The organism is Lutibacter sp. TH_r2 (genome assembly GCF_033101135.1).
GTDB lineage: Bacteria > Bacteroidota > Bacteroidia > Flavobacteriales > Flavobacteriaceae > Lutibacter.
Genome location: NZ_JAWMPV010000006.1, coordinates 57,672 through 100,696, shown reverse-complemented (window position 1 = coordinate 100,696; position 43,025 = coordinate 57,672). Strand labels below are relative to the sequence as shown.

Annotated in this window: 46 protein-coding genes (1 of these 46 only partly in view); 19 read left to right on the top strand and 27 right to left on the bottom strand. The window is 29.5% G+C overall.

The window, feature by feature from the left end; all coding sequences use genetic code 11:
- The 3 genes from R3X25_RS14685 to R3X25_RS14675 form a co-directional block, all read left to right on the top strand.
- Positions 1-1,157, top strand: a 1,157-nt coding sequence (locus R3X25_RS14685; RefSeq protein ID WP_317675723.1) for a hypothetical protein, incomplete at its 5' end; no start/stop codon positions are given.
- Positions 1,158-1,221: 64 nt separating this feature from the next.
- Positions 1,222-1,875 (top strand): hypothetical protein, encoded by a 654-nt coding sequence (locus R3X25_RS14680; protein ID WP_317675722.1) that lies wholly within the window; start codon positions 1,222-1,224, stop codon positions 1,873-1,875.
- Between the two features lie 6 nt (positions 1,876-1,881).
- Positions 1,882-3,045, top strand: a complete 1,164-nt coding sequence (locus R3X25_RS14675; RefSeq protein ID WP_317675721.1) for a gliding motility-associated C-terminal domain-containing protein — start codon at positions 1,882-1,884, stop codon at positions 3,043-3,045.
- Here the strand turns inward: R3X25_RS14675 and R3X25_RS14670 are convergent.
- The 3 genes from R3X25_RS14670 to murQ are packed head-to-tail and all read right to left on the bottom strand — an operon-like array spanning position 3,042 to position 5,113.
- Complete coding sequence (locus tag R3X25_RS14670; protein ID WP_317675719.1) at positions 3,042-4,073, bottom strand: D-alanine--D-alanine ligase; 1,032 nt, start codon at positions 4,071-4,073, stop codon at positions 3,042-3,044. The genes R3X25_RS14675 and R3X25_RS14670 overlap by 4 nt on opposite strands.
- A 6-nt stretch (positions 4,074-4,079) precedes the next feature.
- Complete coding sequence (locus tag R3X25_RS14665; protein WP_317675718.1) at positions 4,080-4,304, bottom strand: DUF6095 family protein; 225 nt, start codon at positions 4,302-4,304, stop codon at positions 4,080-4,082.
- Positions 4,301-5,113: an N-acetylmuramic acid 6-phosphate etherase gene (gene murQ / locus R3X25_RS14660; protein WP_317675717.1), complete on the bottom strand. Its 813-nt coding sequence runs from the start codon at positions 5,111-5,113 to the stop codon at positions 4,301-4,303. Before murQ ends, R3X25_RS14665 begins: the two co-directional genes overlap by 4 nt.
- 103 nt (positions 5,114-5,216) lie before the next feature.
- On the opposite strand from murQ, the gene R3X25_RS14655 reads away from it, so the two are divergent.
- Entirely contained in the window at positions 5,217-6,041 is an 825-nt protein-coding gene (locus R3X25_RS14655) for a mechanosensitive ion channel family protein (RefSeq protein ID WP_317675716.1), read from the top strand.
- Positions 6,042-6,129: 88 nt separating this feature from the next.
- Here the strand turns inward: R3X25_RS14655 and R3X25_RS14650 are convergent, their stop codons facing one another.
- The 6 genes from R3X25_RS14650 to R3X25_RS14625 all read right to left on the bottom strand — a co-directional run bounded on the left by R3X25_RS14650 (position 6,130) and on the right by R3X25_RS14625 (position 13,006).
- Positions 6,130-8,376 (bottom strand): NADP-dependent isocitrate dehydrogenase, encoded by a 2,247-nt coding sequence (locus R3X25_RS14650; RefSeq protein WP_317675715.1) that lies wholly within the window; start codon positions 8,374-8,376, stop codon positions 6,130-6,132.
- Between the two features lie 771 nt (positions 8,377-9,147).
- Complete coding sequence (rplS, locus tag R3X25_RS14645) at positions 9,148-9,501, bottom strand: 50S ribosomal protein L19 (RefSeq protein WP_317675714.1); 354 nt, start codon at positions 9,499-9,501, stop codon at positions 9,148-9,150.
- Between the two features lie 88 nt (positions 9,502-9,589).
- A complete protein-coding gene (trmD, locus tag R3X25_RS14640) occupies positions 9,590-10,267 on the bottom strand; it encodes a tRNA (guanosine(37)-N1)-methyltransferase TrmD (RefSeq protein ID WP_317675713.1) in 678 nt (225 codons plus the stop codon).
- Between the two features lie 46 nt (positions 10,268-10,313).
- On the bottom strand, positions 10,314-11,627 hold the full coding sequence (locus R3X25_RS14635; protein ID WP_317675712.1) for a DEAD/DEAH box helicase: 1,314 nt from the start codon (positions 11,625-11,627) through the stop codon (positions 10,314-10,316).
- A gap of 42 nt (positions 11,628-11,669) precedes the next feature.
- Entirely contained in the window at positions 11,670-12,515 is an 846-nt protein-coding gene (prmC, locus tag R3X25_RS14630) for a peptide chain release factor N(5)-glutamine methyltransferase (RefSeq protein ID WP_317675711.1), read from the bottom strand.
- Positions 12,515-13,006 (bottom strand): GNAT family N-acetyltransferase, encoded by a 492-nt coding sequence (locus R3X25_RS14625; RefSeq protein WP_317675710.1) that lies wholly within the window; start codon positions 13,004-13,006, stop codon positions 12,515-12,517. The genes prmC and R3X25_RS14625 overlap by 1 nt, the downstream gene beginning before the upstream one ends.
- A 22-nt stretch (positions 13,007-13,028) precedes the next feature.
- Between R3X25_RS14625 and ribD the strand changes: the two genes are divergently transcribed.
- Positions 13,029-14,078 (top strand): bifunctional diaminohydroxyphosphoribosylaminopyrimidine deaminase/5-amino-6-(5-phosphoribosylamino)uracil reductase RibD, encoded by a 1,050-nt coding sequence (gene ribD / locus R3X25_RS14620; RefSeq protein ID WP_317675709.1) that lies wholly within the window; start codon positions 13,029-13,031, stop codon positions 14,076-14,078.
- Here the strand turns inward: ribD and R3X25_RS14615 are convergent, their stop codons facing one another.
- On the bottom strand, positions 14,079-15,122 hold the full coding sequence (locus R3X25_RS14615; protein ID WP_317675708.1) for an isoaspartyl peptidase/L-asparaginase: 1,044 nt from the start codon (positions 15,120-15,122) through the stop codon (positions 14,079-14,081).
- 56 nt (positions 15,123-15,178) lie between these two features.
- Here R3X25_RS14615 and R3X25_RS14610 point away from each other — a divergent pair, with 56 nt between their 5' ends.
- Positions 15,179-15,814 (top strand): YigZ family protein, encoded by a 636-nt coding sequence (locus R3X25_RS14610; protein WP_317675724.1) that lies wholly within the window; start codon positions 15,179-15,181, stop codon positions 15,812-15,814.
- Between the two features lie 2 nt (positions 15,815-15,816).
- Here the strand turns inward: R3X25_RS14610 and R3X25_RS14605 are convergent, their stop codons facing one another.
- The gene (locus R3X25_RS14605) at positions 15,817-16,209 is read right to left on the bottom strand and encodes a thioesterase family protein (RefSeq protein ID WP_317675707.1); all 393 of its coding nucleotides are present in this window, start codon (positions 16,207-16,209) and stop codon (positions 15,817-15,819) included.
- A 163-nt stretch (positions 16,210-16,372) separates the two neighbouring features.
- On the opposite strand from R3X25_RS14605, the gene dnaA reads away from it, so the two are divergent.
- From dnaA to R3X25_RS14590, 3 genes are read left to right on the top strand one after another with little or no spacing between them, the layout of a single operon-like run.
- Positions 16,373-17,800, top strand: a complete 1,428-nt coding sequence (gene dnaA / locus R3X25_RS14600) for a chromosomal replication initiator protein DnaA (protein ID WP_317675705.1) — start codon at positions 16,373-16,375, stop codon at positions 17,798-17,800.
- Between the two features lie 5 nt (positions 17,801-17,805).
- A complete protein-coding gene (locus R3X25_RS14595) occupies positions 17,806-18,258 on the top strand; it encodes a low molecular weight protein-tyrosine-phosphatase (RefSeq protein ID WP_317675703.1) in 453 nt (150 codons plus the stop codon).
- 2 nt (positions 18,259-18,260) lie between these two features.
- Positions 18,261-18,974, top strand: a complete 714-nt coding sequence (locus tag R3X25_RS14590) for an SAM-dependent methyltransferase (protein ID WP_317675702.1) — start codon at positions 18,261-18,263, stop codon at positions 18,972-18,974.
- Positions 18,975-19,028: 54 nt separating this feature from the next.
- Here the strand turns inward: R3X25_RS14590 and R3X25_RS14585 are convergent, their stop codons facing one another.
- The 4 genes from R3X25_RS14585 to dapF all read right to left on the bottom strand — a co-directional run bounded on the left by R3X25_RS14585 (position 19,029) and on the right by dapF (position 22,192).
- Complete coding sequence (locus tag R3X25_RS14585) at positions 19,029-19,652, bottom strand: peptidoglycan-binding protein LysM (protein ID WP_317675701.1); 624 nt, start codon at positions 19,650-19,652, stop codon at positions 19,029-19,031.
- 204 nt (positions 19,653-19,856) lie between these two features.
- Positions 19,857-20,891, bottom strand: coding sequence for an endolytic transglycosylase MltG (gene mltG, locus R3X25_RS14580; RefSeq protein WP_317675700.1), 1,035 nt, complete (start codon positions 20,889-20,891; stop codon positions 19,857-19,859).
- Positions 20,892-21,413, bottom strand: a complete 522-nt coding sequence (locus R3X25_RS14575; protein ID WP_317675699.1) for a GNAT family protein — start codon at positions 21,411-21,413, stop codon at positions 20,892-20,894.
- Positions 21,413-22,192, bottom strand: coding sequence for a diaminopimelate epimerase (gene dapF, locus R3X25_RS14570; protein ID WP_317675697.1), 780 nt, complete (start codon positions 22,190-22,192; stop codon positions 21,413-21,415). The genes R3X25_RS14575 and dapF overlap by 1 nt, the downstream gene beginning before the upstream one ends.
- A 168-nt stretch (positions 22,193-22,360) precedes the next feature.
- Here dapF and R3X25_RS14565 point away from each other — a divergent pair, with 168 nt between their 5' ends.
- Positions 22,361-23,785, top strand: coding sequence for a S1C family serine protease (locus R3X25_RS14565; RefSeq protein WP_317675696.1), 1,425 nt, complete (start codon positions 22,361-22,363; stop codon positions 23,783-23,785).
- 219 nt (positions 23,786-24,004) lie between these two features.
- A complete protein-coding gene (gene ligA, locus R3X25_RS14560) occupies positions 24,005-26,005 on the top strand; it encodes an NAD-dependent DNA ligase LigA (protein WP_317675695.1) in 2,001 nt (666 codons plus the stop codon).
- Here the strand turns inward: ligA and R3X25_RS14555 are convergent.
- The 8 genes from R3X25_RS14555 to R3X25_RS14520 form a co-directional block, all read right to left on the bottom strand.
- The gene (locus tag R3X25_RS14555; protein ID WP_317675694.1) at positions 26,002-26,655 is read right to left on the bottom strand and encodes a Crp/Fnr family transcriptional regulator; all 654 of its coding nucleotides are present in this window, start codon (positions 26,653-26,655) and stop codon (positions 26,002-26,004) included. The two genes, ligA and R3X25_RS14555, sit on opposite strands and share 4 nt — an antisense overlap.
- A gap of 331 nt (positions 26,656-26,986) precedes the next feature.
- Complete coding sequence (locus tag R3X25_RS14550) at positions 26,987-27,613, bottom strand: rhodanese-like domain-containing protein (protein WP_317675693.1); 627 nt, start codon at positions 27,611-27,613, stop codon at positions 26,987-26,989.
- Positions 27,614-27,631: 18 nt separating this feature from the next.
- Positions 27,632-28,285 carry a rhodanese-like domain-containing protein gene (locus R3X25_RS14545; RefSeq protein ID WP_317675692.1) on the bottom strand — a complete coding sequence of 218 codons (654 nt, stop codon included), beginning with the start codon at positions 28,283-28,285 and terminating at the stop codon, positions 27,632-27,634.
- A 17-nt stretch (positions 28,286-28,302) separates the two neighbouring features.
- On the bottom strand, positions 28,303-28,893 hold the full coding sequence (locus R3X25_RS14540) for a DUF6691 family protein (protein ID WP_317675691.1): 591 nt from the start codon (positions 28,891-28,893) through the stop codon (positions 28,303-28,305).
- Positions 28,894-28,913: 20 nt separating this feature from the next.
- On the bottom strand, positions 28,914-29,441 hold the full coding sequence (locus R3X25_RS14535; protein ID WP_317675690.1) for a YeeE/YedE thiosulfate transporter family protein: 528 nt from the start codon (positions 29,439-29,441) through the stop codon (positions 28,914-28,916).
- A gap of 11 nt (positions 29,442-29,452) precedes the next feature.
- Positions 29,453-30,394: an NrfD/PsrC family molybdoenzyme membrane anchor subunit gene (gene nrfD, locus R3X25_RS14530; RefSeq protein WP_317675689.1), complete on the bottom strand. Its 942-nt coding sequence runs from the start codon at positions 30,392-30,394 to the stop codon at positions 29,453-29,455.
- Positions 30,395-30,404: 10 nt separating this feature from the next.
- Entirely contained in the window at positions 30,405-30,938 is a 534-nt protein-coding gene (locus R3X25_RS14525) for a 4Fe-4S dicluster domain-containing protein (RefSeq protein ID WP_317675688.1), read from the bottom strand.
- A complete protein-coding gene (locus tag R3X25_RS14520) occupies positions 30,935-33,178 on the bottom strand; it encodes a molybdopterin-dependent oxidoreductase (RefSeq protein WP_317675687.1) in 2,244 nt (747 codons plus the stop codon). Before R3X25_RS14520 ends, R3X25_RS14525 begins: the two co-directional genes overlap by 4 nt.
- 206 nt (positions 33,179-33,384) lie before the next feature.
- Between R3X25_RS14520 and R3X25_RS14515 the strand changes: the two genes are divergently transcribed.
- A complete protein-coding gene (locus tag R3X25_RS14515) occupies positions 33,385-35,277 on the top strand; it encodes a hypothetical protein (protein WP_317675685.1) in 1,893 nt (630 codons plus the stop codon).
- On the opposite strand, the gene R3X25_RS14510 is transcribed toward R3X25_RS14515, so the two are convergent.
- The 4 genes from R3X25_RS14510 to R3X25_RS14495 form a co-directional block, all read right to left on the bottom strand.
- Positions 35,274-35,657, bottom strand: a complete 384-nt coding sequence (locus tag R3X25_RS14510; protein ID WP_317675684.1) for a DoxX family protein — start codon at positions 35,655-35,657, stop codon at positions 35,274-35,276. The two genes, R3X25_RS14515 and R3X25_RS14510, sit on opposite strands and share 4 nt — an antisense overlap.
- Before the next feature lie 107 nt (positions 35,658-35,764).
- Entirely contained in the window at positions 35,765-36,805 is a 1,041-nt protein-coding gene (locus R3X25_RS14505) for a GMP reductase (RefSeq protein WP_317675682.1), read from the bottom strand.
- Between the two features lie 24 nt (positions 36,806-36,829).
- Entirely contained in the window at positions 36,830-37,744 is a 915-nt protein-coding gene (locus R3X25_RS14500) for a metallophosphatase (protein ID WP_317675681.1), read from the bottom strand.
- A 6-nt stretch (positions 37,745-37,750) separates the two neighbouring features.
- Positions 37,751-38,500: a 5'-nucleotidase C-terminal domain-containing protein gene (locus R3X25_RS14495; RefSeq protein WP_317675680.1), complete on the bottom strand. Its 750-nt coding sequence runs from the start codon at positions 38,498-38,500 to the stop codon at positions 37,751-37,753.
- Positions 38,501-38,554: 54 nt separating this feature from the next.
- On the opposite strand from R3X25_RS14495, the gene R3X25_RS14490 reads away from it, so the two are divergent.
- From R3X25_RS14490 to R3X25_RS14460, 7 genes are all read left to right on the top strand, one after another.
- On the top strand, positions 38,555-39,076 hold the full coding sequence (locus R3X25_RS14490) for a DUF6913 domain-containing protein (RefSeq protein ID WP_317675679.1): 522 nt from the start codon (positions 38,555-38,557) through the stop codon (positions 39,074-39,076).
- Complete coding sequence (gene dapA, locus R3X25_RS14485; RefSeq protein ID WP_317675678.1) at positions 39,077-39,952, top strand: 4-hydroxy-tetrahydrodipicolinate synthase; 876 nt, start codon at positions 39,077-39,079, stop codon at positions 39,950-39,952.
- 46 nt (positions 39,953-39,998) lie between these two features.
- Positions 39,999-40,514, top strand: coding sequence for a ferritin (locus tag R3X25_RS14480; protein WP_317675677.1), 516 nt, complete (start codon positions 39,999-40,001; stop codon positions 40,512-40,514).
- Positions 40,515-40,628: 114 nt separating this feature from the next.
- On the top strand, positions 40,629-41,456 hold the full coding sequence (locus R3X25_RS14475) for an outer membrane protein assembly factor BamD (protein ID WP_317675676.1): 828 nt from the start codon (positions 40,629-40,631) through the stop codon (positions 41,454-41,456).
- Positions 41,446-41,772 carry a DNA-directed RNA polymerase subunit omega gene (locus tag R3X25_RS14470; RefSeq protein ID WP_317675675.1) on the top strand — a complete coding sequence of 109 codons (327 nt, stop codon included), beginning with the start codon at positions 41,446-41,448 and terminating at the stop codon, positions 41,770-41,772. The genes R3X25_RS14475 and R3X25_RS14470 overlap by 11 nt, the downstream gene beginning before the upstream one ends.
- Before the next feature lie 3 nt (positions 41,773-41,775).
- A complete protein-coding gene (gene coaBC, locus R3X25_RS14465; protein ID WP_317675674.1) occupies positions 41,776-42,990 on the top strand; it encodes a bifunctional phosphopantothenoylcysteine decarboxylase/phosphopantothenate--cysteine ligase CoaBC in 1,215 nt (404 codons plus the stop codon).
- Positions 42,983-43,025: the 5' end (the start) of a DUF4835 family protein gene (locus R3X25_RS14460; RefSeq protein ID WP_317675673.1), read on the top strand. It continues 842 nt past the right edge of the window; the window shows 43 of its 885 coding nt (coding positions 1-43); its start codon is at positions 42,983-42,985; its stop codon lies off the right edge, out of view. Before coaBC ends, R3X25_RS14460 begins: the two co-directional genes overlap by 8 nt.

The window sequence follows — 43,025 nt, the reverse complement described above, 5'->3', positions numbered from 1 at the left end:
TTAACACATTAACAATTACTGATTCAGCAGGTTCATTAACAGCACCAATCGTAAACACGAACGAATTAAGCATTGTATCAGGAGAAATCACAAGTACAGTAAATGGAATTGCCTCTACCGCAATAGCATTACCAGTAGCTGATGGAACAGAAACAATAGTAACAGGAGCGGGAATCAATACTGTAACAGGCGATGGGTCATCAACAACACCTTATGTAGTTACAGGAACAGAAGTAGATGGAGATATTACAAATGAAATACAAGATATTAGTACCGATGCTACTGCTGGAAATATTTCATTAACTAGTGGTTCAACTTTAACATTAAATGTTGATGATGCTGATGCTGATTCAACAAATGAAATTCAAACACTTTCTATATCAGGAGATCAATTAACTATTTCTGGAGGTAATACAGTAACATTACCTCAAACAGAATCTACTTTAGATGTAACAAAAGAAACAATAGGTTATGTATTTGCGGCCGCTCATACTTTAGGTGATGGTACAAATTCTTTTAACATAAATTGTAGCGTAAGTAGAACTGCAACAGGTAGATATACAGTTGCTTTTACTACTGCTCATCCAAATGGAGCTGAATATGATATTACTTTTGGAACTCAAATTAATTCAGGAAGAGATTCAAGAATTGTTTCAGTTTTGGAGCAAAGAGCAGATGGTTTTGATGTTGTAGTAGTTACCGGTGATAATGGTACAACCGCAGATACATATGTAGATGAAGTTTGGTATTTTAATACATCAGCAACAAAAGATGTAGTAACGGGAGTTGAACTTGTAACAACAACATCTGCAGGAACAACTACAGATCCTACGACACCAACTGGAACTCCCACTACAGATTTCACATATACCTTAAATGATACTGCGAGTGGAACATATTTTCAATTGGGTTTTAATAATGGAGTACAAGCTACCTCTTATGAAATCCTTTTAGATAATGTACCTTATCAATTAACAAATTTAACTCTTGGCGATCATACTGTTGTTGAACAAGATAATGGAGATGGGACTTATGATTATCTTTTTACAAGTACTAGTCCTATAGGTGCAAATAGTCAATATCGTCAAATACAAGGTGATAAATCAGCAACTGGTAGTGGTAATTCATGTAATTGTGTTTCATTCTATACTTTATAAACAAACAGTAGCTATTGATTTAAAAATACAAAAAGTAATTAATTTCATTTAAAAGAAAGAATTTATGAAAAAACATATATTAGTATTGGTTCTTCTGTTTAATGTTGTATTGTTGTATGGTCAGCTAAATGATACTACAGTAATGGGGATTCCTATAGGAAGTACTTCTGAAATTAATGGGGTAACACCTTTAGAGGAAGGTGCAATTGTGTACAATTCTGATACTAAAGAATTAATGATTTTTAATGGAACAACTTGGGTGAATGTTTCTAGTTCAACTGTATATGTAGGTGCGTTCCAAATAACAGGTACAGGTAATAAAGTTGTTACAGGATTACCTTTTCAACCATCTCAAATTACTTTTGTAGCACATGCCAATATAGAAGATTTCACAGGTATTGATTCGGATAATGGAATCAAGGATAATGATAGCTCAATTGCAAATTCATTTGGTACTATGAATGGTTTTGCAAGAGATGATGGTGGTGCTACACCAGCTCAACAAGTTATATACGTTGGAGGGAGTGGTAACTCAATTAATGATATTTCAAGATATGCTTCAAATACAAATTGTATTGGTTTAAGGTATAGTAATCAAAATGGAAATGCATTAGGTAGAACAATTGGAAGTTTAAGTTCATTTAACACTAATGGATTTACTATAAATATTACAAACTATGCAGAAAATGTAATAGTATTGTTTACAGCATATAAATAAAAAATTTTGAAGCAACTATTTTTAATTATCGTAATATTTTGGGCAAACCTATTAATAGGCCAGGAAGCCTTTCATAATTATGGGAATATCCAAATCCATGATGGAGGAGAAGTAGGTTTTCATACAGATTTAATAAATAATGGAAATTTCAATCAAAATTTAGGATTAGCAGGTTTTTATAGTTTAGATGATTATTTAATAATTGCAGGAACTAATAAACCTATATTTAATAATGTTGAAGTTGATGTACTCGATAATTTGTATTTAGAAACATCAATGGGAGTTACTAATACTTTATCTTTTATTAAAGGTAAAGTTGAAACACCAAGAGAAGATACAAACATTAGTTTAGATTTTATAAACCACGAAGTTTATGGAGGTGAAGGCGACTATACACATGTAGATGGTTATACAAGTGTAATTAGTAATGGAGAATTTATTTTTCCTATAGGAGACGAAGATTCATTTAGGCCTATGATTTTAACTAATCCATCTAACGGTGATTATTTTAAAGGAGCTTATTTTAAAGAAAACCCTAATTCTCCAACTATATTTTCAAATTCATTTGATACTTCTAAAAAGCAATTAATTTTAAATAAAATTAATGAAGAAGAGTTTTGGGATTTAGACGGAACTAAAGAAACTACTATAGTATTAACATGGGATTTAGAAAGTAATATAAATGTATTAAGTGAGAAATTAGAAAATTTAACGGTTGTAGGTTGGAGTAAGGAGTTAAATAAATGGGAAGATCTAGGAAGGCAAAATATTACTGGTGATTTTGATGAAGGTAGTATTGAGTCAAAAGAATTTATTCCAGATAATTACGAAATAATAACTATTGGAAGTGATATATTTAGTGTAGCTTCGGAATTAGCAGAGAATACTGAAAATCATAATTTTGGAATTTCACCTAATGGAGACGGTATTAACGATACTTTTGTTGTTGAAGGAATTGAATTACGTCCAAACAATACAATTTCTATTTATAATAGATGGGGAGCATTAGTATATTCCAAAAAAGGTTACGATAATTCTTGGGGAGGAATTTCTGATCATAATTTAACCATAAGCAGAAGTAAAGGATTGCCAAGCGGAACCTATTTTTATGTGTTAAATTTTCATGATGAGAATTTTAGCTGGCACGGATGGATTTATTTAAGGCGCTAAACTATGCTTTTAATAAAAGAAGTATATTTTTTTAAATGAATCAGACTTTTTATAAAACACGAAATGGTTTCATAGTTGAATCCATTTTTTTTATTCTGTTTAGTAATTTCACTTATAATTTTCCAATGTTCTCTAATAGCTTTTAAAGCTTTAAAATAAGTTCCTTTAGAGGCATCGTAGATATGAGTAGGTTCAGCAATTATACCGTTTATTTCTAAAACTTTGAACTCTTGTTTTTTAATCACATTATCAATAGAATTATATTTTATATCCAATCTTCCATAGTAAAAATCAGGAATTTCTTTCATAAAACTATCAATTGATTTTTCTAAATCTCTCGAAATTAAATGATTGCCATTTATAAATTGAGTACCTTTAGAGTGATTTCCAATTACATTTAAAACAACTTCTTCATTTTTTAATGGAATACTATAAAGTTTATTATTATGAAGTTCTGTGAGTAATTCTAAATAATGAAAAGCTCTTTCGTCATTTTTAATTAAATTTAATAAACTAGATTTTCCGTCTCCAATAACAGTTAAAAACTTTTTTAAGGTTATTGATGTGATATATCCTTTTTCAGAATTAGGCAATCTGTAATAAAAAATTCCACACTCATTTTTATAAGAAATAAACTCTTGTAAAATTAAATCTATACAATTGTTTTTAGATAAATATTGCGTTAAATCTTTTTCCGTTTTTAGTTGTTTTACTAATAAACCTCTAAATCCAATATCTGGTTTTATAATTAGTGGATAGTGTAAATTTTTTTCTTTAATTTTATTTAAAACAGTGTTTAAGCATTCATTTTTTTGAATAAAAATACTAATTGGTTTTTGTTTTGGAGGAATTAATTTTAGTGTTTCAAATTTAGATTCATAACCATTCCCAGAATGTTTTATTGCTGGGTTTGTAATAGAGAAAAAAACCAGACTCTTAGATTTTAAAGCTAAATAAATTGCGTAGGGAATATTTGGTAAATAATACATGTAGGCTGGCCAATACTCCCAATTTTTAAATATTTTCAATGTAAATTATTTAGAGTTGAAAAAAGCATTTAAAATAATTCGAATTCCTAAAAACCCTAAAAAAATAGCAGTAATAGCTATAAAAACTCCAGCAATTAGCCATAAATAATTATTAGATTGTTTTACAGCTTTAAATCCAATAGTAATTAAAATTGGACCTATAATTAGTAGTGGTAACGCTACTAATTCATATTTTAAACCTCTAACTAATTCTGTTCTATTTGTACTCATTTTTTAAAGTGGTTTATGGCATTACGGACACTTTTATAAGTTTCTAATAATTTTGCAGCTTCCTTTTTCTCTATATTTAATTCTTCCATAATCATTTTAGTTCCTCTGTCAACTAATTTATTATTAGAAAGTTGCATGTCAACCATTTTATTCCCTTTTACTTTCCCTAACTGTATCATTAAGCTAGTTGAAATCATGTTTAAAACTAATTTTTGCGCTGTTCCAGCTTTCATTCTAGAACTTCCAGTAACAAATTCTGGTCCAACAATAATTTCAATAGGAAATTGTGCCGTTTTACTTAATGGGCTTTCTGCATTACAAGTTATACATCCAGTTAAAATATTATTTTTATTGCATTTTTCTAGTCCACTAATAACATAAGGTGTAGTTCCAGAGGCTGCAATTCCAATTACAGAGTCATTAGAATTTATATTGTATTCTTTTAAATCTTTCCAACATTGAGTTGTTGAATCTTCAGCAAACTCAACAGCTGTTCTAATAGCGATGTCTCCACCAGCAATAATCCCAACTACCATTTCATGTGATACTCCAAATGTTGGAGGACATTCAGAAGCATCTACAACACCTAATCTTCCACTAGTTCCAGCTCCAATATAAAATAAACGTCCACCTTTCCTCATTCGTTTTAAAACTTCAAGTACTAATACTTCAATAGAAGGTATAACTTTTTCTATAGCTAATGGAACAGTTTTGTCTTCATTATTTATATTTTTTAATAATGAATCTACTTCCATTTTTTCTAAATTATTGTAATTAGAAGATTGTTCAGTTGTTTTTATAAAACCCATTTTTCAAAAATAGTAAATTGAAAATTATTATTGAATATAAGTGACTTTTTAAATGTAAGAGTGTCTTAATAATTATAACAACCAAATTTTAAAAAATAAATTTATGGAAAATATTACAAAATCATTATCGTCATTTTTAAGTTCAATTTCTTCAGGAGTAGGAGATTGGGGATTAAGTTTAATTGGAGCAATAGTTTCATTACTAATAGGTTTGTGGATTGTTAGATTAATAATGAAAGGAGTTTCAAAAGCCTTTGATAAATCTACAGTAGACGAAACTTTAAAACCATTTTTAATTACCTTAATAGGTTTTGCTTTAAAAGCGTTATTATTTATTACAATAGCACAAATTGTTGGTGTACCTATGACATCGTTTGCAGTACTATTAGGTGGTATTGGGATTGCAATTGGAGCAGCTTTCAATGGTTCATTAGGGCATTTAGCTTCAGGAGTTATGTTGTTGATATTTAGACCTTTTAAGGTTGATGATTTAATAGAAGTAAATGGTGAATTAGGCTTTGTAAAAGAAATATCTGTTTTTGTAACAGTATTAGAAACATTTCAAAATAAAACTTCAATAATACCAAATGGAACAATAACAGCTAATAAAATAGTAAACTATACTACTGTAGGTAATTTACGTGTAGATATGCCTTTTGCAATTAGATATGGAGCTGATATTAATGAAGCAAAAAAAATAGTGATGAATGTTTTAGAAAACGATGAAAATGTATTGAAAGATCCAAAACCAAGAGTTGCTGTAAATAATTTAGGGGAAAATGCAATTGAATTAATTGCATTGCCATATTCTAGTGTTGAAGGTTATTGGGATGTATATTGGGATACAAGACAAAAAATTGTTGAAGAATTAGGAAAATCTGGTTATGAAGCACCGTTCCCACAACGTGTAGTAACAATGAAAAAATAAAAATTGCGGAAAAAGGAGAATTGGGTTAGTAAAAAAAGCGAGCAGTAATGCTCGCTTTTTTTGGTGTAAAAAGGTTTTTTAATTGTTGTTACGATAAAACATTTTCAGCAGGAATCGAATTGATTATTTGATTAAATGTTTTACTAGGTCTCATAGCTTTATTTGCTAATTCATCATTAGGTTTATAATAACCTTTTAAGTCAACTTCACTTCCTTGAGCACTGTTTAAATCAACAAGTATTTTTGGTTTAGCTGTTAAAAGAGCATTGTAAATTTTCGAAAATAAAGCTTTTAAATCAGCATCTTTTGTTTGGTTTGCTAATGCTTCAGCCCAATATAAGGTTAAATAAAAATGACTACCTCTATTGTCTAATTCATAAACTTTACGAGAAGGTGATTTTCCGTTTTCTAAAAACTTATTAGTTGCTTCATCTAAAGTTTCAGATAAAACAAGAGCTTTAGAATTATTGTAGTTTTCACCTAAATGTTCTAAAGAAACGGCAAGTGCTAAAAACTCACCAAGTGAATCCCATCTTAAATGTCCTTCTTTAATAAATTGTTGAACATGTTTTGGAGCAGAACCTCCTGCACCAGTTTCAAATAATCCACCTCCATTCATTAATGGTACAATAGATAACATTTTTGCACTTGTTCCAACTTCTAAAATAGGGAATAGATCAGTTAAAAAATCACGTAAAACATTTCCTGTAACTGAAATTGTATCTAAACCATTTTTAATTCGTTGTAATGAAAACAGAGTAGCTTCGTAAGGAGCTAATATTTGAATATCTAATCCTGAAATATTTTCATTAGGTAAATATTTTTCTATTTTTTTTATTAATTCAGCATCGTGACTTCTAGTTCTATCTAACCAAAAAACAGTAGGTGTATTTGTTGCTTTAGCACGTTTTACAGCTAATTTAATCCAATCTTGTACTGGCGCATCTTTTGTTTGACACATTCTCCAAATGTCTCCTTCTTCAACGCTATGTTCAATTAATAAGTTTCCTTTTGAATCAAGTACTTGTACTTTTCCATCTCCAGCTATTTCAAATGTTTTATCATGTGATCCATATTCTTCAGCTTTTTGGGCCATTAATCCAACATTTGGAACTGTTCCCATTGTTGTTGGGTCAAAAGCACCATTCTTTTTACAAAAATCTATGGTAGCTTGGTAAATACTTGCATAACTACTATCAGGAATAACGGCTTTGGTGTCTTGTTGTTCTCCATTTATATTCCACATTTGCCCTGAAGTTCTAATCATTGCAGGCATCGAAGCGTCAATAATTACATCACTTGGAACATGTAAATTTGTAATTCCTTTATCAGAATTTACCATTGCTAATGATGGTCCATTTTCAAAACAAGAGTCTATTTCATCTTGGATAGCTGCTTTTTTATCAGCTGATAAATTTTCAATTTTTGAAACTAAATCTCCAAATCCATTGTTTTCTTCAACACCTAATTCTGCTAGTTCAGAACCAAATTTTTCATAAACAGATTTAAAAAATACTTTTACTGCGTGTCCAAAAATAATTGGGTCAGAAACTTTCATCATTGTTGCTTTCATATGTAATGAAAACAATACGTTTTTATCTTTAGCATCCTTAATTTCAGCTTCGAGAAAAGCTAATAAAGCTTTTTTACTCATTATAGTAGCATCAATTATTTCTCCTTCTAATAGAGGAAGACTTTCTTTTAGAATTGAGGTTTTACCTTTATTAGATACAAATTGAATTTTAATAGTATCTGCTTCAGCCATGGTTAACGATTTTTCGTTTGAACGAAAATCGTTTTTTTGCATAGTAGCTACGTGAGTTTTTGAATTTGGAGACCAAGCACCCATAGAATGAGGGTTGTTTTTGGCGAAATTTTTAACAGCTTTTGGAGCTCTTCTATCAGAGTTTCCTTCACGTAAAACTGGATTTACAGCAGAGCCTTTAACAGAATTGTATTTTTTTTGAATTGTTTTTTCTTCTTCAGTTTTTGGGTCTTCAGGATAATTGGGAATGTTGTAACCTAAATTTTGTAGTTCTTTAATTGCTGCTTTTAATTGAGGAACTGAAGCAGAAATATTTGGTAATTTAATAATATTAGCTTCTGGTTTTTTTGCTAACTCACCTAATTCTGAAAGTGCATCATTTACCTTTTGTGTATCTGATAAATAATCAGGAAATACTGCTAAAATTCTATTAGCTAATGAAATATTTTTTGTTTCAATATTAATTTTAGCCGAAGATGAAAATGCCTTTACAATAGGCAAAAAGGAATACGTTGCTAAAGCAGGAGCTTCATCTGTTTTTGTATAAATAATTTTTGGCGAAACGCTCATATTTTTAAAAAGTTTAATTTAATTCACCTACTTAAAATAGGGAGGCAAATGGTTTAACAATTAATTTTAAAATTTGATTGACGCAAATGTAATCAAATATACCGTAGAAACCACTTCGAAAACGTTATAAATAAGGGTGTGTAATTTTTAAAAACGTAAAAAAAAGGCAATTTTTTTATCATTAGTGTAACATTAAAAAAACAAAAGCCATCATATTGATTACTCAATACCATGGCTTTTTGCTGAAACAATTTTTTAATAAGTTTTAAGTATCTTTTTAATTGCCTTAAATTAACTTTTACAAGTTCATTTACAATTAATTTTTACTCTTGCTGAAGTTTCTTACGAATCACAACTTCTTATTAATCATGTTTCTTTTTAAAACAGAAATCCTAAAACTTTGTTGTTATGTCTCCATAACTTGTTTTAAAGTTCTATTTTAAAAGGTGCTTTTAAAATCAATGTACCATCTATTTATGCTAAATACTTGGCTCATTACTTTTACAAGTGCTGATTTTAAAAACTATGTTCAAGAACATTTGAATTTCACTTTGAATTTGTTTTAGTTGCTATATTAAACTTGCGTTTTCTATTTTCACTTCACTATCTCTGTGAATTCTTTTGTAAATTAACTACACAAAAACATAAAAAGCAAATTTATAAGTGATTTGATATCAACAACTTATAAACCGTAGTTATTAACAATTGTTAATAGCAAAAAACCCGTTTTGAATATCAAAACGGGTTTTAAATAAGTTTTTTGTAAGAATGTTAAGAACGTCTTCTTTCTGTAATTCTTGCTTTTTTACCAGTTAAACCTCTAAAGTAGTAGATACGGGCTCTACGAACTTTACCGTGTTTGTTAACTTCAATTTTTTGAATTGCTGGTAAGTTAATTGGGAAAATACGCTCTACACCAATTGTTCCAGACATTTTTCTAATTGTAAATGTTTCTGAAGAACCAGTTCCTTTTTTTTGGATTACTGTTCCTCTAAAAAATTGCGTACGTGTTTTTTGCCCTTCTTTAATTTCGTAATAAACTGTAATTGTATCTCCTGCTTGAAATTGAGGAAACTCATTTTTAGTTACAAATTCGTTTTGTACAAACGATACTAAATTTTCCATTTTTTTAGTTTTAATGGGTTTTTCAATAATCAACATTCACGATTCTCGTCAGAGGTTAATTTTGAGTGTGCAAATTTAATCAAAAATATTAGTCTTCCAACAGATCGGGTCTTATTTTTTTTGTTCTTTCTAAAGCTTTTTCATTTCGCCATTCTTCTATTTTTGGAAAATTACCTGATAGTAGTACTTCTGGCACCTTATTACCACTGTAATCTGCTGGTCTGGTGTATACTGGAGGTGAAAGTAAATCGTCTTGAAAAGAATCTGTTAAAGCCGATGTTTCATCACCTAAAACCCCTGGAATTAATCTAATTATAGCGTCGCAAAGCACCGCAGCACCTAATTCTCCTCCGCTTAAAACGTAATCTCCAATAGAAATTTCTTTAGTTATAAATAAATCTCTTACACGTTGATCTACACCTTTGTAATGACCGCATAAAATAATTATGTTTTCTTTTAATGAAAGTGTATTGGCTGTTTGTTGGTTTAAGGTTGCAGCATCTGGTGTCATATAAATAACTTCGTCATAATCTCTTTCGGCTTTTAAACCCAATATGCATTTTTCAATTGGCTCAATCATTAAAACCATTCCGGCTCCACCACCAAATTGATAATCATCTATTTTTCCATATTTATTTAATGCAAAGGTGCGTAAATCGTGAAAATGAACTTCAACATGACCTTTATCTATTGCGCGTTTAATTATTGAAAATTCAAACGGACTTTTTATTAACTCTGGTGAAACTGTAATTATATCAATTCGCATTTTGCAAAGTTACTTTTTTTTTGATTTTAAAAATTGTATTTAATTTCTATTTAAGAATGCTAATTCTAACTTTTTTCTTTTTAAGTCTTCTATTATTAACATTAGTAATAAGATCTTTTGTGTTTGAGCAGGCAACAGATACGTAAGCGCAATCTTGTTTAAGTTCTATTACTCCTAATTCTTCTTTTTTAATATTTCCTTGTTTAAAAAATAAGCCGGCAATATCACCTTTTGAAATTTTATCTTTTCTTCCTCCTGAAATATGAAGTGTAACCCAATTGCTGTTTTTAATTTTTTTGTTTGAAGTTATTTTAATCTCTTCAATATTATTAATAAATTCGGGTAATTCTTCGTTTTTAGATTTTAGTATATATGCCGTTCCGTTACTATTCATTCTTCCTGTTCTACCGTTTCTATGTATCATCTCATCATTTCTCATAGGAAGTTCATAATGAATTATAAAATCCATTTCAGGAATATCAATACCTCTAGCGGCCAAATCGGTAGCAACCAAAATTCTATTGGTTTTATTTCTAAATTTAATAAGTGCTCTTTCTCTATCTAACTGTTCTAAATCACCTGAAAAGCAACTGTGTTTTATTCCTTTTGATGCTAAAAAATCGCTAATATTTTGAATGCTAGCTTTTAAATTGCAAAATATAATTCCATTTCCATTGCCAACAAATCCAAGCAGTTTTTCTAGCGTATCTAATTTGCTTTCATTTAAAGAAACAACTAGTTGTTGTTTTATTTGTGTTGTTTTTTTGGTTAAAAAGTTTAATCTATTTGGGTTTTTAATTCCCATAAAAGCGGGAATTTTAACCTTTTGTGTTGCTGAAGTAAGTATTTTTTTATTTACAAAAGTTAATCCGTTTAAAATATCTTTCATTTCATCTTCAAACCCAACTTCTAAAGATTTATCAAATTCATCTAAAATTAATGTTTTTATAAAATTAACATTAATAATACCTCTATTTATATGGTCTGAAATTCTACCAGGAGTTCCAATTAAAATAGCTGGTGGATGTTTTAAATCTACTTTATCTTTAGAACCAGAACGGCCTCCATAAACTGCATTTGCTTTAAAACCGCTACCCATTTCTCTAATTACGTGTTCAATTTGTATTGCAAGTTCTCTTGAAGGAACTAGAATTAATGCTTGAATTTGATGAATAGTAGAATTTAATTTTGAAATTGTTGGAAGTAAAAAAGCCAATGTTTTTCCTGTACCGGTTGGTGATAGCAGAATAGTTTCAGAATTAGAAGTAATGCTTTTAAAAGATTCTTCTTGCATTGGGTTTAATTTTTCAATGCCTAACTTTTTTAAAATTTCTTGTTGTGTTTTAATGTTCTCTGCCATTTGGCAAATATACTAGATAAGTAGGTTGTAATGTTTAAAATTTTAAATAGAAGCTTTAATCATTCTATCATTCCGATAAAAATCTTTTTTTAGTTCTATGTTTTTAAAGTTTTTGTTTTGAATTAATTCAACAGTTTCGTTCCCTAAATATTGGTTAATTTCAAAAAATAACAATCCATTTTTAAGTAAGCTATTTTTAGCTAAATCGGCAATTTTATTGTAGAAAATTAGTGCATCATTATCTTCAACAAACAATGCTAAATGAGGTTCGTTTTCTAAAACATTCGGTTTAATTTCTTGTTTTTCTTGCTCTCTAACATAAGGCGGATTACTAACAATTACATTGAAAAAATTATTTAAGCTACTGGTTTCTAATATGTTGGTTTCTAAAAAATTAACTGTCACTTTATTTGTCTCCGCATTTGTTTTAGCAGTTTTTAATGCTTTTTCTGAAACATCAATTGCAAAAACTTCTGCATTTGGTAGATGTTTTGCTAAAGAAATTGCAATGCAGCCGCTACCTGTACCAATATCTAATATTTTTATTTTTTCATTTTTGTTTACTGAATTTAGAATCCAATCTACTAACTCTTCCGTTTCTGGTCTAGGAATTAGTACATTTTCATTCACTTTAAATTGTAAGCCATAGAATTCAGTGTTACCTATAATATATTGTATAGGAATTTCTTTTTTTAGTTGAGTTAATGCATTTTGAAAATAAACTAGATTATTTTCATTAAGAATGTGATTATAATTTAAAGCAATATCAATTTTACTCATATTTAAATGAGCTTGTGCTAATAAATAAAAGAATGATAGAGTTTCTTCAGAAGGGTAAAGAGAAGATAACTTTAATGTATATTGGTTTTTTAATTCTGAAATTGTCATTATAAATTTTTAAGCATCCATAAATTACACGAATAATGCCCAGTGTCTCCCATAGGAGCATCTAGATCTTTAAATCCAGTTTTTCTATACAATTTACGTGCGCCTTTCATATAAGGTAAGGTTTCTAAATAACATTGTTTAAATCCAAATTGTTTGCCTTTTTCTAAACAAATATGCATCATTTTACTGCCCAAACCAATTCCTCTGGCTTCAGTTTTAAAATACATTTTTTGCAATTCGCAAATGGCTCCATCAAAATTATCTAATTTTTTTATTCCTGCACCACCATATATTTCATTGTTTTTTTCAATAATATAATAAATGGCATTTTTAGTATTGTAAGCTTCAAAAAGTGTGTCTAAAATTTTGTCGGCATACGCTGTTCCAACTTTTGGAACACCAAATTCAATTAAAACCTCACGTATTGCTTTGGCAATTTTAGTGTTGTCTTTTGGCTGAATTTCTCTAATAGTAAAGCCGTTATGTGTCATTTTTTAATCTTATTTTTGCAATGTGAAGATACACGAAAAATATATAAAAAGAAGTATAGAGTTAGCCAAAAATGGAGAAGGTTTAACATACCCAAATCCTATGGTTGGTAGTGTAATAGTTTTTGATGGTAAAATTATTGGTGAAGGTTGGCATAAAAAAGCAGGCGAACCACACGCCGAAGTAAATGCCATAAACTCGGTTAAAGATAAATCTCTTTTAAAAAAAGCTACAATTTATGTTAGTTTAGAACCTTGTTCGCATTTTGGAAAAACACCACCTTGTGCAAATTTAATTGTTGAGAAAGGAATAAAAAAGGTAGTAATTGGTTGTTTAGACCCTAATATAAAAGTTGCCGGTAGAGGTGTGAAAATTCTTCAAGATAACGGTTGTGAAGTTACTTTAGGAGTTTTAGAAGAGGAATGTAAAGAATTGAATAAACGTTTTTTTATGTTTCATATAAAAAAGCGGCCTTATATATTTTTAAAATGGGCTGAAACTAAAGATGGTTTTATTGATAAACTGAGAACGAAAGAATCAGAAAACACACCAAATTGGATTTCTAATGAATATTCTCAACAATTAGCACATAAATTACGAGCAACAGAACAAGCAATTTTGGTTGGGACCAACACTGCTTTAAATGACAATCCTACTTTAAATACAAGAAGTTGGTTTGGAGAAAATCCTGTAAGAGTTGTTTTAGATAAAAGTTTAAAAATACCTAAAGAACAAAATTTGTTAGACGGAAGTATAAAAACCATTGTGTTTTCAGAAGTTAAACAGAATAGTGATTCTTATAAAAATGTAATTTTTGAAAGAATTGATTTTAGTAAAAATGTTCCACAACAAATATGTGAGGTTGTTTATAAATATAATTTACAATCTCTAATTGTTGAAGGAGGAAAGCAAACTTTGCAAAGTTTTATTGATGCAAATTTATGGGACGAAGCTCAAGTTTTTGTTGGGAGTTCAGAGTTTAAAGAAGGTTTACAAGCTCCAAAAATTAAAAAAGCACCAATTGAAACTATTAAAGTGTCAACTGATGCTTTGTGTGTTTATAGAAATAAATAACTATTCAGTTATTTCAAACATTTCAGTTTTTGCATCTCCGTTAGATTTTTTATAAGCTCTAAACATTCCGCTAGAATTAAAATCCCAATAAACATCACCATACTTATCTATTAAAATCATTCCGCCTTCACCGCCAAGAGGTTCAATTTGGTTAAATAAAACGTGGTGTAAAGCTTCTTTAGGAGTTTGATTTTTATACTGAATTAAACTTGAAACTTCGTGTGAAGCTACGGTTCTAATAAAATATTCACCAGTTCCGGTTGCAGAAATACCACACGTAGCGTTATTTGCATATGTTCCGGCACCTATTACTGGTACATCTCCAATTCTACCATATTTTTTATTGGTCATTCCGCCGGTTGAAGTTCCAGCAGTAATATTTCCATCTTTGTCAGTAGCAACAGCTCCAACAGTTCCATATTTATGATCTTGTAAATCAAATTCAGGATTGTAAGCTGTATGGTCTAATTGAGTTTTTTCTTTTCCTTGAATTCTTTTTAATTGATTTATTCTTCTTTCGTCATAAAAATAAGTGCTATCCACAAGTTCAATTCCGTATTTTTCGGCTAAAATAACAGCGCCTTTTCCAGATAACATAACATGTTTAGAGCTGTCCATTACAATTCTAGCCGCTAAAATTGGATTTTTAATATGGTTAACACCTGCAATTGCACCAGAGTTTAAAGTTTTACCATTCATAATAGCGGCATCCATTTCTTGGTTACCTTCACTATTGTAAACAGATCCTTTACCTGCATTAAATAATGGAGAATCTTCCATAACTGTTATTGCAGCTTGTATAGCATCTTGAGAATTTCCGCCTTTTTCTAAAATAGCATAACCAGCATTAATGGCTTCTTCAAGTTTTTGCTTGTAAATTTCTTGCCTTTCTTCTGAAATATTATCACGCTTAATTCCACCGCCAGCTCCACCGTGAATAACAATTGCAAAAGAATTTGGTTCTCTAACTTTTTCCTTTTTCTTTGGTGAATCACAACTAAAAAAGGTAATGGAGAAAACGAAAAGTAAAATTGAAAGTCTCATTAATATTTGAATTTTAATCAAATATATTCATTTTAAACCACACATAACATTCCTATATTTGCAAATCTAAATTCTATATTATTTCAGTAAAAGATACATATAAAACTATTGACGTTTCTGTTGGAGATATTCTTTATAAAGAGAAAGGAAGCAAATTTATTGGCTTTGCTTTTCCTGTTTTAAATGAAGAAGAGGTAAAGCAGCATATTGAAGAATTAAAAAAGAAACATCATTCTGCAAGACATTGGTGTTATGCTTGGCAAATAGGAACTGAAGAAATTAGATATAGAGCAAATGATGATGGAGAGCCAAGTAATTCTGCAGGGCAACCTATTTATGGTCAATTGTTATCTTTTGATGTTACAAATATACTAATTGTAGTTGTTCGCTATTTTGGAGGAACCAAATTAGGTGTAGGAGGTTTAATAAATGCGTATAGAACTACAGCAAAAGAAACACTCGAAAATTGTAAAATTTTAGAGAAAACTGTTGATGTTTGTTTTAATCTTGTTTTTGAATATGCAGATATGAATAAAATAATGAGAATTATAAAAGATAATAAGCTCGAAATTTTATCTCAAAAAATGGAAATGAATTGTGAATTTACAATTCCAGTTAGAAAGAAAAATGCGAGTTCTATAAAACAACAAATTGAAAATCTTCGTTGCGCAAAAATAAAAGAGATTAAATAATCTTATTTCAGCTTGTCTAATATAGATTTTGGAGTTCTTATTGGTCTGTTTTTTTTCATATCCACAAACACTAAAGTAACAGTTGCCGTTGTTAAAAGTTCATCACCTCTATAGATTTCATAATAAAATTCAATTTTAGCAGTTGGGGTTTTTGCTAAAGTTGTTTTTAAAGTTATTAGATCGTCGTATTTTGCTGGTTTTAAGTAATTTGTATTTAGACTAATTACAGGTAACATAATTCCGTCCTCTTCCATTTTTTTATATGAAATACCTAATTCACGTAACCATTCTGTACGTCCCATTTCAAAATATTGAGCGTAATTACCGTGGTGGGCATAACCCATTTGATCGGTTTCACTATAACGAATTCTAAACTGTATAGAATTTATATGCATTTTTTTAAATTTTGAAACCTAGTTACGTAAAAAAAAAATAATAATCAATAGTAAATTAATTTTTTTTTGATGAAATTTATTCACATTTTTGTAGAACCAAAAAGATAAGTGAATTCCCCTAAAAATTTGCTTTAGATTAACTGAAAACACTATTTGAATTAGAATGACTAAAACTGCATCATCAGTTTGGAATGAATGTTTGTCTTTTATTAAGGACAACATAAAGCAACAAGCGTATAAAACCTGGTTTGAGCCAATTAAACCTGTTAAATTAGCTGGAGAAGCTTTAACAATTCAAGTGCCTAGTAAGTTTTTTTATGAGTGGTTAGAAGAACATTACATTAAATTATTAAGAGTTGCTTTGGTAAAGCAATTGGGAGAAGATGCAAAATTAGTTTATGATGTAAGAATGGAAAATAATTATAGTAGTGCAAAACCACATACTGTAAAAATTCCAAGTTCAAACAGAAATCCTATAAATCCTCAAGGTGTTACAATACCTATGGATATTAGTAAGCGAGAACTAAAAAATCCGTTTATTATCCCAGGAATTCAAAAAGTTAAAATTGAATCTCAATTAAATCCAAATTATAATTTCCAAAGTTTTATAGAAGGTGATTCTAATAGGTTAGCGCGTTCTGCTAGTATGGCTGTTGCAAATAAACCTGGAGGAACATCATTTAATCCATTGTTAGTTTATGGTGGAGTTGGATTAGGAAAAACGCATATTGCGCATGCAATAGGTGTGGAGATAAAAGATAAATATCCAGATAAAACTGTTTTATATATTTCTTCTGAAAAGTTTACACAACAATATATTGATTCTGTAAAAGGAAATACTAGAAATGATTTTATTCATTTTTATCAAATGATAGACGTTTTAATAATTGACGATGTACAGTTTTTGTCAGGTAAAACAGGAACTCAAGATGTTTTCTTTCATATTTTTAATCATTTACATCAAAATGGTAAGCAGGTTATTTTAACATCGGATAAAGCGCCTGTTGATATGCAAGATATTGAACAGCGATTATTGTCTCGTTTTAAATGGGGATTATCTGCAGAATTACAATCTCCAGATTTTGAAACACGTGTATTAATTTTGAAAAATAAATTATACAGAGACGGAGTTGAAATGCCAGATGAGATTGTTGATTATATTGCAAAGTATATAAAGTCTAATGTTCGAGAATTAGAAGGTGTATTAATATCTTTAATTGCTCAAGCTTCATTCAATAGAAAAGAATTTACATTGGCGCTTACAAAGCAAATAGTTGATAAATTTGTTAAAAACACAAAGCGAGAAGTTTCTATAGAATATATTCAGAAAGTTGTTTCTAAATATTTTGAATTGGATGTTGTTACATTACAATCTAAAACAAGAAAACGCCATATTGTTCAAGCACGTCAATTAGCAATGTATTTTGCAAAACGAATGACTAAAGCTTCATTAGCAAGTATTGGCTCGCAAATAGGAAAAAGAGATCACGCAACTGTATTACATGCTTGTAAAACTGTTGATAATTTAACTGAAACTGATAAGCAATTCAGAAAATACGTAGATGATCTGACTAAAAAACTTACGTTTTAAATAGCATGACAAAAATTTTAATGGTTTGTTTGGGTAATATTTGCCGCTCTCCATTAGCTGAAGGTATTTTGAAGTCTAAAGTATTTACTTCAAAAGTATTTGTAGATTCAGCTGGGACAGGAGCGTACCATGTTGGTAATTTACCAGATCCTAGATCTATTGATGTTGCAAAACAAAATGGTTTGGATATTACAGATCAAAAAGCTAGAAAATTTAGTGTGAAGGATTATGATGAATTTGATTTTATTTATGTAATGGATAGCTCTAATTATAGAAATGTAATTAAATTAGCTAGAAATGAACAAGATAAAGCTAAAGTTAAAATGATTTTAAATGAAGTTTTTCCTGGTGAAGATTTAGATGTTCCAGACCCATATTATGGTGGTGAGTTTGGTTTTAAAAATGTATATAATATGTTGGACGAGGCTTGTGATAAAATAGTTGAAATAATTAAATAAAAATGGATAATAAAGGTGTATTGTACTTAATTCCAACTACTTTAGGTGATAATGAACCTTTAGAAGTGTTGCCTTACTCTGTTAAAACAGCAATAGAAAACTTAACCTATTTTATTGTTGAAAATGAAAAAACTGCTCGAAGATTTATAAAACGAATTACTCCCAAAAAATCACAACCTTCATTACAAATCTTAAAATTAGATAAGTATGCCGAGGAATTAGAGGTTCGCAAATATTTAGATGTTTGTGAAACAGGTGTTTCTGTAGGTTTACTTTCTGAAGCCGGTGTTCCGGGTATTGCTGATCCAGGTGCTGAAATTGTAAAAATGGCACATGAAAAAGGAGTGAGAGTTATTCCATTAGTTGGGCCATCATCTATTTTGTTGGCTATGATGGCTTCTGGTTTTAATGGGCAAAACTTTGCTTTTAATGGTTATTTGCCAATTGATACTTCTGAACGAAAAAAAGCAATTAAACAATTAGAAAGATTATCAAAAGAGAAAGATCAATCACAAATATTTATCGAAACACCTTATAGGAACGAAAAAATGTTTACGGATTTAAAAAGTACTTTAACTCCAACAGCAAAATTGTGTATTGCGTGCGATATAACGTTGCCAACAGAGTTTATTAGAACTTTAATGATTCAAGATTGGAAACATCAAAAAATTGATATTCATAAAAAACCAACAATTTTTATAATACATAAAGAATAAAAAAAACCACTTAATTAAGTGGTTTTTTTGTTTTTATATTGTTTGTGTTACTTTTTAAACAACTGGTTTTCTGTTTGCCTCAATAATTGAAGTATTGTAACCTGCAAATTTTTTCATGTAGTAATAAACAGAAGCGCCATAAGCATCTTCAAAGCTGTTAGCACCATAACTACGTAAGTATTTTTTTACGTTTCCAGCTCCTGCTAAATGTGCAGCGGCTAAAATACCTGATTCAGTAATTACAACTCCATTTATTTTTTTTCCTACACTTCTTTTAATATCTTTTCTTAAAATCCATTTATTTAAAGAGCACAAGGCTATAAATGCATCTTCCTGTAGTTCAGGAGTTTTTAAAAAATGAGAAGTGTTGTAAATTCTAAAGCGTTCTAAAGTTGCTCTTCCAAATTGATATTTTCCTAAATACCCTAAAGTATTTACAATATGATATCGTCCTTGAGATTCTTTAAATGCTACGGCTTCCTTAAATCCATTGAATTCATTGCCGACAAATGGAATTTGAATATTTTGTTGAATGCTAGTTGCTTCAGCTTCAGTAAGAGCAGTACTAATTTCATTTGTAAAAATTAGACTGTTATTAGTAGTTTTTTCTTTTTCTGTAAAACTTGAAATTAAAAATACAAGTGTTACTAATATTGAAAATATTGTTACTTTTTTCATAATTTAAAGGTTTTAGGCCTTGTAAATTTCAGCTGGCAAATATACGCCATTAATTTTAATAAGCAACAAAAGTACTAAAAATTATTTTTATTGACAATATTTTAAAAAAATTAGGAATTTTTTAAGAAAAAAATAACAAATATTTTAGTTTCATAATAAAAACGTAAAATAAAATAAATATACAGTCTCGAAAAGGTTGTAGTACTAGCGGTTTACACTTTGTTTGTTTAACCAGTTTTGGTACTTAAAAGCATTTCTGTTGTGTTGTGAAAGCGTTTTCGCAAAAACATGCTTTCCAATATCAGTAACACTTGCACACATGTAAAAATAATTGTGGTTTGCTGGGTTTAGTACAGCGTCTATAGATGATACATCTGGCATAGCAATTGGACCTGGAGGAAGCCCGGAATTTAAGTAGGTATTGTATTTAGAATTTATTTTTAAATCTTTATATAAAACTCGTTTTACAACATAATCTTGTCCGTACTTTTGTTTTAAAGCAAATATAATGGTTGGATCAGCCTGTAAAGGCCATTTATCTTTTAATCTATTAAGGTAGAGTTTAGCTACCATTGGACGTTCATTTACACTAGCTGTTTCTTTTTGAACTATTGATGCTAGTGTAATTACCTGATTTTCTGATAAGTTTAGTTTTTTTGCTTTTTCTAATCTAGAATTACTCCAAAATCTATTGTATTCCTTTAGCATTCTATTTCTAAATGTAGTTGCTGAAGTATTCCAATAAAATTCGTACGTATTTGGAATGTACATACCCAATGCGGTTTTTGAAGAAAATTTATTTTTATTCAAAAAAGAAACTTCATTAAAGGCATTTAAAAGTGTAATTGAATCCGCTTCAATTTGATCTGCTATTCTTCCTGCTAATTTTTCTAATGTATCTTGGTTGTTAAATGATAGTTTTATAGGAGTTTGTTTGCCGCTACGTAATAGGTTTACCAGCTCATTATTATTTAAACCTTCTGTTATTTTGTATTTTCCTGCTTTTATAGTGTTTGGATAATTTTTTTTATTTGCTACCCAATTAAAAGATTTTACTTTTTTTAGAAAAGGACGAATTAAATTTTCAACTTCCTTGTAATTACTATTTGAAGGAATGTAAACAAAACCACTTTTAACAGTATTAGGTTTGTATATTTTTGAATAATAATTATATGCTAAAATTCCTCCTATTATAAATAGTAACGAAAAAATTAATATAATAAGTTTTTTTAAATTCATTTAAGATTTTATAAGTTGATATAGTAATTCATTTTTAAATTCACCATTAATAAATAGCCAATCTTTTTTTTCTCCAGTTTTTTGAAAATTAAATTTTTCAAAAAGTGCAATACTTTTTATATTATTAGAGGTAATATTAGCAAAAATTTGATGAATATTTAAATACGTAAAAGCATAATCTATAACTAATTCTAATGCTTCCGAACCAATATTGTTATGTTGATATTTGGGTAAAATTAAAATTCCAACTCCAACTTTAAAATGTTGAGGATCAAAATCGAATAAATCAATAGTTCCTACAGGAATATTTTCGGTATTGCAAATTACAAACCTATATTGTTTGGCTTCATAAATATCCTGATGTGCGTTATTAATGTAATTTGCTAATATGTATTTTGAATAAGGAATTTGAGTATTGCTTATTTTCCAAAAATTTTCATTATTTTCAATAGAGAATAAAAAATCTAAATCAGTTGGTTCTAGTGCTCTTAAATTTATATGTTTACCAATTAAAGTTGCCATTAGCTTACATATTTTCCTTCAAAAACAAATTCAGCAGGACCTTTTAAAAATACATTGTTGTATATCCCATTTTCAACAGTAAACGACACCTCTAAATTACCTCCTAAAACTTCTAATTTTATAGGGTTACTTTTGGTTAGTTTAGCTTTATTTGCTGCAATAGCAACAGCTGTAACACCAGTTCCACAGGCTAGTGTTTCATCTTCAACACCACGTTCGTAAGTTCTAACTTTAAAGGAGTTTTCTGAAGTTTGTTCAGCAAAATTTACATTTGTTCCTTTTTTAAAATATGGAGCGCCATATCTAATTGTTGAACCAACATCTTTTACATTTAATTTGGAAACTTCAGAACAAAACTCAACATGGTGTGGTGAACCTGTATCTAAAAATGTGTAGGTATCTTGAGAATTAATAGTATCTACATCAATCATTTTTAGGCTTACAATTCCATTTTCAACAGTAGCATAATGTTCTCCATCAACAGCATCAAAAGTAGTTTTGTTTATAAATATACCTAATTGTTTTGCAAAAGCAACTAAACATCTTCCTCCGTTACCACACATTGAACCTTCCTTACCATCAGCATTAAAATAAATCATTTTAAAATCGTACTTATCTGATGGCTCTAATAAAATTAATCCATCAGCTCCAATTCCAAAACGTCTATCGCACATTTTATTAATAAGCAATTCATTTTCTTTTGGGAAAGTTAGTGAACGATTGTCAACCATTACAAAATCGTTCCCAGTACCTTGATATTTAAAAAATTGTATTTCCATTGTTGCAAATGTAGTAAAAAAGGATAGTTTTTTTGAAGTTGATTTTGTTCGAATAACAAAATGTTAAAAAAAGTTAAATCACAGTTAACAACACGTTAAAGCAGTTTTTTGAATGTACTAAAGTGCTAAATTTGAGTGTTAATTAAAAACATTAATAAATATTAAAAGATGAAAAAAGTATTAAGTATAGTTTTGTTTTCAGCACTTGGAGGTGCTTTAGCTTTAGGAAGCTATAAAATGTTTTTTGAAGAACCACAGGTTGTAATTGAGAGAGTTCAGGAAAATCAGCCAGCAGTTATGCAAACAAATTATAGGAATGGAGTAATTGCTGGAATGGAAAATACAGATTTTACAGTTGCCGCTGAAAAAACGTTAAATGCAGTTGTTCACGTTAAAAATACATCTTTACAAACGTATAGAGATCCGTGGGCAGAATTATTTTATGGTCAAGGAAATGGAACCAAGCAGTATTCGCAAGTTGGAACCGGAAGCGGAGTTATTATTTCTGAAGATGGATACATTGTAACAAACAATCACGTAATTAAAAATGCTACAAGTATTGAAGTTACTATGAATAATAAAAAAGTATATAAGGCAGAATTAATTGGAACTGATGCTACTAATGATATTGCTTTGCTAAAAATTGATGCTGAAGAGTTACCTTCAATTACTTTTGGAGACTCAAATAGCATTAAAGTTGGTGAATGGGTATTGGCTGTTGGAAATCCATACAATTTAACTTCAACAGTTACTGCAGGTATTATAAGTGCTAAAGGAAGAGATTTAGAAGGAAATACAGATAGGTTAGGAAGAAACATTACAGATTCTTTTATTCAAACTGATGCTGCTGTAAATCCAGGAAATAGTGGTGGAGCTTTGGTAAATACTAGAGGAGAATTAATTGGTATAAATACAGCTATTTCTTCTAAAACAGGTGCTTTTGTTGGTTATTCATTTGCGGTACCATCTAGTATTGCAAAAAAAGTAATTGAAGATATTATGGAGTTTGGAACTGTTCAAAAGGCTGTTTTAGGAGTTAAAGGAGGAGAACTTAATAATGATGTTGCTGAAAAATTAGATGTTGATTATACTGAAGGGTTTTATGTTTCTGAAGTAATTGAAGGTTCTGGTGCTGAAAAAGCAGGTTTAGAAGCTAATGATATTATTGTTAAAATGAATACGATTAAAGTTTCTACTTACGCAGATTTAACAGGGTTTTTAAATTCAAAAAGACCAAATGATGTTGTTCAAATAACATACTTAAGAGATGGAAAGCAAAAAGTAGCAGATGTAACTTTAAGTAAAATTGAAGTTAGTAAGGTTTCAGAATTAGGTTTAGAACTTAAAAACCTTGAAAAGAAAGATTTAAATAAATTAGATTTAGAAAATGGTGTGAAAATTATTGATATTTCTAATGAAGAGTTAAAATCATATGGAGTAGAAAAAGGATATGTTATTACGGCTATTAATGGTGAGAAAATGTATTCAGTTGAAGATGTTACTACTATGATTTCATCCAAACAACAAGGGCAAGTAATGCGTATTGAAATGCTTAATCTTAAAGGAGAATTAGAACGTTATATATTTAGATAAATAAATATTAGTTAAAATTAGTAAATAGAAAAAACCTTTCATTTTTGAAAGGTTTTTTTTTTAGTTCTTATTTTAAGTTAGTGTTGATATTGAGTGTTTTACTAAATTTTAAAAGATAATTTTCTTAAATATTATTCAACTTTTTAACTTTTCAACATTTATACTTTTTACAAACTAATAATATACTTATTTTTAGCGTTGAAAAATTAAAGAGAAACTATGTCTGTTGAAGAGCAAATAAATATATTAAGAGAGGAATTACGCCAACATAATTATAACTATTATGTATTGGATAATGCAACTATTTCAGATTATGATTTTGATTTGAAGTTAAAGGATTTGGCAAAATTAGAAGAAGAGAATCCTCAATATTTTGATGCTAATTCGCCAACCCAAAGAGTTGGAGGTGAGGTTACAAAAAACTTTAATACCGTTGTTCATAAAAATAGAATGTACTCTTTAGATAATTCCTATTCAAAAGAAGATTTAGTAGATTGGGAAAAACGAATTCAAAAAATAATAGGGAGTGAGACTATTGAATATACATGTGAACTTAAATACGATGGAGCTTCTATAAATTTAACGTATGAAAACGGAATTTTAAAAAACGCAGTAACTCGTGGTGATGGTTTTCAAGGTGATGAAGTAACTGCAAATATAAAAACCATAAAGTCTATTCCTTTAGTGTTAAATGAAAGTGACTTTAATTCTTTTGAAATAAGAGGAGAAATTATTTTACCTTTTGATGGGTTTAATAAAATGAACGAAGAGCGTATTGAAGCTGGTGAAGATCCATATAGAAACCCAAGAAATACAGCAAGTGGTAGTTTAAAATTACAAGATAGTGCAGAAGTTGCAAAACGACCGTTAGATTGTTTATTATATCATGTTGTTGAAGCTTCAAATAAATATGAGACTCATTTTAAAACATTGGAACACATACAAAAATTAGGGTTTAAAGTTCCAAAAGCTATTAAAGTTTGTAAATCTATAGACGAAGTTTTTAATTTTATAGAGCATTGGGATACAGAACGCCATAATTTACCTTACGAAACTGATGGAATTGTAGTAAAAGTAAATTCATTAGCATATCAAGATGAATTAGGATTTACGTCAAAAGCACCGCGTTGGGCAATAGCGTATAAATTTAAAGCAGAGCAAGTTAGTACTATTTTAAATGAAATTACATATCAGGTTGGGAGAACTGGAGCCATAACGCCTGTTGCAAATTTAGAACCTGTTCAATTAGCAGGTACTATTGTAAAAAGAGCGTCATTGCATAATGCAGACCAAATTGAAAAATTAGATATTAGAGTTGGCGATACTGTTTTTGTTGAAAAAGGAGGAGAAATTATACCTAAAATTGTTGGTGTAGAGTTGTCTAGCCGACCTCAAAATTCTGAACCAACTAAATACATAACGCATTGTCCAGATTGTAATACTAAATTAGTTAGAAACGAAGGTGATGCCAAGCATTATTGCCCAAATGAATACGGTTGTCCAACACAAATTACTGGAAGAATTCAGCATTTTATAAGCAGAAAAGCTATGAATATTGATGGTTTAGGAGCTGAAACTGTTGAATTATTGTTTAAAGAAGGTTTAATTCAAAACTATGCTGATTTGTACGAGTTAACTGTAGCACAAGTTATTCCTTTAGAACGAATGGCAGAAAAATCAGCTCAAAATATGATTGAAGGAATTGAAAAATCTAAACAAATTCCATTTGAAAAAGTGTTATTTGCTTTGGGAATTAGATTTGTTGGGGAAACTGTAGCTAAAAAATTAGCAAAACACTTTAAAAGTATTGATAATTTAATGAATGCTACTTTTGAAGAATTAATTTCAGTAGATGAAATTGGAGATAGAATTGCGGAAAGTGTTATTTCATTTTCTCAAAATTTAATCAATATTCAATTGGTTGATAGATTGAAATTGTATGGAGTTCAACTAGAAGTTTCAGAAATGGAACTTAAAAATCATTCCAATATTTTACAAGGAAAAATATTTGTGGTTTCTGGAGTTTTTACAAACTTGAGTAGAAATGATTTGAAAAAATCTATTGAAGATAACGGAGGAAAAGTTGCAAGTTCTATATCTAAAAAAACAACATATGTAGTTGCTGGTGATAAAATGGGGCCGAGCAAACGTACAAAAGCTGAAAGTTTAAATGTGCCAATTATTTCAGAAGATGATTATTTAAAACTGTTAGAAAATTAAATATTATCAATAATAATTCTATTTCTTCTAATTTGAATTTTGCCTTCGTTTTCTAATTTTTTTAATAAACGAGAAACAACAACTCTAGAGGTGTTAATATCATCAGCAATTTCTTGATGTGTAATAATCAGCGTATTATCTCGCATTATTTTAACCTTGTCTGTTAAGTACTTAAGTAGTCTATCATCTAATCTCATAAAGGCTAAACTATCAATAGATTCTACCATTTCAATTAAACGCATGTGATAGCTATCAATAATAAAATGTCTCCAAGTTTCATATTTTTGCAACCATTTATCAACTAATTCAACAGGAATAAATATAGCTTCTGTGTCTTTTTCTGTAACACCTCTAAACATACTTTTACTTCTATTAATACAATTAACAAAGGATATAGCACAAGTATCACCACGTTCTAAAAAGTACAATGCAATTTCATCACCATTATCATCTTCTCTAATAATTTTTACAGCACCATCTAAAATAAGAGGTATATGAGTCATATTATCTCCTATATCTAAAAGAATTTCACCATCATTAATTTTTCTAAAAAAACTGTTATTAACAATTTCGTTAATAAGCTCTTTTTCAAAAATATTTGAATAATAATTTTGTAGTTTTTCTCTAATGATGTCTTTGCTTGTATTCATTATTATTTACAACTTTTTAATTAGATGTTAATACAAACATAATAAATAAAAAAAACTCCTGTGTAATAACAGGAGTTTTAAAATTATTATTTTTTGTTTATAGTTAAAATCTAATCTGTTTTTGAGCTAATAAAACATTATAATTTTTAGAATTATCATTTACATTTTTGTTTTGATAATTTACGTGTACTCTCAATTTTTTATAGAAGAAATAATTTAATTGTAAACATTTCTTGGTGTTGAGAAATTAGAGATGCCTTTAGATCAATATCTGCAGCACAATATTTATGTTTTAAAATAGGTTGAAGTTTGAAATTGTATTTTAAATAAATTAACAACCGCCTTCAACAGTCATTTTCTTTTTCTTCTTTTTTACAATAACAGTTTTAACTGGTACCTTAACTTCATATTTTGATTTTATTTTAACATCACTTAATTGATTTACTTTTTGAATAGAAGCTTCGATAAATTTATTTATGTTTTCTCCTTTCTTTTCAATTTCAGTTGGAGTAGTTATTAATTTATCTTGATTTAATGAATTATTCACAGCTAATATTTTAACATTGTTATAACCTAATTGTTGTAATATTGTTGAAGCTGTTATAGCTTCGGAAGGAGTGTTTCCATATAAAACAATAGATTTATTATCATTTTTGAGTTTCTGAAATATAGCTGAATTGTCATCGTTTAAAATATCAGCTGAATTTATGTTTATAGCATTTTTAATATGACCTTTTTCAAATTCATATTGATTTCTAATGTCTATTAAAACTGAAGTTTCAGGGTTGAAATTATTTAATTGAATAGTAGAATTTTCAACTATTTGTTCTAAAGCTTTTTCTGTGTTAATAGCGTATAAATGTTTAGGTTTTTTAAATGCTAATAATGCAATTATTACAAGTAAAATAGTAATTACAGCTGCTATTGATATGTTTTTAGTTTTTTCAAGTTCTTTCATAATAAATAAGCTTTAAAATTAGCAACCACCTTCAACAGGCATTTTTTTATTTTTCTTTTTTGGAATAACTACTTTAGGAGTAGTTGAAACTCTTTTTGTTTCAGATGTTTTAATTTGATCTATATATTTAACACCAAAAAACATACTAGCAGCTTTTCTAAAAGAATATAATTCAAAGGCTTTTTTTGGCATATTTTCAGTTGGCTTTGGAGGATTAATAATAGTGTTAAACCATTGGTTAATTCCACCTTTTAGAACGTGTAAATTCTTGTAATTTAATCTGTTGCATAAAATCCAAGCTTGATCTGCTTTAAAACTATCATTAGAAAATAAAACAACATCGTATGCAGTTTGATTTAAGTATACCTCAAAATCTTCATCTAATAATTTATTTAAAGGAATATTTACAGCATTAGGTAAAGTGTTTTCATTATAACTAGCTTTATCTCTAACATCAATTAATAAAATTGAAGGATCGTTGTTTACCAATTTATCTGCCAGCTCATCTGTACTAATATAACGTTCAGGACTTATAGCATTGCTTAATAATAATTCAGGAGCTATACCTTCATGTTTTTTAAATTTAGGTAATAAAACTAAACCTCCTGCAAGTATTATTAAAATTGCTGAAAGAAAAATATATCTAGTAGCTATTAATTTTTTTGTAGTCATAATTGATTTAGTTATTATTAATAAAAAACTTTTTTAATTCTTTTTCTTATAATATCAGTAACAAAAAAGGCGAGTAAAGCTGCAATAGTTAAAATAAATATAAACCAATAAGGGTTTGCACCAAAATAATCTACTACTGTTATATTTCCTAAATAAGATCCTTCGTATAAAGGTTGAAACAAGGTGTAGAATTCTGCAAAAATAAATACTCCAATCATAATTCCAACTATATAAACCATAGCATCAATTTTACCAATGGCAACAGAAGTTAGAGCTGTACCAGGGCAAAATCCTGCAGCTACAAATCCAATACCCATTATTGCTCCTCCAATAATTGCTCCCCATAAATAAGTTGGTTGTATGTATAATGATCCAACACTAATGTATCCAAGATAATCCATGTAATATAATCCAATTGCTGAAACTACAGCAGCTGTAAAGAAGACTTTTAGAACGGCAAAGTCATAACCGTAGAATACTCCTGCAAGTTTTCTTGATGAAGAAAAACCTGAAGATTCTAATACAAATCCGAAAGCAAGTCCAATTAGAATAGCTACAATATTGTTCCATTCGTAAGGAATTACACCGTTTGGAATTAATGGTCCCATAAATATTTTTTTTAAATTAATTAAATCCAGTTTTTTCTAAAGAAATAAGCCACTAAATAACCTGTTCCAAATATGGACATAGTTATTAAAAAACCTCCTACAGAAAGTACAGACATACCACTTAATGCAGCACCACTTGTACATCCTCTACCAATTTGCGCACCTATTCCAAATAATATTCCGCCACCTAGAGCAAAATACAATCTTCTTTTTTTAGTAATTTTAGGCGAGTGTTGAACTCTTAATCCAATTCTTCCAGATAAACCTCCAGAAATCATTCCACCAATTAACATTCCAATTACTTCAAAAATCAACCATGTGTTTAAAGGTGATTTTTCTTCACTTATAAATTTACTGTAATAAGCATTATTTTCGGCGTGTGTTGGTGCTACAGCATCTACGGCAGCAACTACAGTACTTTTCATTGCTCCGCTAGCTCCTAATCCTCGGCCAGTTACATAGAAAGTGAAAAGGACAATTAATCCTAAAAGAAAGCCTCCAAAATAAGGATTCCAGTATATATGTTTGTTTTGTTTTGTGTTTTCCATACTTCTTTTATTTAATAAAGGTAACGTGTTATTTGTCCTGCTTCTACCATAACAAATCGTAAAATTAAACCACCTAATAATATTAATAAAGCGGGTATAGCAACAGGTATTTTAAATCCTCTTAATTCTAAAAACTCCATTATTGCTGGAACAATTAATCCAAGAATTATTACAAAACCAAAAAACATCATTGTAAATTCTCCACCTATTAATAATTGTAAAGCTTCTAATTGTACTTCAGATCCAGCGTACATTCCCATTATCATATGTACAATTAAACCTAGTTCTAAAATTACTAGACCTAGATCTATTTTACTAAATAAATGTTTTTCTTTTGCTGTGTTAGCTAAAAGTATAATTGTTGCTGCTCCTGTAGATAATCCAGAAGTTAAAAATAAAGGTCCTAGTATAGCATTATTCCACAAAGGTCTTGCATTAAAAGCTGATAATAAAATACCTGTGTAAACTCCAAGTACAATAGATAATGGTAGTATAGCATAAGCCATATTCATTCTATTTTTTTGAAGAAATGTTTCAATGGTATTTAAAAATTCAAATTTTAATTTCCAGTTTGGAAATAATTCAGTGTAATAACTCATTACCCATAAAAAAGATAATGGAGTAATTATTAGTAATACCCAAGCTCCCCAACTCATAGGAGATTCAATTCTAACTGTAGTGTACAATCTCCAGAAATATATTTTATGAGTTAAATCATAAAATAAAGCTAATAAACCAAGAGTTAAAGCAATTGGAGATACTATAGATGCAAATTTTACAGCTGTTGGGTATTCTTTGTCTTTTTTTAGAACAGTTATTAAAGCTGCAAAAAATAAAAGTCCAGCAGCCAACCCTCCTAAAAATAAATAAACTGAAATTGGCCAGTGCCAAATTTCTAATGAAGGATCTATATTCGGAATATTTCTTCCGCTTGTAAATAATTCTTCTTGCATAATTTTACTATTAAATTAGATAATAAACTTTAGGTTTAGTTCCTGCTTCAGGAGCCAAAGTTTTCCATTTTCTGTTTTTCAACAATTTAGAAACTTCACTATTTGGATTGTCTAAATCTCCAAAATACATGCATTTTGTAGGGCAAACAGATACACATGCTGGAAGTTGTCCTTTTTCTAATCTGTGATGACAAAATGTACATTTATCAACATAACCATCAGGGTGTTGGTAACGCGCATCGTAAGGGCAAGATTCTATACAAGCTCCACAGCCAATACATTCATCGGCAGTTACTAGTACAATTCCATTATCTAATTGGTGACTTGCACCCGTTGGACAACAACGTACACAAGGTGCATTTTCACAATGGTTGCATCGTTCAGATTTTAGTTCTAATTCAATAGTTGGATATGCTCCGCTTACAGTTTCTGTTATCCAATCTCTACAATACCCAATAGGTACGTTATTTTCTGTTTGGCAAGCAACTACACAATCGCTACATCCAACACATTTTAAAGTGTCAATTACCATTGCATATCTCATAGCTCTACAGTTTTATGTGGATTTTCAGTTAAAATAGAAACAAAATTTCCTCGCATACCTGTTCCACCCATTATTGGGTCTACAAATATTTTTGAAATCATTTTTGTGTCATCTATTCCTTTTCCAAAAGCACGTGTTAGTTTTTTGTTATCATGGCCAAAACCATGTACCATATAAACAGAATCCCATCTAACTCTTTCAGTTACTCTAACTTTTATAGAGAAATTTGAAATAATATCATCTTGATTTTTTAACCAAACTTCTTGATTGGTTTTTAATCCTAATATTCTTGCAGTTTTAGGATTTACCCATAAATTATTTTCACTTTTAAGATCGTTTAAATTAGGATTATTTGCTGTTCTACTAAACGTATGCATAGGAGATCTACCATAATTTAATCTATAAAACCCTTGAGGAGGTTCAGGATGTGGAGTGTAAGTAGGCATTGGATCAAAACCAAGATTCTTTAATTCGTGAGAATAGAATTCTATTTTACCACTAGCTGTACCAAATTCATAAGTTTCGTCTTCATTTAAATACATTGGTCTCGATGTTCTAGGGTAGTTTTTTACACCTATCTTTTCCATTTCTTCTCTTGAAGTTCCTAACTCTTTTAGCTGCCAATCAATAACTTCATCAAAATCTTTATATTGGTAATAGTCTTCTAATCCTAAACGCATACCAATTTCTTTTGCAATCCAAGCTCCTGGTTTACTTTGGTATTTAGGTTTAACAGCGGCAAATCTAACAGCAATTGAAGGATGCCTGTTGGTTGCTGAACGGACAATATCTGAACGCTCTAAATATGTGCATTCTGGCAATATTACATCGGCATAGCCGGTAATATCTGTAGGCATAGTATCTATTACAACCATAAATTCTAACGCATCCATTGCCTCTTTTAATTGTTTAGTGTCTGGTATTGATTTAATTAAATTTGTACCAGTAACCATCCATGCTTTAATTGAGTATTTATTATTTTTGTTTGGTATTGATGCATTAATTATTTCATTAGTAACTCCCATTTGAGCTAATGGGTATTTTTCGCCAATTTCTTTCCATCCCCATTTTGGTTCTGGATATTCTGGATGAGGAAAATTAGGAACGTTAATTTTTTCTTTAAAATAGAATCCTCCACGTCTTCCCCAAGAACCTAATAAACCATTTAAAATAGCAATAGCTCTTTCTCGTTGTGTATCATCGCCATACCAAACTACATGTCTTCCAGGGTGTACAATTACAGAAGGTGCCGCATTGCCCATTGCTCTTGCAGTTTTTCTAATTTCTTCTGGTTTTATAGTTGTAATTCCATACGCCCATTCTGGTGTGAATTCACGAACATATTCTTTTAACTCATTAAACCCAAAACCGTATTTTTCTACATATTCTTTATCATATAACTCTTCTTCAATTAAAACATTCATCCAAGAGAGTAGTAAAGCAATGTCTGTAGCGGGTTTAATAGCTAACCAATGTTTAGACTTACTTGCTGCGGTTGAAAACCGTGGGTCAACAGTAATAATGGTGGCTCCATTATCAATAGCATCAGACATTTCTTGCACTTGAGAATTGTGCATATTTTCTCCAATATGTGAGCCTATTAGCACTAAACATTTTGTATCTCTAATGTCGGTTGGTTCTGGAGAACCCACCCAAGAGCCAAAAGTTAAGCCAAAGCCAGTTTCTCTAGGTCCTCTACATTGTGCGTAAGCTGGTTCAGCAATAGTATCTGAACCAAGAGACTTATACAAATGTTCAAAATGCCAACCTGGACATCCATGTTTTAGTAATCCAAGCGATTCAGCACCGTGTTTTTCCTTTATATCTTTAAATTTTGAAGCAACTAAATCTAAAGCTTCATCCCAGCTTGCTTCTCTAAAAGTTTCTTCGCCGTTAATTGTTGTTCTAATTAATGGAGTTTTTAGTCGGTCTTCGTCGGTGTACATACCTACACCTCCTGTTCCTCTAGGGCAAAGCCTTCCGTTGCAATGTGAGTCAGTTTCATTTCCTATTATTTTTTGGATATTTCCGTCTTCATCACTATAAGTCCAACCAGCACATTTCCAAAAACAAACTTCGCAGTATGTAGGTGTTATTTTCAACTTTTTTGAAACGTTCTCTTTTACTAATTCGTTTAAATACGAACTAGAACCGAACATGCTAAAAGTTGATGTTGTAGCCGCAACACCTCCTAAACCCAAAGCGGAAATTTTGATAAATTTTCGTCTTGAAGTAGTCATATTTGTTTAATTATATTTCTTTGCTAAAGGTATTTCTTGTTTAAAATTTATAGCATGATAAAAGTCATAAGAGCTAGAAAAGTATGGTAACTTTAGTTACATTAAAAGTAGTTGAAAGTTTTAGTGGTTTGGTAATCAGTGGTTTAAAATTTATTGAAAATTGTTATAAATAAGAATGTTGTAAGTTTGTATTTACAATTGAATTTATGAAATCAAATTTTCTTAAAATAGGAGTTGTACTAGTGTTAATTAGTGCTTTTGGAATTTATAAACTCTTTATAAATTCTGAAGGTTCTTATTCAAAAATAAGTAAACAAGAGTATACTGCATTAACTACAGTTGCTAAAGAAACGTGTTTAGTTTGCCATTCAAATACAAAAGGTTATTCAAAATTTCATAATCCAGATTTAATTGGTTGCGCTAGTTGTCATTTAGGAAATGTTGAAGCGTTGACAAAAGAAGATTCACATAAAGGAATGGTTCTTATTCCGGGAAATTTAGCAGATGCAAAAGAAACATGTGGAAAATGTCATCCAAATGAACTTCATAAAATTGAAAACTCATTAATGACCACTAATAGCGGTTTAGTAGCTGTTGATAAATTTATTTTTGGCGAAGCCGATTCTCCAAATTACCAATATCACATTCAACAAATTAAAAATTCACCTTCAGATAAGCACTTACGAGATTTATGTGCTAATTGTCATTTAGGTGCAGAGAAAAAAGATTTTGGAGCAATTACGCAGTTGAGTAGAGGTGGAGGTTGTAATGCGTGCCATTTAAACTATTCTGAGGCTGCTAAAAAAGAACTTCAAACGTATATAACTTCAAATAAAAAGAAATTACCTCAATCGCATCCTTCTACAGATATTTTTGTTAGTAATGAGCATTGTTTTGGTTGCCACAGCCGATCTAGTAGAATTTCTACTAATTATGAAGGTTGGCAAGAAACTTTATTAGATGAAGAAGAATTGACTTCAAAAGAAGGATTTAGAGTTTTAGAAGATAAACGTGTATATAAATATGTTGAAGAAGATGTGCATCATACAAAAGGATTGTTGTGTATAGATTGCCATAGTTCTCATGAAGTAATGGGAGATGGTAAAAAATATGCACATGAAGAACAAGCCGTAAAACTGCAATGCTCTGATTGTCATTTTAAAAATAAACCAAATATAATTTCGTATGATTCTTTGGATACTGAAAGTTTATTGGTGTTTATGCATAGAGAATATTCGCATATAGACAAGGGAATTATTTCAGTAAAAAATGGAGGCCATCCTTTAGTAAACACTTTTGTTGATTCTTTAGGAAATACATTTTTAATAGGGAAAAAGGATAAAGAATTATATCCTTTAAATCCGCAAAGTGAGGTTTGTTCAAGAGATAATGCGCATAAAAATATGGCTTGTTCAACGTGTCATTCTTCATGGACAACGCGTTGCATTGGTTGCCATAATGAATTTGATAAGGATGAGAGTAAAGCATTTGACTTATTAGATAGAAAATATGTAAAAGGGCAATGGAAAGAGTTTGTTGCAGAGTTTGGGAATTTTAAACCTGCTTTAGGAGTTCGTATTAATGAAAATGGAAAACATATTGAGCCTGCTGTTCCTGGAATGATTTTAACCATTGATAAAGGAAGTTATGCTGGTGAAAAAAATGGAGAAGATGTTTCTTTTCATAGGTTGTATGCTCCAAATTCACCACACACTACAACGTCAAAAGTTAGAGATTGTAAAAGCTGTCATACAAATTCAACAACTTTAGGTTATGGAAATGGAGAATTAATTTTTATAATTGAAAATGGAGTAGGAAAGTGGCAATTTACGCCTGAATATGCTTTAAATGAGAACGATAACTTACCGGAAGATTCTTGGATTCCATTTTTAGGTGAAACACCAAAAGGAGTTGTAAATTCTACAAGAACAGATTTTAGACCTTTTACTATTAATGAACAGAAAGAATTATTAACTGTAGGAGCTTGTTTACAATGCCATAAAGATGATTCAAAAGTTATGGAACAAAGTATAGTTTTAGGTATTAAGCCTTTATTAAATAAATTAAGTGAAAAATGTGTAGTTCCAGTTTGGAATTAGAAGTTTTTACCAATTATTGGAATGTTTTTACGTTGATTAAAAAGTATAATGGCACTTAAAATAAAAATAAATAAAGCCATATAAAATAGTTTACCACCATCATTATCTATTTTAATTCCTAAAAGGGTTAAATGCATTATAATTGCACCTCCAATTATTCCAACTGTTAGTAAAGCTCCAATCCAAATTGTTTTTGGAATAATAATAAGAAAAGCAGCAATAAACTCAAGAATGCCAATACCTATTCTGCCAATAGGTTCTAATCCTACTTTTGAAAAAATATAAACACTGTCTGGGTGTGCTGTAAATTTATATTGTAATGTTTGTATTAATAGAATTGAAATTATAATTCTGAAAACTAAAATTATTTTTTTGCCCATGAATATGGTTTTAACTTTTAGACGTTAAAACTTTAGAAATTTACATAGATGCAAAAAAAAGTGGCAAAATAATTTTTGCCACTTTTAATAAGTTATTTAAACTAAAATTATTTTGAAAACACCTCATTGTGTTGTTCTTGAACACGTATAAATGTGGTTCTTTTTGTTAATTCTTTTAATCGTTTTGCTCCAACATAAGTACAAGTTGAACGCAATCCACCAAGAAAATCTTGAACTGTAGCATCAACATCACCTCTATAAGGAATTTTTACTGTTTTACCTTCTGAAGCTCTATATTCTGCAACTCCACCAGTATGTTTATTCATTGCTGTTTCCGAACTCATTCCATAGAAAAGTTTCATTTTTTCACCATCAACTTCAACCATTTGTCCGCCACTTTCAGTATGTCCAGCTAACATGCCTCCAAGCATTACAAAATCAGCTCCACCACCAAAAGCTTTTGCAATATCGCCAGGTATTTTGCAGCCTCCATCTGAAATTATTTGACCACCTAAACCATGAGCGGCATCGGCACATTCTATAATTGCTGAAAGTTGTGGGTAGCCAACACCAGTTTTAACACGAGTAGTACAAACCGAGCCTGGACCAATACCAACTTTAACCATATCAGCACCAGCTAAAATTAATTCTTCAACCATTTCGCCTGTTACTACGTTTCCAGCCATTATTACTTTATCTGGATATTTGTCTCGTGTATCTTTAACAAAATTTACAAAATGTTCTGAATACCCATTAGCAACATCTATACAAATAAATTTTAATTGGGGATTTTGTTCAAAAATAGTGGCTATTTTTTTTGAGTCTGATTTTCCTGTACCTGTACTTACAGCAATATAATCTGTTTCTTTTTTAGATAATGAATTTATAAATTTATTCCATTGGTCTATTGTATAATGTTTGTGAATTGCAGTAAATAATTTATGATTAGCTAAAGCTCTTGCCATTTCAAATGTGCCAACTGTATCCATGTTTGCAGCCATAATTGGAACCCCATTCCATTTGTGATTGCTATGTTTAAACGTGAACTTTCGATCTAGCGTTACTTCTGATCGCGAACTTAATGTTGAACGTTTGGGTCTTATCATTACATCCTTAAATCCTAATTTTAATCCTTGCTCTATGCGCATTTTATTTTTTTAAATTATTTTCTATTAAACAATAATACTTTTTCCTTTACTCACAACATTTTTGTCACTGTCGAAATAAAAATCAATTCTTCCAACATTTATTCCATAACAGCCAACTTGATTAATTAAAACATTTTCACCTTCACTATTTTTTGTTATTGTAGGTTTTGGTAAAAATGTATGTGTGTGTCCACCAATAATTAAATCTATGTTTTTTGTTTTTGAGGCTAAATTTAAATCTGAAATTTTTTCAGGAGATTTTTTAAAAAAGTATCCTAAATGAGAAAGGCAAATTACCAAATCACAGCCTTCATCTTCTTTTAAAATTCTACTTGTATCTTTAGCAATTTCAACAGGGTCTAGGTATTTAGTTTCTTTGTATAAACGATTATCTACCAAGCCTTCTAATTCAATTCCTAAACCAAAAACTCCAATTTTAATTCCTTCTTTTATAAAAACTTTATAAGGTTTTACATGTGTATCTAAAATGGTATTTTTAAAATCGTAATTTGCAGAAACAAAATCGAATTTTGCATGTGGTAGTTGTTTATATAATCCATCTACGCCATTATCAAAATCGTGATTTCCAATAGTTGCTAAATCATATTTAAGCATACTCATTAGTTTAAATTCAAGTTCTCCACCATAAAAATTAAAATAAGGGGTTCCTTGAAAAATATCACCAGCATCTAATAGCAAAGTATTTGGATTCTCTTGTCTAATTTGTTCAACTAAAGTTGCTCTTCTAGCAACTCCACCTTGGTTTGCATATTTATAGTGAGTTGATGGAAATGCTTCTAAATGGCTATGCGTATCATTAGTATGTAATATAGTAATGTGTTTTGTTGTTTTTGAAGCAAAAGATTCTAAACTTAAACCTCCTAAAGTTAAAAACGCAGAAGCTGCTGTTGATTTTTGTATAAAATTTCTTCTTTTCATAACTTCCTATTTTTTAATAAATCTTCCGTCTAATTCTACTTTTATAGTATCAACTTCTTTAAAGTAATCTATAATAGCATTTCGTACTTTATAATCAATTTTATACAATTCAACTGGATTTTTAAAGAAATTCATGCTATCTCCTCCATTTTGTAAATAATCAGAAGTTAGCACAAAATAAGTTCTATCTTTTTCTATTGATTTGTTGTTTATTTTGAAATTAATTTTGTTGTTTTCTATTATAGCTTTAATCTGTTTAGAAAGTGGATGTGCCCTTTTAGATTTTAATAAATAATCAGCTAATTCTAGTACTTTTTCGCTTGAAAGTTCAGCTACAACTAAATTATTTTCAAAAGGCATTAATTGAAAAGCATTTTGAGTTTTAATATCTCCTTTGGTAATTCCAGCTCTAATGCCACCAAAATTTAACATAACAAAATCTATATTTTTTTTAGTTCTGGAATAAAAAACAGGATTTGCACGTTGGTAGCATAAATCTGCCATTAAGTTTCCAAGAGTACTTTCAAGTTCACCATCTGTTCTAACTAAATCTTTTGGTGTGTAACTTAAAACTGTATTCATTTCGCTTTCAACCTTTATTTTATAAGGCTTTATAAAGTCATCAATTTCTTTGACACTTTCAATTTTTTCAGTAATTGGAAGTAATTTGCCTTCTATTTTTACTAACTTTTGTGGCTCATTTTTACAACTAAATAATAGTGAAATTGTAAAAAGTAAGAGAATAAATCTTTTCATTATTGAAATACTATTGTTTTTAATTATTTTTGTGCAAATAACCTTCAAATATAGATGATTTTTACAGGATTTAAACGAAAAACAAATCAATTTTTTTTCAAGAAAAAAATAAAAGAATTTAATCTCCAAAATTCAGATTCAACTTCTAACAAAGTAAAAAGTGTTCTGTTTTTTTGTGATTCTGAAGAAAAACAGGTTGAATTGATTGAACAAATATCGGAGTTTTTATTGGTTGATAAAGAGTTAATTAAGCCTTTTGTGTTTTTAAATAAGAAGGTTAAAAATAAGAAAGTTGAAAATGCAATTTACCCAAGTGATTTTGGTTGGTTTGGAAATATTAAATCAGAAGAATTGAGTAGTTGTTTAACAAAAAAATATGATTTGTTAATAAACTATAATAAAGTTGATAATTTGTACGCTAACATAGTATTATTGCAGTGTAATTCTGCGTTTAATGTTGGTTTTTCATATCTTAATAACAAGTTATATCAATTATTAATTAGTTGTGAAAAAGGTGATTTTAAATGTTTTAATTCAGAATTAAAAAAATACTTAACCATATTAAACAAATTATAAATGGAAAAATTATTAGGTACTGGAGTAGCATTGGTAACACCTTTTAATAGTGATAAATCGGTTGATTTTGATGGTTTGGAACGTTTAGTAAACTTTCAAATAGAGAATGGTATTAATTATTTAGTAGTAATGGGTACAACAGCAGAAGCTGTAACCTTAACTACTGAAGAAAAAGAATTGGTTAAGCAAAAAATAATTAATGTTAATAAAGGTAGACTTCCATTAGTTTTAGGAATAGGAGGAAATAACACAGCAAATGTTATTGCTGAAATTAAAACTACAGATTTGAGTGATTTTGACGCAGTATTGTCAGTTTCACCATATTATAATAAGCCAAGTCAAGAAGGAATTTATCAACACTTTAAAGCAATTGCTGAAGTTTCACCAAAGCCAATAATAATTTATAACGTGCCAGGTAGAACAGGTAGTAATATTGCTCCAGAAACGGTAATTAGGTTAGCAAACGCTTTTGAAAATATAGTTGCAGTTAAAGAAGCAGCAGGTGATATTGTACAAGCAATGAAACTAATTCAAAACACACCTAAAGATTTTATGGTTATTTCTGGCGATGATATGATAGCTTTACCAATTGCATTAGCTGGTGGAGCAGGAGTAATTTCTGTTATTGGTCAAGGTTTGCCAAAAGATTTTTCTAAACTAATTCAATTAGGGTTAGATGGAAATAATATAGAAGCATATCAACTTCATTATAAATTAATGAATAGTATAGATTTAATTTTTGAAGAAGGAAATCCGGTAGGAATAAAAGCACTTTTACAAAAAATTGATATTTGCGGGTTAGATGTTCGTTTGCCATTAGTTGAGGCCACGTCACAATTGCAACAAAAAATTAACACTTTTATTGAGAATTATTAGTAATTTTACTTTAAAATAAATTAAGTAATTCAAAAAAAAGAAAATTATGTTATCAGATAATATGCAGGCAGCTTTAAATAAGCAAATTAGACACGAAGCAGAATCATCACAAATATATTTAGCAATGGCTTGTTGGGCCGAAGTTCAAGGTTTAGAAGGTGTTTCTCAATTTATGTATGATGCTTCAGATGAAGAACGTCAACATATGTTAAAGCTAGTTAAGTATGTTAATGAGCGTGGAGGTCATGCAATAATTTCAGAATTAAATGCACCTGAAATTGAATTTGGTTCTTTTAAAAAGATGTTTGAAATTTTATTAAAACATGAAATTTTTGTTTCTCAAAGTATTAACGAATTAGTTCATATTTCTTTAGAAGAAAGAGATTATGCAACACACAACTTTTTACAATGGTATGTAGCAGAACAAATAGAAGAAGAAGCACAAGCTAGAACAATTTTAGACAAAATTAACTTAATAGGTGACGATAAAGGTGGTTTGTATTTATTTGACAATGATGTTAAACAACTGGTTGTTACAAGTTCAGTAATGCCAGGAGCATAGAACAATTAACAAACAATTAAGAGCTTTACATACTTAAAATTCTTTTCAACCGTTATTTTTGTGGTCAGTTAATAAATATTTTAATAATCCATAATTAATAAGTACTTTTGCCAAATGCAAAAAAATAAAATTTATATTTTAATTATTTGTGCCGTATTCACTTTAGCGTCGTGCGGCGAATATCAAAAAGTTTTGAATAAAGGAGAGGTAACCGAACAATATAAAATGGCTACTGAAATGTATGAAAATCAAAAATTTTCTAAAGCTATTCAACTTTTTGAAAAAATAACACCAAGTTATAGAGGAAAACCTCAAATGGAGCGTATTCAGTATATGATAGCGCAATCTCATTACAATACAAAACAATATAGTTTAGCAGCTTATTATTTTGATAAATTCGCAAAAAATTACCCTAAAAGTTCTAAATTAGAAGAAGCAGCATATTTGTCAGCGCACAGTTATTATTTAGCTTCACCAATTTTTAGTTTAGATCAAAAAGATACAAATGAAGCCATTAATGCATTGCAAAATTTTATTTATAAATATCCAAGCTCTACAAGAGTAGCTGATGCAAATAAATATATTAGTGAGCTTACTGTGAAATTAGAAAAAAAATCTTTTGAAATAGCTCGTCAATATTACCATACTGAAGACTATATTGCTACAGTAGTTGCAGTTGACAATTTATTATCAGACTATCTAGGAACAAAATATAAAGAAGAAGCTTTATATGTTAAATTTTTAGCTGGTTATGAATTAGGAATGAATAGTATTTTTCGAAAGAAAGAAGAGAGAATTAAAAATGCTATAAAATATCACGAGCGTTTTAAAAAAAGTTATCCTAAATCGGAGTATTTAGCTGAAACTGAAGATAAAGTAAAAGATTTAACTAAAGAGTTAAGCTCTGTAATAGAATTAAAAACTGAGAATAATGGACTATAAAAATACAAATGCAGCATCTAGTACTATAACGTACGATAGAAATAAAATTGAAGCTCCTACAGAAAATTTGTACGAAGCAATTACAATTTTAGCAAAGAGAGCCCAACAAATTAACGGTGATTTAAAAACTGAATTAATTGAGAAATTAGAAGAGTTTGCTACATATACCGATAGTTTAGATGAAGTTTTTGAAAATAAAGAACAAATTGAAGTTTCTAAATTTTACGAAAAATTACCTAAACCTACTGCAATTGCAATTGAAGAATGGTTAGATGGTAAAATTTACCATAGAAATCCAGAAGATACAAACGAGTAATAAATGTCTATTTTAAGCGGTAAAAAAATTCTTTTAGGCGTAACTGCCGGTATAGCTGCTTACAAAACAGCACATTTAGTTCGACTATTTATAAAATCAGGAGCCGAAGTCAAAGTAGTTATGACTCCGGCTTCTATTGATTTTGTAACTCCCTTAACACTTTCAACACTTTCAAACAATCCTGTAGCTACTTCTTTTTACGAAAAAGGAGAAGAAGATACAGATGAGTGGAACAGTCATGTAGATTTAGGTTTGTGGGCCGATTATATGTTAGTTGCACCTGCTACAGCCAATACGTTAGCAAAAATGGCAAGTGGTGTTTGTGATAATTTGTTAATGGCAGTTTATTTATCTGCAAAATGTAAAGTTTATTTTGCGCCAGCTATGGATTTGGATATGTACAAACATCCAACAACAAAGCAAAGTATAGAAGTTTTACAAACATTTGGAAATGTATTTATTCCACCTTCAAGTGGGTTTTTAGCAAGCGGATTAATTGGAGAAGGTAGAATGGAAGAACCAGAAAATATTGTTTCTTTTATGGAAAACGATATTTTAAAAAATCTTCCACTTCATAATAAAAAAGTGCTAATTACAGCAGGTCCAACATACGAAGCAATAGATCCTGTACGTTTTATAGGAAATCATTCTTCAGGAAAAATGGGATTTGAATTAGCAAAAAGGGCTGCAAATTTAGGAGCAAAAGTATATTTAGTTTCAGGACCTTCGCATCAAAAAGTTTCAAATAATTTAATTGAAAGAATTGATGTAGTTAGTGCTGAAGAAATGTACAATGCTTCACAAAGTATATATAACAAAGTTGATATTGCAATACTTTCGGCAGCGGTTTCAGATTACAAACCTAAAGAAGTAGCAGTCCAAAAAATAAAAAAATCAACCGATTCAATGAATATTGAATTGGTAAAAACACAAGATATTTTAGCTTCACTAGGTAAAGCCAAAAACAAACAGTTTTTAGTTGGTTTTGCTTTAGAAACTAATAATGAATTAGAAAATGCAAAGTCTAAATTGAATAAGAAAAATTTAGATATGATTGTATTGAATTCTTTACAAGATAAAGGTGCCGGATTTAAATCTGAAACAAATAAGGTAACTATTATTGATAAATCCGAAAAAATTTCAGAATTTAGTCTAAAATCTAAAGCTGAAGTCGCTCAAGATATTTTTAATGAAATTTTGAATAAAATATATGCGTAGATTCCTATTGTTTTTATCAGTTTTAATTTCAGCTT

What these genes read in the sequence shown, in the direction of transcription:
- R3X25_RS14680 (WP_317675722.1), top strand. Translation starts at nt 1,222, where the DNA reads ATGAAAAAACATATATTAGTATTGGTTCTTCTGTTTAATGTTGTATTG.
- R3X25_RS14665 (WP_317675718.1), bottom strand. Translation starts at nt 4,304, where the DNA reads ATGAGTACAAATAGAACAGAATTAGTTAGAGGTTTAAAATATGAATTA.
- murQ (WP_317675717.1), bottom strand. Translation starts at nt 5,113, where the DNA reads ATGGGTTTTATAAAAACAACTGAACAATCTTCTAATTACAATAATTTA.
- R3X25_RS14655 (WP_317675716.1), top strand. Translation starts at nt 5,217, where the DNA reads ATGGAAAATATTACAAAATCATTATCGTCATTTTTAAGTTCAATTTCT.
- R3X25_RS14650 (WP_317675715.1), bottom strand. Translation starts at nt 8,376, where the DNA reads ATGAGCGTTTCGCCAAAAATTATTTATACAAAAACAGATGAAGCTCCT.
- rplS (WP_317675714.1), bottom strand. Translation starts at nt 9,501, where the DNA reads ATGGAAAATTTAGTATCGTTTGTACAAAACGAATTTGTAACTAAAAAT.
- trmD (WP_317675713.1), bottom strand. Translation starts at nt 10,267, where the DNA reads ATGCGAATTGATATAATTACAGTTTCACCAGAGTTAATAAAAAGTCCG.
- R3X25_RS14635 (WP_317675712.1), bottom strand. Translation starts at nt 11,627, where the DNA reads ATGGCAGAGAACATTAAAACACAACAAGAAATTTTAAAAAAGTTAGGC.
- prmC (WP_317675711.1), bottom strand. Translation starts at nt 12,515, where the DNA reads ATGACAATTTCAGAATTAAAAAACCAATATACATTAAAGTTATCTTCT.
- R3X25_RS14625 (WP_317675710.1), bottom strand. Translation starts at nt 13,006, where the DNA reads ATGACACATAACGGCTTTACTATTAGAGAAATTCAGCCAAAAGACAAC.
- R3X25_RS14615 (WP_317675708.1), bottom strand. Translation starts at nt 15,122, where the DNA reads ATGAGACTTTCAATTTTACTTTTCGTTTTCTCCATTACCTTTTTTAGT.
- R3X25_RS14605 (WP_317675707.1), bottom strand. Translation starts at nt 16,209, where the DNA reads ATGCATATAAATTCTATACAGTTTAGAATTCGTTATAGTGAAACCGAT.
- dnaA (WP_317675705.1), top strand. Translation starts at nt 16,373, where the DNA reads ATGACTAAAACTGCATCATCAGTTTGGAATGAATGTTTGTCTTTTATT.
- R3X25_RS14595 (WP_317675703.1), top strand. Translation starts at nt 17,806, where the DNA reads ATGACAAAAATTTTAATGGTTTGTTTGGGTAATATTTGCCGCTCTCCA.
- R3X25_RS14590 (WP_317675702.1), top strand. Translation starts at nt 18,261, where the DNA reads ATGGATAATAAAGGTGTATTGTACTTAATTCCAACTACTTTAGGTGAT.
- R3X25_RS14585 (WP_317675701.1), bottom strand. Translation starts at nt 19,652, where the DNA reads ATGAAAAAAGTAACAATATTTTCAATATTAGTAACACTTGTATTTTTA.
- mltG (WP_317675700.1), bottom strand. Translation starts at nt 20,891, where the DNA reads ATGAATTTAAAAAAACTTATTATATTAATTTTTTCGTTACTATTTATA.
- R3X25_RS14575 (WP_317675699.1), bottom strand. Translation starts at nt 21,413, where the DNA reads ATGGCAACTTTAATTGGTAAACATATAAATTTAAGAGCACTAGAACCA.
- dapF (WP_317675697.1), bottom strand. Translation starts at nt 22,192, where the DNA reads ATGGAAATACAATTTTTTAAATATCAAGGTACTGGGAACGATTTTGTA.
- R3X25_RS14565 (WP_317675696.1), top strand. Translation starts at nt 22,361, where the DNA reads ATGAAAAAAGTATTAAGTATAGTTTTGTTTTCAGCACTTGGAGGTGCT.
- ligA (WP_317675695.1), top strand. Translation starts at nt 24,005, where the DNA reads ATGTCTGTTGAAGAGCAAATAAATATATTAAGAGAGGAATTACGCCAA.
- R3X25_RS14555 (WP_317675694.1), bottom strand. Translation starts at nt 26,655, where the DNA reads ATGAATACAAGCAAAGACATCATTAGAGAAAAACTACAAAATTATTAT.
- R3X25_RS14550 (WP_317675693.1), bottom strand. Translation starts at nt 27,613, where the DNA reads ATGAAAGAACTTGAAAAAACTAAAAACATATCAATAGCAGCTGTAATT.
- R3X25_RS14545 (WP_317675692.1), bottom strand. Translation starts at nt 28,285, where the DNA reads ATGACTACAAAAAAATTAATAGCTACTAGATATATTTTTCTTTCAGCA.
- R3X25_RS14540 (WP_317675691.1), bottom strand. Translation starts at nt 28,893, where the DNA reads ATGGGACCATTAATTCCAAACGGTGTAATTCCTTACGAATGGAACAAT.
- R3X25_RS14535 (WP_317675690.1), bottom strand. Translation starts at nt 29,441, where the DNA reads ATGGAAAACACAAAACAAAACAAACATATATACTGGAATCCTTATTTT.
- nrfD (WP_317675689.1), bottom strand. Translation starts at nt 30,394, where the DNA reads ATGCAAGAAGAATTATTTACAAGCGGAAGAAATATTCCGAATATAGAT.
- R3X25_RS14525 (WP_317675688.1), bottom strand. Translation starts at nt 30,938, where the DNA reads ATGAGATATGCAATGGTAATTGACACTTTAAAATGTGTTGGATGTAGC.
- R3X25_RS14520 (WP_317675687.1), bottom strand. Translation starts at nt 33,178, where the DNA reads ATGACTACTTCAAGACGAAAATTTATCAAAATTTCCGCTTTGGGTTTA.
- R3X25_RS14515 (WP_317675685.1), top strand. Translation starts at nt 33,385, where the DNA reads ATGAAATCAAATTTTCTTAAAATAGGAGTTGTACTAGTGTTAATTAGT.
- R3X25_RS14510 (WP_317675684.1), bottom strand. Translation starts at nt 35,657, where the DNA reads ATGGGCAAAAAAATAATTTTAGTTTTCAGAATTATAATTTCAATTCTA.
- R3X25_RS14505 (WP_317675682.1), bottom strand. Translation starts at nt 36,805, where the DNA reads ATGCGCATAGAGCAAGGATTAAAATTAGGATTTAAGGATGTAATGATA.
- R3X25_RS14500 (WP_317675681.1), bottom strand. Translation starts at nt 37,744, where the DNA reads ATGAAAAGAAGAAATTTTATACAAAAATCAACAGCAGCTTCTGCGTTT.
- R3X25_RS14495 (WP_317675680.1), bottom strand. Translation starts at nt 38,500, where the DNA reads ATGAAAAGATTTATTCTCTTACTTTTTACAATTTCACTATTATTTAGT.
- R3X25_RS14490 (WP_317675679.1), top strand. Translation starts at nt 38,555, where the DNA reads ATGATTTTTACAGGATTTAAACGAAAAACAAATCAATTTTTTTTCAAG.
- dapA (WP_317675678.1), top strand. Translation starts at nt 39,077, where the DNA reads ATGGAAAAATTATTAGGTACTGGAGTAGCATTGGTAACACCTTTTAAT.
- R3X25_RS14480 (WP_317675677.1), top strand. Translation starts at nt 39,999, where the DNA reads ATGTTATCAGATAATATGCAGGCAGCTTTAAATAAGCAAATTAGACAC.
- R3X25_RS14475 (WP_317675676.1), top strand. Translation starts at nt 40,629, where the DNA reads ATGCAAAAAAATAAAATTTATATTTTAATTATTTGTGCCGTATTCACT.
- R3X25_RS14470 (WP_317675675.1), top strand. Translation starts at nt 41,446, where the DNA reads ATGGACTATAAAAATACAAATGCAGCATCTAGTACTATAACGTACGAT.
- coaBC (WP_317675674.1), top strand. Translation starts at nt 41,776, where the DNA reads ATGTCTATTTTAAGCGGTAAAAAAATTCTTTTAGGCGTAACTGCCGGT.